At 73.6% G+C, this 53,368-nt stretch carries 51 protein-coding genes, 1 tRNA gene, 1 pseudogene and 1 riboswitch; of the genes and pseudogenes, 15 read left to right on the plus strand and 38 right to left on the minus strand.

Annotated features, from left to right (window positions below; translation table 11 throughout):
- Positions 1-76 precede the first annotated feature (76 nt).
- Positions 77-511 (minus strand): hypothetical protein, encoded by a 435-nt coding sequence (locus AB0B20_RS26530; RefSeq protein ID WP_357474358.1) that lies wholly within the window; start codon positions 509-511, stop codon positions 77-79.
- A 104-nt stretch (positions 512-615) separates the two neighbouring features.
- Here AB0B20_RS26530 and AB0B20_RS26535 point away from each other — a divergent pair, with 104 nt between their 5' ends.
- Both AB0B20_RS26535 and AB0B20_RS26540 read left to right on the plus strand, forming a co-directional pair.
- Complete coding sequence (locus AB0B20_RS26535) at positions 616-1,659, plus strand: hypothetical protein (protein ID WP_357474361.1); 1,044 nt, start codon at positions 616-618, stop codon at positions 1,657-1,659.
- A gap of 93 nt (positions 1,660-1,752) precedes the next feature.
- Positions 1,753-2,619 (plus strand): tetrahydrofolate dehydrogenase/cyclohydrolase catalytic domain-containing protein, encoded by an 867-nt coding sequence (locus AB0B20_RS26540; RefSeq protein WP_357474364.1) that lies wholly within the window; start codon positions 1,753-1,755, stop codon positions 2,617-2,619.
- A gap of 3 nt (positions 2,620-2,622) precedes the next feature.
- On the opposite strand, the gene AB0B20_RS26545 is transcribed toward AB0B20_RS26540, so the two are convergent.
- Positions 2,623-3,402, minus strand: coding sequence for an endonuclease/exonuclease/phosphatase family protein (locus tag AB0B20_RS26545; protein WP_357387419.1), 780 nt, complete (start codon positions 3,400-3,402; stop codon positions 2,623-2,625).
- Between the two features lie 174 nt (positions 3,403-3,576).
- Between AB0B20_RS26545 and AB0B20_RS26550 the strand changes: the two genes are divergently transcribed.
- Both AB0B20_RS26550 and AB0B20_RS26555 read left to right on the plus strand, forming a co-directional pair.
- On the plus strand, positions 3,577-4,350 hold the full coding sequence (locus tag AB0B20_RS26550; RefSeq protein WP_357474368.1) for a TSUP family transporter: 774 nt from the start codon (positions 3,577-3,579) through the stop codon (positions 4,348-4,350).
- Positions 4,335-5,138: a GNAT family N-acetyltransferase gene (locus AB0B20_RS26555; protein ID WP_357474371.1), complete on the plus strand. Its 804-nt coding sequence runs from the start codon at positions 4,335-4,337 to the stop codon at positions 5,136-5,138. Before AB0B20_RS26550 ends, AB0B20_RS26555 begins: the two co-directional genes overlap by 16 nt.
- Here the strand turns inward: AB0B20_RS26555 and def are convergent.
- On the minus strand, positions 5,118-5,627 hold the full coding sequence (gene def, locus AB0B20_RS26560; RefSeq protein ID WP_357387425.1) for a peptide deformylase: 510 nt from the start codon (positions 5,625-5,627) through the stop codon (positions 5,118-5,120). The two genes, AB0B20_RS26555 and def, sit on opposite strands and share 21 nt — an antisense overlap.
- Positions 5,628-5,648: 21 nt before the next feature.
- Entirely contained in the window at positions 5,649-6,146 is a 498-nt protein-coding gene (locus AB0B20_RS26565; RefSeq protein WP_357387427.1) for a MarR family transcriptional regulator, read from the minus strand.
- A 48-nt stretch (positions 6,147-6,194) separates the two neighbouring features.
- Here AB0B20_RS26565 and pip point away from each other — a divergent pair, with 48 nt between their 5' ends.
- Positions 6,195-7,145, plus strand: a complete 951-nt coding sequence (gene pip, locus AB0B20_RS26570; protein WP_357474374.1) for a prolyl aminopeptidase — start codon at positions 6,195-6,197, stop codon at positions 7,143-7,145.
- 64 nt (positions 7,146-7,209) lie between these two features.
- Here the strand turns inward: pip and AB0B20_RS26575 are convergent, their stop codons facing one another.
- Entirely contained in the window at positions 7,210-8,403 is a 1,194-nt protein-coding gene (locus AB0B20_RS26575) for a chorismate-binding protein (protein WP_357474377.1), read from the minus strand.
- Positions 8,404-8,526: 123 nt separating this feature from the next.
- Here AB0B20_RS26575 and AB0B20_RS26580 point away from each other — a divergent pair, with 123 nt between their 5' ends.
- Complete coding sequence (locus AB0B20_RS26580) at positions 8,527-8,727, plus strand: DUF5999 family protein (RefSeq protein ID WP_013286363.1); 201 nt, start codon at positions 8,527-8,529, stop codon at positions 8,725-8,727.
- Positions 8,728-8,821: 94 nt separating this feature from the next.
- Here AB0B20_RS26580 and gcvP read toward each other — a convergent pair whose 3' ends face one another.
- Positions 8,822-11,644: an aminomethyl-transferring glycine dehydrogenase gene (gene gcvP, locus AB0B20_RS26585; protein WP_357474380.1), complete on the minus strand. Its 2,823-nt coding sequence runs from the start codon at positions 11,642-11,644 to the stop codon at positions 8,822-8,824.
- Between the two features lie 73 nt (positions 11,645-11,717).
- Positions 11,718-11,808: riboswitch (glycine riboswitch) on the minus strand.
- 57 nt (positions 11,809-11,865) lie between these two features.
- Complete coding sequence (locus tag AB0B20_RS26590) at positions 11,866-12,708, minus strand: NAD-dependent protein deacetylase (protein ID WP_357387435.1); 843 nt, start codon at positions 12,706-12,708, stop codon at positions 11,866-11,868.
- An 82-nt stretch (positions 12,709-12,790) separates the two neighbouring features.
- On the opposite strand from AB0B20_RS26590, the gene AB0B20_RS26595 reads away from it, so the two are divergent.
- Entirely contained in the window at positions 12,791-13,441 is a 651-nt protein-coding gene (locus AB0B20_RS26595; protein WP_357474383.1) for an NAD(P)H-binding protein, read from the plus strand.
- Positions 13,442-13,490: 49 nt separating this feature from the next.
- Here the strand turns inward: AB0B20_RS26595 and AB0B20_RS26600 are convergent, their stop codons facing one another.
- From AB0B20_RS26600 to AB0B20_RS26670, 15 genes are all read right to left on the minus strand, one after another.
- Entirely contained in the window at positions 13,491-14,171 is a 681-nt protein-coding gene (locus AB0B20_RS26600) for a DivIVA domain-containing protein (protein WP_357387439.1), read from the minus strand.
- Positions 14,168-15,343: a globin domain-containing protein gene (locus tag AB0B20_RS26605; protein WP_357387441.1), complete on the minus strand. Its 1,176-nt coding sequence runs from the start codon at positions 15,341-15,343 to the stop codon at positions 14,168-14,170. The genes AB0B20_RS26600 and AB0B20_RS26605 overlap by 4 nt, the downstream gene beginning before the upstream one ends.
- 2 nt (positions 15,344-15,345) lie before the next feature.
- Entirely contained in the window at positions 15,346-15,735 is a 390-nt protein-coding gene (locus tag AB0B20_RS26610) for a group 1 truncated hemoglobin (RefSeq protein ID WP_194803355.1), read from the minus strand.
- Between the two features lie 435 nt (positions 15,736-16,170).
- Positions 16,171-16,758, minus strand: coding sequence for a MerR family transcriptional regulator (locus AB0B20_RS26615; RefSeq protein WP_357387443.1), 588 nt, complete (start codon positions 16,756-16,758; stop codon positions 16,171-16,173).
- 157 nt (positions 16,759-16,915) lie between these two features.
- A complete protein-coding gene (locus AB0B20_RS26620; RefSeq protein ID WP_091577612.1) occupies positions 16,916-17,380 on the minus strand; it encodes a bifunctional nuclease family protein in 465 nt (154 codons plus the stop codon).
- A 213-nt stretch (positions 17,381-17,593) separates the two neighbouring features.
- Positions 17,594-18,295 carry a MerR family transcriptional regulator gene (locus tag AB0B20_RS26625; protein WP_357387445.1) on the minus strand — a complete coding sequence of 234 codons (702 nt, stop codon included), beginning with the start codon at positions 18,293-18,295 and terminating at the stop codon, positions 17,594-17,596.
- 50 nt (positions 18,296-18,345) lie between these two features.
- Positions 18,346-18,795, minus strand: coding sequence for an FHA domain-containing protein (locus tag AB0B20_RS26630; protein ID WP_046570336.1), 450 nt, complete (start codon positions 18,793-18,795; stop codon positions 18,346-18,348).
- Positions 18,796-19,011: 216 nt separating this feature from the next.
- Complete coding sequence (gene gcvH, locus AB0B20_RS26635; protein WP_357474386.1) at positions 19,012-19,392, minus strand: glycine cleavage system protein GcvH; 381 nt, start codon at positions 19,390-19,392, stop codon at positions 19,012-19,014.
- Between the two features lie 54 nt (positions 19,393-19,446).
- Positions 19,447-20,379: a DUF881 domain-containing protein gene (locus AB0B20_RS26640; RefSeq protein ID WP_357387449.1), complete on the minus strand. Its 933-nt coding sequence runs from the start codon at positions 20,377-20,379 to the stop codon at positions 19,447-19,449.
- Positions 20,380-20,389: 10 nt separating this feature from the next.
- Positions 20,390-20,722 (minus strand): small basic family protein, encoded by a 333-nt coding sequence (locus AB0B20_RS26645; RefSeq protein ID WP_007071104.1) that lies wholly within the window; start codon positions 20,720-20,722, stop codon positions 20,390-20,392.
- Positions 20,719-21,687 (minus strand): DUF881 domain-containing protein, encoded by a 969-nt coding sequence (locus AB0B20_RS26650; protein WP_357474389.1) that lies wholly within the window; start codon positions 21,685-21,687, stop codon positions 20,719-20,721. Before AB0B20_RS26650 ends, AB0B20_RS26645 begins: the two co-directional genes overlap by 4 nt.
- A complete protein-coding gene (locus AB0B20_RS26655) occupies positions 21,684-22,322 on the minus strand; it encodes a CDP-alcohol phosphatidyltransferase family protein (protein ID WP_357474392.1) in 639 nt (212 codons plus the stop codon). The genes AB0B20_RS26650 and AB0B20_RS26655 overlap by 4 nt, the downstream gene beginning before the upstream one ends.
- Positions 22,323-22,621: 299 nt before the next feature.
- Positions 22,622-23,092 (minus strand): MarR family transcriptional regulator, encoded by a 471-nt coding sequence (locus tag AB0B20_RS26660; RefSeq protein ID WP_357474395.1) that lies wholly within the window; start codon positions 23,090-23,092, stop codon positions 22,622-22,624.
- Between the two features lie 48 nt (positions 23,093-23,140).
- On the minus strand, positions 23,141-24,328 hold the full coding sequence (locus AB0B20_RS26665; protein ID WP_357387457.1) for a GAF domain-containing SpoIIE family protein phosphatase: 1,188 nt from the start codon (positions 24,326-24,328) through the stop codon (positions 23,141-23,143).
- Positions 24,329-24,426: 98 nt separating this feature from the next.
- The gene (locus AB0B20_RS26670; RefSeq protein WP_357387459.1) at positions 24,427-25,173 is read right to left on the minus strand and encodes an SAM-dependent methyltransferase; all 747 of its coding nucleotides are present in this window, start codon (positions 25,171-25,173) and stop codon (positions 24,427-24,429) included.
- Positions 25,174-25,301: 128 nt separating this feature from the next.
- On the opposite strand from AB0B20_RS26670, the gene AB0B20_RS26675 reads away from it, so the two are divergent.
- The 3 genes from AB0B20_RS26675 (at position 25,302) to AB0B20_RS26685 (ending at position 26,908) form a co-directional block, all read left to right on the plus strand.
- On the plus strand, positions 25,302-26,135 hold the full coding sequence (locus AB0B20_RS26675; RefSeq protein WP_357387461.1) for a universal stress protein: 834 nt from the start codon (positions 25,302-25,304) through the stop codon (positions 26,133-26,135).
- A 93-nt stretch (positions 26,136-26,228) separates the two neighbouring features.
- The gene (locus AB0B20_RS26680; RefSeq protein ID WP_120569853.1) at positions 26,229-26,438 is read left to right on the plus strand and encodes a phosphatidylethanolamine-binding protein; all 210 of its coding nucleotides are present in this window, start codon (positions 26,229-26,231) and stop codon (positions 26,436-26,438) included.
- The gene (locus AB0B20_RS26685; protein WP_357387463.1) at positions 26,435-26,908 is read left to right on the plus strand and encodes a hypothetical protein; all 474 of its coding nucleotides are present in this window, start codon (positions 26,435-26,437) and stop codon (positions 26,906-26,908) included. Before AB0B20_RS26680 ends, AB0B20_RS26685 begins: the two co-directional genes overlap by 4 nt.
- Here AB0B20_RS26685 and AB0B20_RS26690 read toward each other — a convergent pair.
- Positions 26,905-27,105 carry a hypothetical protein gene (locus AB0B20_RS26690; protein ID WP_318334106.1) on the minus strand — a complete coding sequence of 67 codons (201 nt, stop codon included), beginning with the start codon at positions 27,103-27,105 and terminating at the stop codon, positions 26,905-26,907. The two genes, AB0B20_RS26685 and AB0B20_RS26690, sit on opposite strands and share 4 nt — an antisense overlap.
- A 127-nt stretch (positions 27,106-27,232) precedes the next feature.
- Here AB0B20_RS26690 and AB0B20_RS26695 point away from each other — a divergent pair, with 127 nt between their 5' ends.
- The gene (locus AB0B20_RS26695) at positions 27,233-27,889 is read left to right on the plus strand and encodes a hypothetical protein (protein ID WP_357387465.1); all 657 of its coding nucleotides are present in this window, start codon (positions 27,233-27,235) and stop codon (positions 27,887-27,889) included.
- A gap of 9 nt (positions 27,890-27,898) precedes the next feature.
- Here the strand turns inward: AB0B20_RS26695 and AB0B20_RS26700 are convergent, their stop codons facing one another.
- The 9 genes from AB0B20_RS26700 to fdh form a co-directional block, all read right to left on the minus strand.
- Positions 27,899-28,078, minus strand: a complete 180-nt coding sequence (locus tag AB0B20_RS26700) for a hypothetical protein (protein WP_073829444.1) — start codon at positions 28,076-28,078, stop codon at positions 27,899-27,901.
- Between the two features lie 66 nt (positions 28,079-28,144).
- A complete protein-coding gene (locus AB0B20_RS26705; RefSeq protein ID WP_357474398.1) occupies positions 28,145-29,422 on the minus strand; it encodes a hemolysin family protein in 1,278 nt (425 codons plus the stop codon).
- The gene (locus tag AB0B20_RS26710) at positions 29,422-29,619 is read right to left on the minus strand and encodes a hypothetical protein (protein ID WP_013286387.1); all 198 of its coding nucleotides are present in this window, start codon (positions 29,617-29,619) and stop codon (positions 29,422-29,424) included. The genes AB0B20_RS26705 and AB0B20_RS26710 overlap by 1 nt, the downstream gene beginning before the upstream one ends.
- A gap of 45 nt (positions 29,620-29,664) precedes the next feature.
- Positions 29,665-31,428 carry a selenocysteine-specific translation elongation factor gene (gene selB, locus AB0B20_RS26715; RefSeq protein ID WP_357387469.1) on the minus strand — a complete coding sequence of 588 codons (1,764 nt, stop codon included), beginning with the start codon at positions 31,426-31,428 and terminating at the stop codon, positions 29,665-29,667.
- Between the two features lie 5 nt (positions 31,429-31,433).
- Positions 31,434-32,726 (minus strand): L-seryl-tRNA(Sec) selenium transferase, encoded by a 1,293-nt coding sequence (gene selA / locus AB0B20_RS26720; RefSeq protein ID WP_357474401.1) that lies wholly within the window; start codon positions 32,724-32,726, stop codon positions 31,434-31,436.
- Between the two features lie 22 nt (positions 32,727-32,748).
- Positions 32,749-32,844, minus strand: a tRNA-Sec gene (locus AB0B20_RS26725).
- 45 nt (positions 32,845-32,889) lie between these two features.
- A complete protein-coding gene (gene nrfD, locus AB0B20_RS26730; RefSeq protein ID WP_357474404.1) occupies positions 32,890-34,071 on the minus strand; it encodes an NrfD/PsrC family molybdoenzyme membrane anchor subunit in 1,182 nt (393 codons plus the stop codon).
- Positions 34,068-35,111, minus strand: coding sequence for a 4Fe-4S dicluster domain-containing protein (locus AB0B20_RS26735; protein WP_357387475.1), 1,044 nt, complete (start codon positions 35,109-35,111; stop codon positions 34,068-34,070). Before AB0B20_RS26735 ends, nrfD begins: the two co-directional genes overlap by 4 nt.
- On the minus strand, positions 35,104-38,427 hold the full coding sequence (gene fdh / locus AB0B20_RS26740) for a formate dehydrogenase (protein WP_357474408.1): 3,324 nt from the start codon (positions 38,425-38,427) through the stop codon (positions 35,104-35,106). The genes AB0B20_RS26735 and fdh overlap by 8 nt, the downstream gene beginning before the upstream one ends.
- Positions 38,428-38,657: 230 nt before the next feature.
- On the opposite strand from fdh, the gene AB0B20_RS26745 reads away from it, so the two are divergent.
- The 4 genes from AB0B20_RS26745 to AB0B20_RS26760 are packed head-to-tail and all read left to right on the plus strand — an operon-like array spanning position 38,658 to position 45,833.
- Positions 38,658-39,002 carry a CU044_2847 family protein gene (locus AB0B20_RS26745; RefSeq protein WP_357387479.1) on the plus strand — a complete coding sequence of 115 codons (345 nt, stop codon included), beginning with the start codon at positions 38,658-38,660 and terminating at the stop codon, positions 39,000-39,002.
- On the plus strand, positions 38,999-40,741 hold the full coding sequence (locus AB0B20_RS26750) for a trypsin-like peptidase domain-containing protein (protein ID WP_357474411.1): 1,743 nt from the start codon (positions 38,999-39,001) through the stop codon (positions 40,739-40,741). The genes AB0B20_RS26745 and AB0B20_RS26750 overlap by 4 nt, the downstream gene beginning before the upstream one ends.
- Before the next feature lie 9 nt (positions 40,742-40,750).
- Positions 40,751-41,758, plus strand: a complete 1,008-nt coding sequence (locus AB0B20_RS26755) for a MoxR family ATPase (protein ID WP_357474414.1) — start codon at positions 40,751-40,753, stop codon at positions 41,756-41,758.
- Positions 41,748-45,833: an SAV_2336 N-terminal domain-related protein gene (locus tag AB0B20_RS26760; protein ID WP_357474417.1), complete on the plus strand. Its 4,086-nt coding sequence runs from the start codon at positions 41,748-41,750 to the stop codon at positions 45,831-45,833. The genes AB0B20_RS26755 and AB0B20_RS26760 overlap by 11 nt, the downstream gene beginning before the upstream one ends.
- Here AB0B20_RS26760 and AB0B20_RS26765 read toward each other — a convergent pair.
- From AB0B20_RS26765 to AB0B20_RS26790, 6 genes and pseudogenes are all read right to left on the minus strand, one after another.
- Positions 45,830-46,012 (minus strand): hypothetical protein, encoded by a 183-nt coding sequence (locus tag AB0B20_RS26765; RefSeq protein WP_357389797.1) that lies wholly within the window; start codon positions 46,010-46,012, stop codon positions 45,830-45,832. The two genes, AB0B20_RS26760 and AB0B20_RS26765, sit on opposite strands and share 4 nt — an antisense overlap.
- Positions 45,999-47,555: a hypothetical protein gene (locus AB0B20_RS26770; RefSeq protein ID WP_357474420.1), complete on the minus strand. Its 1,557-nt coding sequence runs from the start codon at positions 47,553-47,555 to the stop codon at positions 45,999-46,001. The genes AB0B20_RS26765 and AB0B20_RS26770 overlap by 14 nt, the downstream gene beginning before the upstream one ends.
- On the minus strand, positions 47,552-49,939 hold the full coding sequence (locus AB0B20_RS26775; RefSeq protein ID WP_357389801.1) for a GTPase-associated protein 1-related protein: 2,388 nt from the start codon (positions 49,937-49,939) through the stop codon (positions 47,552-47,554). Before AB0B20_RS26775 ends, AB0B20_RS26770 begins: the two co-directional genes overlap by 4 nt.
- Positions 49,940-51,142, minus strand: a complete 1,203-nt coding sequence (locus AB0B20_RS26780) for a zinc ribbon domain-containing protein (protein WP_357389803.1) — start codon at positions 51,140-51,142, stop codon at positions 49,940-49,942. It abuts the gene before it with no gap.
- Between the two features lies 1 nt (position 51,143).
- On the minus strand, positions 51,144-52,643 hold the full coding sequence (locus tag AB0B20_RS26785; RefSeq protein ID WP_357474424.1) for a hypothetical protein: 1,500 nt from the start codon (positions 52,641-52,643) through the stop codon (positions 51,144-51,146).
- 377 nt (positions 52,644-53,020) lie between these two features.
- Positions 53,021-53,368, minus strand: a pseudogene (locus AB0B20_RS26790) (hypothetical protein); the annotation flags it as partial.

Below are 53,368 nucleotides of genomic sequence, written 5' to 3' on the forward strand. Positions count from 1 at the left end.
TCGCAGAACCAGATACCGGAGACCTCTTCAGTTGTCGATCACCGCCACACCCTGACCTCGACGCTGCCAGCCCGACTTACGAAACACGCCTTAGTTGTGCGTCGGTTTCGGTGTCGTCCGGTTCGGTGTGGTCTGCGGTGAGCCGGAGAACGCCGCCGTAGGGCGCGGCGGCGTAACGGACGTCGGCCAGTTGTGCGGGGCTGTCGTTCAGGTGGGCGACGGGCAGCGCGGGGATCCCCCACGGGTGTAGGTCGTCCGCGATGTCTCGGAGTGGTCGGCGGGTGCCGGTGGTGGGCTCGGGGAGGTGGCGCACGTCGACGGCGATGACCATGTCACGCGGAATGCTGTCCTGTGCGCGTTGACTGAAGGTGCATGCGTCGGTGATCGGACCGTGCTCGGAGGGTGGCAGGTCGAAAATCGGGAGGATGTGTGGTGCGAGTTCGTCGGGGACGTGACTGACGGCCTGGAGTTCGGCTTGGCGCCCTTTGAGGATCGGGTGGTAGTCCGTCATTCGCATCGCCCCACACGATTTCGACGACAGTCACTTACGTCGATGTTCCACGTTCTGTGCCTGATCGACAACCATGCGTGTTCATACTGGTTGGGAGCAGGCGGGTGCGCGCTGGCAGGATCGGGCGGATGCGGGTGGGTGCGGCGCGGGCGGTGGCGGTCGGGTGGGTGCGGGAGCGGATGCGCGCCGACCCGTCGATCGAGGGGGCGTTGTTCAGCGGGTCGACTGTGGGGTTGCCCGACGACGCGGTGCTGCCGCCGTGGTCGGACGTGGACGTGCTGCTGGTACGCCGGGAGCCCGGCCTGAAGGTGGGCAAGTTCGTGCACCGGGGGGTGCTGCTGGAGGTCAGCACGATCACGTGGGACGAGTTGGGCGGCCCGGAGGACGTGCTGGGGTCGTGGGTGTTCGCGCCGATGTTCCGTACCGATGGGGTGATCGCGGATCCGTCGGGGCGGTTGGCCGCGGTGCGGGAGCGGGTGGCGGCGGGGTTCGCGGATCCGGTGTGGGCGCGGGCGCGGTGTGCGGGGGTGCGGCGGCGGATCGAGAACGGATTGCGGGCGGTCGGCGGCTCGGGGTCGCCGGCGGAGCAGGTGCTGGCGTGGGTGTTCCCGACGTCGTTGCTGGCGGTGTGGCCGGCGGTGGCGGGGCTGGCGGATCCGACGGTGCGGCGGCGGTACGCGCGGGCGGAGCGGGTGTTGTCGCGGTTCGGGTTCGCCGATCGGTATGCGGGGTTGCTGGACACGCTCGACGGCGGCGGTGTGGGTGTGGACGCGGCGCGGGTGCGGGAGCATCTGGCCGGGTTGGCGGTGCTGTTCGAGGAGGTGGCGCGGCTGCCTCGGGAGGGGTTCGCGTTCGGGGCGGATCTGGGTGCGGCGGGGCGTCCGGTGGTGTTCGACGGTGCGGCTGAGCTGATCGCGTCGGGCCGGCCCCGAGAGGCGATGTTCTGGGTGCTGGTGACGTACGCGCGGTGTCATGTGGTGCTGGGTGCGGTGGGGCCGGAGCGGGGGCGGGCGTTCGGGGCGGTACTGGCGGATATGGGTGTGGCGTCGGCGGCGGATCGGCGGCTGCGGGCGGACGCGCTGCTGGCGGCGTTGCCGCGCTGGCAGGCGGTGGTGGATGCGGTGGCGGCGGAGGCTGTGGCAGGCTGAGGGGGAACGCGACTGGCGGCACGGGGATGGGTGAACCATCGGGGAGCTCGTCGTGGGGGTCGACCGCCTGGGCCCTCGCGGGCGAGGTGTCGTATGTCTTCTGCGCGGTTGTTGCCGGGTGCGCCGGTGGCGGAGCGGGTGTTGTCGGAGGTCGCCGCGTCGGTGGTCGAGTTGCGTGCGGCGGGGGTGACGCCGGCGCTGGCGACGGTGCTGGTGGGTGACGACGACGCGAGCGCGGGCTATATCCGCATCAAGCAGCGTCAGGCGGCGGAGCTGGGTTTCGCGTCGCCGCACGTGCCTCTGCTGGCGTCGGCGTCGCAGGCGGATCTGCACGCGGTGCTGGCGGATCTCAACGCGGACAAGACGGTGCACGGGGTGCTGGTGCAGTATCCGATCCCGGGTCACCTGGACTACGACCGGGCGTTGGCGGAGCTGGATCCGGACAAGGACGTGGACGGGATGCACCCGGTGAACATGGGCCGGCTGGCGTTGGGGTTGCCGGGTCCGTTGCCGTGTACGCCGGCGGGGATCGAGGCGTTGCTGGCGTTCCACGGTGTGCCGGTGGCGGGCCGGGAGGTGGTGATCCTGGGCCGGGGTGCGACGTTGGGCCGGCCGTTGGCGATGTTGCTGGCGCAGAAGCGGCCGACGGCGAACGCGGCGGTGACCGTGGTGCACACGGGTGTGGCGGACTGGCCGCGGTACACGCGGCGGGCGGAGATCCTGGTGGCGGCGGCGGGGGTGCCGGGGATCGTGCGGCCGGAGCATGTGCGTCCGGGTGCGGTGGTGGTCGGTGGTGGGGTGCGGTACGAGGGGCGGCGGCTGCTGCCGGACGTGGACGAGTCGTGTGCCGAGGTGGCGGGTGCGATCACGCCGCGTGTGGGCGGGGTGGGTCCGACGACCGTGGCGATGTTGTTCCGTAACGCGGTGGAGGCGGCGCGGCGGCAGAGCGGTCTGGGCTGAGCGTCAGCCGAGGTCGACGACGAGGGGCCGGTGGTCGGAGATGGTGGCCAGCGGGGTGTGGACGGCCGTGACGGGTGGCAGCCGGTCGAGCGCGTGCCGGTCGGCGAGGATGTGGTCGAGTTGGACGCGGGGTTGCCCGGCCGGGTAGGTGGGGCGGCGGGCCAGGGGCTGCCAGCGGGTGAGCGCGGCTGCGGGTCCGGCGGGCAGGTTGAGGTCGCCGAGCAGGATCCGGGGTGCGGGCAGGGTACGCAGGACGCGGACGACGCGGCGTAGTTGCCACACGTTCCAGCCGGGGACGAAGGACAGGTGGGTGGCGGCGACGGTGAGGGGGCCGTGGGGGGTGTCGAGGACGGCGGCGAGCACGACGCGGGGTTCGTCGCGGAGCAGGACGAGTCCGCCGCCGGGGCCGGGTGCGTAGATGGGTGAGCGGACGGGTGCGGCGCGCAGGCGGGTGACCTGCCAGGAGCGGACGGGGTGGCGGCTGATCAGGCCGATGCCGTAGAGGGGTTCGCCGTGGCCGTCGTCGTCGTGGGTGAGGGGGCGGAACTGTTCGCCGGGGGTGCCGACGACGGCGGCGGCGAAGCGGTGGTGGTCGGCGTGCAGGGCGCGGGCGGCGACCGCGGTGAGGTCGAGTTTGCCGCTGCGGGTCTGGTCGCGGTCGACTTCCTGGAGGGCGAGGACGTCGGCGTCGAGGTCGGTGACGGCGGCGGTGAGCCGGTCGGGGTCGACGAGCCCGTCGGTGAGGGATCGGCCGTGCAGCAGGTTGAAGGTGGCCAGGCGCACCTGGACACCCTACGTCGTCGTGGGAGTCTTGCCGGGTGCTGAAACTGTTGTGCTGTTCGATGCTGGTGTTCGTGGCGGTGGGGTCGGTCGGGGTGTGGTTGCGGCGTCGCCGGGGGCGGTGAGGCTGGCCACAGGGTGCCTCGCGGCCGGTGGTGGCGTGGGCAGAATGCGGCGGTGGATGCCCTGTCGTTGACGACGTTGCTGACCGCTGCCCTCCTGGCCGGGTGGGTGGACGCGGTGGTGGGTGGCGGCGGTCTGTTGTTGTTGCCGGCGTTGCTGGTGGCGGCGCCGGGTGTGCCGGTGGCGACGGCGTTGGGCACGAACAAGCTGGCGGCGATCTTCGGTACGTCGACGGCGGCGGTGACGTACGCGCGGCGCACGAAGCTGGACTGGGCGGTGGCGGGTCCGGCGGCCGGGCTGGCGGTGCTGACGGCGGGGCTGGGTGCGGCGTTGGCGGGTGCGGTGCCGGGCAGCGCGTACCGGCCGGTGGTGCTCGTGGTGCTGGTGGCGGTGGCGGTGTTCGTGCTGGCGCGGCCGTCGCTGGGTGTGGTGGCGTCGCCGCGGCGGCGGACCCCGAAGCGGGTGGTGGTGGCGGTGGCGGTGGCCGGTCTGGGCATCGCCCTGTACGACGGGCTGATCGGGCCGGGTACGGGCACGTTCCTGGTGCTGGCGTTCACGGCGATTCTGGGTTCGGATTTCGTGCACGCCTCGGCGATGGCGAAGGTCGTGAACGCGGGCACGAATCTGGGTGCGCTTGTGGTTTTCGGGTTGACCGGGCACGTGTGGTGGACGCTTGGTGCGGCGATGGCGGTGTGCAACGTGGTGGGCGCGGCGGTGGGCGCGCGGATGGCGTTGAAGCGCGGCGCCGGGTTCGTGCGGGTGGTGTTGCTGGTGGTGGTGCTGGCGCTGGTGGCCCGGCTGGGTTACGACCAGTGGACGGCGAGCTGATCGCGGTGGCGGTGCGGGCGGAGCACGACCGGGCGGTGCTTGCGGGTCTGCTGGGCCGGGATCCGGTGTTGCACGCGTACCAGTTGGGTGATCTGGACGATTTCTTCTGGCCGTACACGTCCTGGTTCCGGCGTGGTGACCAGGTGGTGCTGCTGTATCACGGGGTCGAGTTGCCGACGTTGCTGGCGTTCGCGGCACCGGATCGGGTGGCGGAGCTTTCGGGGTTGCTGGCGGAGGCGGCGCCGGTGTTGCCGGCGCGGATGTGGGCGCACCTGTCCCCCGGTCTGGAGGCCACGGTGGGCCGCTGGTTCGTGGTGTCGGAGGCGGCGGCGCATCACCGGATGGCGTTGACTGATCCGGGGCGGCTGGCCGGGGTGCCGGCGGTGGGTGAGCCGTTGGGGCCGGCGGACGAGGCGGAGCTGGCCGGGTTGTACGCGGTGGCGTATCCGGGGAACTGGTTCGACGCGCGGATGCTGCGGACGGGCCAGTACCTGGGGGTGCGGGAGCGCGGCCGGCTGGTGGCGGTGGCGGGGGTGCACGTGTTCTCGCCGCGCTGGCGGGTGGCGGCGCTGGGCAACGTGACGACGCATCCGGATGTGCGGGGTCGTGGTCTGGGCGCGGGTGTGGTGGCGGCGTTGTGCGCCCGGCTGCTCACGTCGGTGGATCACGTGACGTTGAACGTGCGGGCGGACAACGCGGCGGCGGTGCGCCTGTACGAGCGGTTGGGGTTTTCCCGGGCGGCCGGGTTCACCGAGTGCGCGTTGACGTCAGCGGCCGCGGCTGGGTGAGTCGAATCGGCCGGCGCGGATCTCGCGCAGGGCGCGGCGGCGGGTGTCGCCGCGCAGGGTGTCGACGTAGAGGCGCCCGCGCAGGTGGTCGGTCTCGTGTTGCAGGGCGCGGGCGAGGAAGCCGCTGCCGGTGACGGTGAGCGGTTCGCCGTGCTGGTCGTAGCCGTGGGCGGTGGCGTGCAGCGCGCGGGGGGTCGGGAAGTACAGGCCGGGGATGGACAGGCAGCCCTCCTCGTCGTCCTGGAGTTCGTCGGACACCTCCAGCGTGGGGTTGATCATGTGGCCGCGCCGGCCGTCGGCGTCGTAGACGAACACCTGGGCGTTGACGCCGATCTGGGGTGCGGCGACGCCGGCGCGGCCGGGTGCGCCGAGCAGCGTGTCCATCAGGTCGGTGACGAGGGCGCGCAGTTCGGCGTCGAAGCTGGTGACGGGTTCGCTGGGGGTGCGCAGCACGGGGTCGCCGATGATCCGGATGGGGCGCATAGTCATGCCCGGAAGGCTATCCGTTGCTTACCGGTTCCGGGTGTCCGCTGCGGTGTCGAGGAGTCCGGTGTCGGCGATGCGGTCGCGCAGGGGGCGGCGGCGCAGGGCGTCGAGGACGGCGTACAGCTCGTCGGCGAGCGGCACCGGCAGTTCGGTGTCGAGGTGGCGTACGGCGGCGGTGGTGGCGGCCCATTCGGTTTCGACGGCGGGCAGCAGGGCGCGGGCGCGGTCGGTGAGGGTGACGATGCGGTGGCGGGCGTCGGTGCCGGGGCGCAGGTCGACGAGGCCGGCGCGGCGCATCTGGGCGACGGTCTGGCTGGCGGCGGAGTGGGTGACGCCGACGCGGGCGGCGAGGTCGCGGATGGGCAGCGGGCCGTCGGCGACGAGCGCGCGCACGACTGGTGAGTAGCGGGGCCGGTAGTCGGTGAGGCCGAGCCGGTCGTGGACGGCGGCGACGTCACCGTCGAGGACGTCCAGGACGTGGCGTAGTAGGGTGCCGAGGGCGTCGCGGTCGGGGGCGGTCACGTCCACTAATGTAACAGCGCTGTTGTATCTGACTCGGGGAGGCCACTGATGTATCCACCGATCGAGCCGTACGCGCACGGCATGTTGGACGCCGGGGACGGGCAGCGCGTGTACTGGGAGACGTGCGGCAACCCGGACGGGCGGCCGGCGCTCGTGGTGCACGGCGGGCCCGGCTCCGGGGCGGGCGCGTCCTGGCGGCGGCTGTTCGACCCGGCCGCCTACCGGATCGTGCTGTTCGACCAGCGTGGCTGCGGGCGCAGCACTCCCCCGGCGTCGGATCCGGCCACCGACCTGTCGGTGAACACCACCGCGCATCTGCTGGCCGACATGGAGGCGCTGCGCGTGCACCTGGGGATCGACAGGTGGCTGCTGTGCGGCGCGTCGTGGGGGTCGTCCCTTGCCCTGGCGTACGCGCAGCGGCACCCGGATCACGTCAGCGCGCTGGTGCTGTTCAGCGTGGTCGCCAACACCAGCCGCGAGATCGAGTGGGTGACCCGGGACATGGGCCGGGTGTTCCCGCAGGAGTGGGCGCGGTTCCGCGACGGCGTGCCCGAGGCCGACCGCGACGGGGACCTGTCCGCCGCGTACGCCCGGCTGGTCGCCGACCCGGACCCGGCGGTGCGGGACCGGGCGGCGCGGGACTGGTGCGACTGGGAGGACGTGCACGTGTCCCTGGCCGGCGGGTACGCGCCGAGTCCCCGGTTCGCCGACCCGGTCTTCCGGTACGGGTTCACCCGGCTGGTGACGCACTACTTCGCGAACCGGGGTTTCCTGCCCGACGGGCAGCTGCTGCGCGACGCGGGCCGCCTCGCCGGTATCCCGGGGGTGCTGGTGCAGGGGCGGCTGGACGTCAGCGGCCCGCCGGACATCGCCTGGCAGCTGACCCGGGACTGGCCGGACGCGCGGCTGGAGATCGTGGAGTCCGGCGGCCACGGCGGCGGGCACGGCATGAGCGAGCGCGTGGTCGCCGCCCTGGACTCCTTCGCCGCCGCCGGCTGAGCCGCCGCGCGGCCGCCAGCTCCCGAGCCGCCGCGCGCGGCCCCGCCGGCGCCCGGGCGGCCCGTCAGCCGGCGAGCAGGGCGCGGATCGGGGCGGCCTTGGCGGCGGCCTCGGCGACCTCGGCGGCCGGGTCGCTGTCCCAGGTGATGCCGCCGCCGGCCCACAGGTGCAGCAGGTCACCGTCGGCGGCGGCGGTGCGGATGGTCAGGCCCAGGTCGAGGCGGTCGGGGCCGACCCAGCCGAGCGCGCCCATGCTCGCGCCGCGTCCGACGGGCTCGAGCGCGGCGATGCGGGCCAGGGCAGCGTGTTTGGGTGCGCCGGTGACCGACCCGCCGGGGCACACGGCGCGCAGCAGGTCGGCCAGGCCCAGGCCGTCGGCGGGCGCCGCCGACACCGTGGACTCCGCCTGCCACAGGTCACACCAGCGGCGTACGGCGAACAGCTCGTCGACGCGCACCGAGCCGGTACGGGCCACCCGGGCCAGGTCGTTGCGTTCCAGGTCGACGATCATGACGTGCTCGGCGCGTTCCTTGGCCGAGGCGAGCAGGTCGCGGCGTCCGGCGGCGGTGGCCGGGCAGGTGCCCTTGATCGGGCGGGTGACCAGCCGGCCGTGCTCGACGGCGATGAGGGTTTCCGGGGAGGCGCAGCCGAGCGCCCAGCCGGGGCCGTGCAGGGTGCCGCCGTAGCGGGCGCCGGGCAGCGCGGCGAGGCGGGCCAGAGCGGGCAGCGGGTCGCCGCTGTAGGCGGCGGCGGCGTGGCCGACGACGTTGACCTGGTAGACGTCGCCGCGGGCGATGGCGGCGCGGACCGCGTCGACGGCGTCGGCGTGCGCGGCCGGGGTCCAGCTGTCGCGCCAGGGCCCGAGCCGCCACGGCGCCGGGGCCGCCGGCCGGGGCGCAGCGGGCATGTCGGTGTGGTGGTAGACGACCACGACCAGGTCGGGCAGCGCCGGCGCGGGACTCGGCGCGCCGGGCGACACGCCGATGGCGTACGCGCCGGCGGCGGCGGACAGGTACAGCGCGGCACCGCACACCGCGGCGTCCGGGTCGTGGCGACCGGGCCGGGCGAGGTCGTCGCGGTCGACGCCGTGCGCGGCGAGGAAGCGTTGCGCCAGGTCGGCGGGGTCGCCGCCGTCGCCGATCGACCAGTGCAGCCGGGCGGTCTCGACGAGCCGCCGGCGACATCCGGGCGGCGCGCCGGGAGCATCGACCTCCACCAGTGGGAGCGCTTCCACGACGTCCGGGCGGTTACGGGTCATCCGTTCAGCCCATTCTGGGTGAACAAGACGCATCCTTGCTCGTTGCCGCTCAGTTTTCCTTGGTACTGTGCGTCACTGGTCATGTGAACCATGACACAGTGCCCCCACAGTCCGGAGAACCCGATGTGTCAGCACCAGCCCACCTGCCCCTCCGCCGACGCGACCGACCGAGAGGCCGCCCGCGTTCTCGCCTGCTTCCCTGAGCAGGGCTGGAGCCTGCTCTGCAACGGTGTCATCGTCTTCGAGGACACCGGTGAGCTGCTCCCCGACGGGCGCACCATCGCCCCCCACCGGGGTCCGGCCCGCCACGCCCTCGTCGCCTGAGCGATCACGCAGCGTCAGTGAGCGTACGCGCCGGTCATGACCGTCCGGCGCGCCGGCCGGGGCGGCGACAGCCCACCGCCCCGGCGTCCGCCGCTCAGTCCTCGAACGCCTCCGGCGCGGGACACGAGCAGACCAGGTTCCGGTCGCCGTACGCGCCGTCGACGCGCCGCACCGGAGGCCAGTACCGGCCCGTCCGGTCCACGCCGGCCGGGTAGGCGCCCACCGACCGCGGGTACGGGTGCGGCCACTCGTCGGCCGACACCATCGCCGCGGTGTGCGGCGCGTTGGACAGCGGGTTGTCCCCCGCCGGCCACTCCCCCGAGCCGACCCTGTCGATCTCCGCCCGGATCGCGATCATCGCGTCGCAGAAGCGGTCCAGCTCGGCCAGGTCCTCACTCTCCGTCGGCTCCACCATCAGCGTCCCGGCCACCGGGAACGACATCGTCGGCGCGTGGAAGCCGTAGTCGATCAGCCGCTTCGCCACGTCGTCGACGCTCACGCCGGTGGCCTTGGTCAGCGGACGCAGGTCCAGGATGCACTCGTGCGCGACGAGGCCCTTGTTGCCGGCGTACAGCACCGGGAAGTGGTTGCGCAGCCGCGCCGCCACGTAGTTCGCCGCCAGGACCGCCACGCCGGTGGCGCGGGCCAGGCCGTCGGCGCCCATCATCCGCAGATACGCCCACGGGATCGGCAGGATCCCCGCCGACCCGTGGTTCGCCGCCGAGATCGCCGGCCGCCCGTCGGCGCGCGCGCCGAGCGGGTCACCGGGCAGGAACGGCGCCAGGTGCGACCGCACCGCCACCGGGCCCACGCCCGGGCCGCCACCGCCGTGCGGAATGCAGAACGTCTTGTGCAGGTTCAGGTGCGACACGTCCGCGCCGAACCGGCCCGGCTTGGCGAACCCGACCAGCGCGTTGAGGTTCGCGCCGTCGACGTACACCTGCCCGCCCGCGTCGTGGACCTTCGCGCACAGCTGGGCGATGCCGGTCTCGTACACGCCGTGCGTCGACGGGTACGTCACCATGATCGCGGCGAGCGCGTCCCGGTGCTTGTCGATCTTCGCGTCGAGGTCGACCAGGTCGACGTTGCCGTCGGCGTCGCAGCCGACCACCACGACCCGCATGCCGGCCATCACCGCCGACGCGGCGTTGGTGCCGTGCGCCGACGACGGGATCAGGCACACGTCGCGGTGCCCCTCGCCGCGCTCCCGGTGGTAGCCGCGGATCGCCAGCAGCCCGGCCAGCTCACCCTGCGACCCGGCATTGGGCTGCACGCTGACCGCGTCGTAGCCGGTGACCTCGGCCAGCCAGCCCTCCAGCTGCGCGATCAGCTCCCGGTACCCGGCGGTCTGCGTGTCCGGCGCGAACGGGTGCAGGTGCGCGAACTCCGGCCAGGTGATCGGTTCCATCTCGGTGGTCGCGTTGAGCTTCATCGTGCACGACCCCAGCGGGATCATGCCCCGGTCCAGCGCGTAGTCGAAGTCGGCCAGGCGGCGCAGGTAACGCAGCATCGCCGTCTCCGAGTGGTGGCTGCGGAACACCGGGTGGGTGAGGAAGCCCGACGTGCGGGCCAGCCCGTCCGGCAGCGCCGTCACGGTGTCGCCGTCGAACCCGTCGACGCCGAACGCCGCCCACACCGCCTCAAGGTGCGCGGGCGTGGTGGTCTCGTCGCACGACACGCCGACCCGGTCGGCGTCGACCAGCCGCAGGTTCACGTTGCGCTCGGCCGCGGCGGCCACCACGTCGGCGGCCCGGCCCGGCACGATCGCGGTGACGGTGTCGAAGAACGGCACGTCGGCCACGTCGACGCCGCCGGCCCGCAGCCCGGCCGCGAGCCGCGCCGCCGCCTCGTGGGTACGCCGGGCGATCGCGCGCAGCCCGTCCGGGCCGTGGTAGACGGCGTACATGCCGGCCATCACCGCGAGGAGCACCTGCGCGGTGCAGATGTTGCTGGTCGCCTTCTCCCGGCGGATGTGCTGCTCGCGGGTCTGCAACGCCAGCCGGTACGCCGGGTTGCCGTCGGCGTCGCGGGACACCCCCACCAGGCGGCCCGGCAGCATCCGCTCCAGGCCCGAACGCACCGCCAGGTAGCCGGCGTGCGGCCCGCCGAAGCCCATCGGCACACCGAACCGCTGGGTGGTGCCGGCGGCGATGTCGGCGCCGATCTCGCCCGGCGGGCGCAGCAGCGTCAACGCCAGCAGGTCCGCCGCGACAGCCACCAGCGCGCCCACGCCGTGCGCCGCCTCGACCAGCGCCCGGTGATCCCGGACCGCGCCGGAGGCGCCCGGGTACTGCAGGTGCAGGCCGAAGAACTCCGCCGGCAACTCGTCGCGCTCCACGTCGATCACGCGCACCTCGATGCCGAGCGGCTCGGCGCGGCTGGCGATCACCGCGACGGTCTGCGGCAGCGCGTCGGCGTCGACCACGTACACCGGGCTCTTGCTCTTGGACGCGCGGCGCGCGAGCGTCATCGCCTCGGCCGCGGCGGTGCCCTCGTCGAGCATGGAGGCGTTCGCCGTGGCCAGACCGGTCAGGTCGGTGACCATGGTCTGGAAGTTCAGCAGCGCCTCCAGCCGGCCCTGGCTGATCTCCGGCTGGTACGGCGTGTACGCGGTGTACCAGGCCGGGTTCTCCAGCACGTTGCGGCGGATCACCGCCGGGGTGTGCGTGCCGTGGTACCCCAGGCCGATCATGGACACGGCGACGGTGTTGCGGGCGGCCAGGGCGCGCAACTCGGCGATCGCCTCCCGCTCGCTCGCCGGAGCCGGCAGGTCCAGGGTGCCGTGCCAGCGGATCACCTCGGGGATCGCCGCGTCCATCAGCTCGTCGACGGAGCCGTAACCGACGGTCTCCAGCATCCGGCGTTCGTCGTCGCGGCCGGGACCGATGTGCCGGTCGGCGAACTGCTCTGCGGTCATGCGCTGCGCTCCTTGGTGGGGCGAGGTCGACGGGTCGGCCTCCCCCTGAGTCGCGCTGACGCGCTCCACAGCGCCTGCCCACGTGGTCCTTTTGCCTGAGAGGTTCCGGGGAGAATCTGCCCCTTCGGCGCCGTCGGATCGACGGTCTCTCCCACGTGGGTGGTACCGGCACCTTCCACGCTACCAGCGGGCGTGTTTCCGGCTCATGTCCCGGGGGATGATCACACCGCCGCCGGGGCCGCCACCAGCCGGTCGGCCAGCGCGCACAGCGTGGCACCCAGCGGCGCGTCCAGGCGCAGCGCCGCGTACCCGTCGCCACGGGTGACACCCTGGTTGACGATCGCCACCGGGATGCCGTGGCGGGCCGCCCGCAGCACGAACCGCCGCCCCGACATCACCGTCAACGACGACCCGAGCACCAGCAGCGCCCGGGCCCGCTCGACCAGGGCGAAACAGTCGGCGACCCGGGGCGCGGGCACCGTCTCACCGAAGAACACCACGTCCGGTTTCAGCATGCCCGTGCCGCAGAGCGCGCAGCCGACAGTGCGGAACCCGGTCACCGCCTCGTCGGGCAGATCCACGTCACCGTCGGGGTTGACACGCGCCACCCGGGCGTCGAAACCCGGGTTCGCCTCCGACAGCCGCCGGTGCAGCTCGTCGCGGCCGGTGGCGTTGCCGCAGTCCAGGCACGTCACCTCGTCGAGGCGGCCGTGCAACTCGATCACCCCGGCCGCGCCGGCCGCCGTGTGCAGCCCGTCGACGTTCTGGGTGATGATCCCCCCGAGCAGCCCGGCCGCCTGCAACCGGGCCACCGCCCGGTGCCCGTCGTTCGGCGCCGCCCGCGCGATCATCTGCCAGCCCAGGTGGCTACGCGCCCAGTACCGCCGCCGCGCCAGCGGATCCCGGGTGAACTCCTGGTACGTCATCGGGGTGTGCCGCCGGGCCGCGCCGCTGGGCCCCCGGTAGTCCGGGATGCCCGACTCGGTGGACAGGCCCGCGCCGCTGAGCACCACCACACCACCGGCGGCCACCAGCCGCGTCAACTCCTCGAACGCCTCACTCACCCGTCCATGCTCCCTCGCCGGCACGGTGATCGGCGAGGCCGGTCACCCGGCGGGGTACGCCCGGGCGGGCTAGGTTGACCATATGCGCGTCGTCATCGCCGGAGGCCACGGAAAGATCGCCAAACTGCTGGAGCGGGAACTGGCCGGACGCGGCGACACCGCGGTCGGACTCATCCGCAACCCCGACCACGCCGCCGCGCTGCGCGCCGCCGGTGCCGAACCCGTCGTCTGCGACCTGGAACACACCCACGTCGGCACCCTCGCCGCGCACCTGCACGGCGCCGACGCGGTCGTGTTCGCCGCCGGCGCCGGACCCGGCAGCGGCGCCGACCGCAAGGACACCGTCGACCGCGGGGCCGCCGTGCTGCTCGCCGACGCCGCCGTCCAGGCCGGGGTACGCCGCTACCTGCTGGTCTCCTCCATGGGCGTGGACGCCGCCCCCGCCGACGGCACCGACGACGTGTGGGCGGCGTACCTGCGGGCCAAGAAGGCCGCCGAGGACGACGTCACCACGCGGGACCTCGACGTGACGGTGCTGCGGCCCGGCCGCCTCACCGACGACGAACCCGAAGGCCGCATCACCCTGGCCCGACACGTCGAACCCGGCGCGATCAGCCGCGCCGACGTGGCCCGGGTGCTGCTCGCCCTGCTGTACGCCCCGGCCACCGCCGGGCACACCCTGGAACTGGTCGGCGGGGACAGCCCCATCGCCGAGGCGATCGCCGCCGTCTGACCCGCCGGCACGTCCCGGCCCGCCGGGACAGGCGGGCCGGGACAGGCGCTCAACGCTGGTGACGCGACAACGCCGGCTGCGGCACGCCCCCACCGCCCTGCGGCAACTCCCGGGCGATCCGCTCCATCGTGCGCGCCAGCTGCTCACTGCCGTCGTCGAGGTGCCGCGCCGCCGCCTGCATGTGCGAGATCATCATCTCGCCGAAGATCCGCAGCGCCTCCCGCGCCGCCACCGAGTCGTCGAAGCCGCTCCCGGCCGCGCTGCGGTACTCCGCCACCGCCCGCTCGGCCTCCCGCTTCGCCTCCTCCGCCGCCGCCCGCATGTAACTCTCGTACTGGGTACGGGCGTACTCGGCGACCCGGCGCGCGTAGTCGTGGGCCTGCGCGATGATCTGCTCGGCCTCCCGCTGCGCCGCCGACAACAGGTTGACCTCCTTCGCCGCCGGCGCCACCGCCGCCTCGGCGCTCGGGATCACCCCGTGCCGGTGCAGCTCCAGATGGTCGTTGAGCCGCTCGTTCTCCGCCCGCAGGTTCGCCACCTGCGCCGCCAGCAGATCCAGCTCGTCGGCCACCTGCAACCGGAACCGGTCCACATCGGTCTGGTCGTAACCGCGCCGGGTGAACGCCGCCGACCCGAACTCCCACCGCCGGACCCGGTCGGCGGTCAACCGCACCTGCACCGGACCGGACACCTGCTGCGCGTCGTAACCACTGATCGGGCCCGCGCTCACCGGCTCACCTCCGTTGTTCCCGGCCCGTCGGCGCCGGTCATCGTCCGCCACGCCGGGCCGTACCAGTGCTTGCCGTAACCCTCGTGATGCACCTGGCCCGGCTCGTAACCGGCAGCGGCGAACGCCGCCACCGAATGACCCACCATCTCGTCGGACCCGCACACGTACACATGCCGCGACCGCCAGTCCCCGTCGGCCAGCGCCCGGTCGGCGATCCGCACCGGCTCCCCCGGCCGCCCCGGCTCCGCCCCCGCCACGTACGACACCCGCAGCCACGGATGCGTCGCCGCCAACTTGTCGATCGCCTCGCTGTCGTAGAACTCCGTCCGCGAACGGGCACCCACATACAGGTCCACCCGCCGCCCCGAACCCTCCGCCGCGACCTGCTCCACCAGCGCCTTCACCGGCGCCCAGCCGGTGCCACCGGCCAGCAGCAGCAGATCCGACGACCCGGCCTGCCACAACGTCAACCGGTCCCCCACCGGCGACGCCAAATGGATCTGGTCACCGGCCGCGCACCCGTACACCAGCCGCGACGACACCACACCACCCGGCGCGGCCCGCACATGCAGCTCCACAGTGCCGTCCGGACGCGGCGCGTTCGCCGGCGAGTAGTACCGCCACGACCGCACCGCAGGATGCGACACCCCGATCGACTGGCCCGGCCGGAACGGCAACAGATACTGCGGACGCACCGTCAGCACCGCCACGTCGAACGTGCGCTGCTCGTGGGTCAGCACCTCCGCCACCCACCACGGCGGCGACTGCGACTCCGCGGCCTGCGCGCCCTCCGTCATCACCTGCGCGACCAGCCCGTACGCCGCGGTCCAGTCGGCGGCCAGTTCCTCGGTCCACGCCTCACCGCAGAAGTGCCGCAACGTCGCCAGCAGCGCCTCACCGACGGCCGGGTAGTGCTCGGCGCGCACCGCGAACTTCCGGTGATCCGCGCCGAGGTCCCGCAGGAACCCGACCAGCCGGTCCACCTGATCCACGTGGGACACCACATGCCCCAACGCCGCCACCAGACGGTCCCGCTGCCCGGCCATGTTCGTCGGGAACATCTGCCGCGTCTCCGGATGCGACAGGAACAGCGTCGAATAGAAGTAGAGCGGCACCTGGTCGCCGTGCGCGGCGACCAGGGACCAGCTCTGCTTGAGCCGTGCGACGTCCACGCTCAGGCGTCTCCCGCCGACACGACCTGCTCCCGCACCTGCCCGAGCACGACCTGCACGTCGGCGATCACGTCCGCCGGCACGCCCAGCTCCACCAGCGTCGCGGTCAGGTGCTCACCGACCTTCGCGTAGTGCTCGCCCGTGATGTTCAACGGCTGGTGCGCCTCGTCCAGCCCGCGGCCCGCGTACTCGTTCGGGCCACCCAGCACCACCGCCAGCATCAACGCCAGGTGCCGCCGCTGCTCCACCATGTCCACGTCGGCGAAGTAGCCGGCCAGATCAGGATCGGCCAGCACCTTGTCGTAGAACAGCTCCACAGCGGCCTTCACCGCCGCCGCGCCACCGATGCGCTCGTAGTGGGAGATCGGGGTGGTCTCGCTCGTCACCGTCATGCTCGGTCCTTCCAGCAGGGGTCCGCGGTCAGCGCCGCGGCAGGGGTTCGCCGTCCGGCGCGGCATCACACAGCGTTCCGCCGTGATCTCGACACGCCGACGACCGGAACGGACCATAGCGTGCCCGACACGCCAGTTCACGCCCACCCTGTCCGGATCCCGAGAACTGTCAACTACGGACAGTCAACAACCGGGGCGAGGTCGATGAACAAAGAGCTACCAGGCGGCGACAGCAGGTGAACACGAACGACGTACCGTCCTTTTCGGACATCACGTGCGCAGCGGCAGTGACCTGCGGACATTCACGCACTACTCGAACCGCGCCGCACACACCCCGAAGGCCACCGGGAAGGAGCACACCCCGTCACCAAAACACGAATCGCGCCACACCCTTTTCGGGCGCGGCGCGATCCCGTCAACGAGACGCGACGCAGGTCACCCGGCCCGACGCCGGGCCCGCCGCGCCGCCAACTCGTCACCCACCGGCTCGGCCTCCGGCTCCGCCGCGGCCGCCGGCTCCTGCCCACCCACCGGCTCCGCCGGCAGATGCGACAACGAACCCTGGATCTCCTTGAACGCCCCACCGATAGCGATGCCGAACACCCCCTGGCCGCCCTGCAACAGGTCGACCACCTCCTCCGGAGACCGGCACTCGTACACGGTCGTCCCATCGGAGATCAACGTGATGCCCGCCAGATCGTCCACCCCACGCGACCGCAACGCCTCGATCGCCTTCCGGATGTTCTGCAACGACACCCCGGCGTCCAGCAGCCGCTTCACGACCTTCAACACCACCAGGTCGCGGAACGAGTACAACCGCGACGTCCCCGAACCCGAAGCGTCACGCACACTCGGCACCACAAGCGCCGTACGCGCCCAGTAGTCGAGCTGCCGGTAACTGATGCCCACCGCCGAACACGCGGTCACACCCCGATAACCGACCTCGCCGTCACCGGCCGGATCGGCCCCCACACCCGCCTGCTGCTGCTCCACACTCGGACCAGGATCCCGCGGCTCGTGCATCCGGACCAACCTCCCCGCGCCCGTGGCGGTGCCGCGCCGACTCCCCGTACGCGCACCACTCGACACGGCAACCCTAACGCCGCCCCCCGCACTTCACCCGCAGGAGACACCACGACACGCCGCGCCACCACCCGGCGACACCACGCACCGGCACGCCTCAACCCGCGAAGTCCTCCGGACGCACCTGATCCAGGAACTCCCGGAACTTCTCCACCTCGTCCTCCTGCTCGTCCGGGATCACGATCCCCGCCTCGCTGAGGACCTGCTCCGCACAACGAATCGGAGCACCCACCCGCAACGCCAACGCGATGGAGTCACTCGGCCGCGCCGACACCCGCACCCCGTCACCCAGAAGCAGATCCGCGTAGAACACGTTCTCCTTCAACTCGGTGATCTCCACCGCCCGCAACGGCGCCTGCAACGCCGCCAGCACATCCCGCAGCAGATCGTGCGTCAACGGCCGGGCCGGCTTGACCCCCTGCTGCTCATAGGCGATCGCCGTCGCCTCGACCGCGCCGATCCAGATCGGCAGATAGCGGTCCCCCTCGACCTCCCGCAGCAGGACGATCGGCTGGTTACTGGGCAGCTCCACCCGAACTCCGACCACGCTCAGCTCGCGCACCGCCGCCTCCGTGTCGTCGTCACCTTGCACCGCGCCCTTCCCTGCACGGTACACGGACCAGGACACGGGAGTCCCACGCGCTACGTGCACCACGCCTCGCCGGACGGGCATACCCCGGCAAGCCTACGACACGCGCCACCAAGCAGATCTTTCCGCGCCCACACGCGACGAAGGGCCGGACGCCGTAACGGCACCCGACCCTCCGCACCGACCTCACCGGCCCAACGTCGACCGCAACCCCACCCGCAGCAACGCCGCGTGCAACCGCTGCGACAACGCCACCAGCTCCCGCGCCGTCTCCGCCGCCCGAGCCCGCGCCGCCGGATCACTCTGCCGCGCCAACGGCGCCACCAACTGCGCGAACAAGCCGACCTCACGATCCGCCGCCGACCGGTACGCCCGCAGATGCCGCGGCTCCAACCCGTACGCCGCCAGACCCGCCACCGCACTCGCGATGATCAACGCATCCGCGTCGTACCACCCCGGCGGATCCGACACCAGCACACCCAGCCGCTCCAACTCCGCGAGCGTCGACTCGTCAACACCACTACGAGCGATCAGACCGGCCCGGTCCAGCCGCACCTCCGACGACTCGGCCGACTCCCCCGGCTCCCGGCCCGGAACCTCACCACCCGGACCCACAGCCACCAGGTTCGGCCGCCCCCGCCCCGGCGACGGGCCAGACCCGTCCCACCGGGCCAACTGCTCCCGGATCACCCGCAACGGCAGATACTGATCCCGCTGCGCGGTCAACACGAACCGCAACCGCGCCACATCGTCCCAGCCGTACTTCCGATAACCCGCCGGCGTCCGCTGCGGCTCCACCAGGCCCTCGGCCTCCAGGAACCGCAACTTCGAGATCGTGACGTCCGGAAACTCCGGCCGCAACTGCGCCAGCACCTCGCCGATACTCATCAGCGCAGGCGCCCGCGCCGCCCCGGACGGCGTCGAAGCCGCAGGCTCGTTCACCCCCGGCCGGCCTCCTCCGGACGCGGACCGGCGATGAACACCACCCGGAACTTACCGATCTGCACCTCGTCACCGTTACTCAACGTGGCCGCCTCGACCCGCTCACGATTCACGTACGTGCCGTTCAGGCTGCCCACATCCCGCACCGTGAACGTCCCACCGTCACGGTGGAACTCCGCGTGCCGCCGCGACACCGTCACGTCGTCCAGGAAGATGTCACTGTCCGGGTGCCGCCCACTCGTCGTCACATCGTGGTCCAACAGGAACCGGGCACCCGCATTCGGACCCCGGCGAACCACCAGCAACGCCATACCCGGCGGCAACGAACCGGACATCCGGCTCGGCACCACATCGGTGTCCGGCCCCTCCAGCACTTCGTCGAGCGAGCCGAGATTGAGCGTCGAAGTGACGTCGAGCGGGGGGAACTCGTCGTCTGGGCGCGTCATGGGACCACCTCACGGATCTGTTCGGTCGGCGTCAGGGAATGGCGGGTCTGGCCGCCGGGCAACACCACACCCGGCGGCTGGCTCCCCTTGCCCGGGAAGGCGCATTCCGCAACGCTCAAACTATTGGTTCTCGGTCGACTGGGCGAGCCTAGCCAGCGCCGAAATGCAGGGCAACCGGACGCGCGGAACCACGCCGCCGCCCGGAACAGCACGAACTCAGCTCTCGGTGAGCTCGCGGTACGCATCGGCGGTCAGCAAACCCTCGACCGCCGCCGGATCGTCCGGAGTGATCTCGACCAACCACCCCGCACCGTACGGATCCGTGTTGATCACCTCAGGGGTGTCGGTCAACGCCTCGTTGCGCGCCGACACCGTACCGCTCAGCGGCGCGTAGATCTCCGACACACTCTTCGTCGACTCGATCTCGCCCAGCGACTCACCCGCCGCCACCACCGCACCGGGCTCCGGCAGCTGCACGAACACGATGTCACCCAGGGCGTCCTGCGCGAAGTGCGTGATACCGACGCGGACGACACCACCGTCACCACCGACCACCCACTCGTGCTCGGCGGTGTACCGCAGATCCTCAGGAATCACCAGCTGCGTCCTTCGTCATCGGTGCACCGGAGAAACCGGCGCGGCCGCGACCGGTCACGAAACCGGCCGGGCGTGGTCCAGCTTGATCGGCGCGTGCAGCTGCGAAACCTCCACAACCTCACGATCCTCGGAGGTCACGTTACCGCCGCCGTCCCGCACCGATGCGACCACCCCGCCGGGAATGTTCAACGCCGTACGCATCGTCGCCGGATCACCGATCACCATGATCGTGAACGGACCCGTCAACCGACGCCCGTCCACCACCAGCGCACCATCGGGCCCGTCCACGAAATACGTCGACGCGATGACCCGCGCCGCCGTACCGTCCGCCCCCTGGATCTGCATCGCCTCCGCGCCCGCACCCCGCAACTCCTGCACCGCGTCCAGGATCCGCGTCGACGACACCGCCTTCGACGGCCCCGAGAACCGCACCTCAAGACCCGGACCCACCGCCGGCAACGTACCCGCCAGGATGCCCAGCTCGTCCGCCCGCCGCGTCGCCTCCTCCAACGCCGCCTGCCGGCCCTGCTCACCCGAGCGCAACTGCCGCTGGCTCTCCTCCAGCAACTCGATCTCCTGGCGCAGCCGCCGCTCCCGCGAATCCAGATCCGACGAGATCCGCACCAGGTCCTCCTCCCGCGTCGCCGCGAGCGTCGGATCCGTCGACGTCGTCTTGAACTGCACCACCAGCGTGAAACCCAGCAACGCCAGCAGCACCGCGATCATCGCGCCCGCCGACGAGAACCGCCGGGCCACCGACGGCGCACCGGCCGCCGCACCCGGCTCCGGCTCGGACTCCGGCACCGCTTCCCGCTCCGCGGGCTCCGCCGCCTCGTCCGGCACCGGCTCCACCGGCGCCAACGGGCTCAACTCGTCCGGATCGGGCGCGTCCGGGCGCGGATCCGGCTCACCAGCCGGACCCGACGGCCGCGCCGGCTCCCCCGGCCGCGGCCACCCCGTCCCCGTCTCCCTGTGTTCCTCGCTCATCGCCACAAACCTACGCCCGGAACAGGTGCCGGCGGATCGCCGCCACGTTTCCGAAGATGCGCACGCCGAGCACGACCACCACACCCGTCGACAACTGACCGCCCACACCCAACTGGTCACCCAGATACACGATCAGACCCGCCACCAGCACATTCGAGATGAACGACACCACGAACTGCTTGTCGTCGAAGATCCGGTCCAGCTTCGCCCGCACCCCACCGAACACCGCGTCCAACGCGGCCACCACAGCGATCGGCAGATACGGCTGCAACGCCGCCGGCACGGTGGGGTCCAGATACACCCCGAGCACCACACCGGCGAGCAACGCCAGCACCGCGATCATCGGCCACCTCCCGAGGGGCTGGAAGAAACATCCGGGCCGGACGACCCAGGACTCGACGAACCGGCGGCACCCGAACCCGACGGACGCGCACTCGCGCTCGGACCGGGAGTCGCCGGAGGCTCGGCGTAGCGTAGCCGCGGCTGCGGCGCCGCCGGCAACGTGAGGTCACCGACCCGCTTCACCCCGAACGACAGACCCGTCGTCCGCGCCACCTCACGCATCAACGCCGCCGCCCGGCTCTCGTCGAACCGGTCCCGCATCGACCTCGGCCCGATCGCCTGCACCTCGTACGGACCCGTCACCGGCCGGTAGTCCACCAGGATCGCCTCACCCGCCGACCGGATCGTCGACGTCGCCGTCAACCGCTGGCCGTTCACCGCCACCGCCTCGGCGCCCGCCGCCCACAACGCGTTAGCGACCTTCTGCAGATCCGAATACAGCACCCGGGACGGACCCGCGTCCCCGTTGGTCACGCCGTCCTCGTCCGCCGCCGCGTCGGCCAGCCGCACCACCACGCCGTCCCCGCGCACCCGGGCCAGGCCGGTACCCGCCTCCAGCGTGCGCAACCGGGACGCCTGCGAACCACTCAGCGTCGCGTCCCGCTGCCGGCCGACCTCCTCGCGCAACTGCTCGGCGCGCTCGGTCAACCGGTCGGTCTCCGCCTCCCGGCCCTTGATCTCGGCGACCAGGCCGGCCCGCGCCGTCGCGCGGCTCGGCTCCTCCGCCACCGTCTCCCGGTACGCCACCGCGAACAGGAACCCGATCACCGCCAGCACCAGCAGGCTCACCGGGCGGCCCAGCACCTGCCGCACCCGCGACATCGAGCCCGTCGCCCGGCGCGCCGACGCGTCCCCGTATCCCGGATCCAGCGGATTACGGAACAGCTCGGTCAGGAAGTCCGGCGCGTACACCCGGCTCGACGGGTCGCGCTCCTTCTCCCCGTCCCGGGACGGCGGCGCGGTCATGCCGCCGCCTCCGCGCGCCGCTCCCGCATGACCCGCACGAGGCGGCTGGCCTGCACCACGTACATCGCGCCGGCCACCCAGTAGAGGACCAGGCCCCACCAGGCCAGCCCCCAGCCGATCGCGCCGGCGGCGGTGCCGGCGCCCGGCACCGCGTCCGCCAGCAGGAGGACCGGGAACGCCGCCAGCAGCAGGAACGTCGCGGTCTTGCCCATGTAGTGCACCGGCGGCGGGCCGTAGCCGTACCGGCGCAGCACGCCGAGGGACACCAGCAGCAGCAGCTCGCGGGCCAGCAGCGCCCCGGTGAACTGCCAGGGCACCACCTCGCGGGCGGTGAACGCGAGCAGCGTGGCGAGGATGTAGAGGCGGTCGGCCAGCGGGTCGAGCAGCTCGCCGAGCCGGCTCACCTGGCCCAGACGGCGGGCGATCCAGCCGTCCACCCAGTCGCTGGTGCCGCCCACGGCGAGCACCGCGATGGCGGCGACGTCGGCACGGACCACGAGGAACAGGTACAGGAAGACCGGCACGCCGACGAGCCGGACGAAGCTGATCAGGTTGGGCAGCGTGAGGACGCGGTCTCCCACGACCGTGGTGGCCCTGGAATCCGGTTGCTCAGCTGGAGCCGGCCGACGCGACACCGAACCCTCCCTTCGCAGCACGGTCCGGCAGCCGGACGAGCGGCCGCTGGAGGGACGTGCGCGTTGCCGGCCGGTCAGACGCCGGCGCCCTCTGTGATCCCGGGCTGGGACCTCCCCGACGCGGCCCGTGATCACGGGCCGCCCAGTAGCGCTGCCACTATATCGGGCTCGCCCTTCCCGTTCCGTTCGCCCGCTGCGTGGTTGCTCAGCGGTGTCACGGTGGCGACCATCACAACCGCTAAGGCATCCTAGGACACTAGTCGAGCGGTGGGAGGCGGGGCGGACGCCGGCGTGCCGGGTCAGGCTGTACGCGCGGCCGAGTCGGAGCCGGCCTGCGGGGCGGACGTGGTGGCCGCCTGACTGAACGCCACAAGCGCCAGCAGCAGCTCGTGCTGCACCCGGTTGGGCATCCGGTCGAGCACGGCCTGCACCGCCCGGTGCCGCCTCTCCTGGAGGTCGCGCAGCAGCGTGTCCGCCGCCGCGGTCGGGATCAGCCGCACCTCCCGCCGGTCGCGCGGGTCGGCCACCCGGCGCAACAGGCCGACCGCCTCGAGGCGGTCGCAGAGCCGGCTCGCCGACGACGGGACCACGTCCAGCAGCTCGGCCAGCCGGTTCACGTTGGTGTCCGGATGCGACACGATCAGCGACAGCACCCGCAACTGGGTGGGTGAGACGCTGACGGTGTGCCGGGAGGTCGCGGAGTCGAGCACACCGATGAGCGCCTCCGCAGCCGACTCGATGGCCGCGGCAAGATTCGGAGGTCGCTCCACTCGCTGTCCCCTGCGATCGTCCCGCTCGTGTTCGCTCCGCCGCCCCGGTCACTGCCCCGTCGCGTCGTCGGACCGGCTGGAGCCCAGCCAGTCCAGGCAGACGACCACCGCGTCGTCGCGGAGATCCGCGTCGGCATGGTACGCGTGCAGTTCGCGCATCACCGTACCAACTGCCTCGGTCGCCGGCTGCAGCCGAGTCGACCGCATCGCGCGCGCCATCGCCCGGACGCCGTACGGCTCCTGGTCGTCGGGCTCCGCCGCGTACACCCCGTCGCTGACCACGAAGAGACGGTCGCCCGGATCCAGAGTGAACTCCTGCACGTCGTAGCGCGTCTCGGCGAACATGCCCAGCGGCAGTTGCTGCTCCAGCGCGATCGGCGTGACGCGGCCCCCGCGCAGCCGCAGCAGTTGCGGAGAGCCGGCGTCCACCACCCGCATCACGCCCCGCCGGCTGTCCAGCTCCAGCAGCAGGGTGGCCACGTGCCGGCTGCCCCGGTGCTGGTAGTAGATGGTGTCCGAGGCCAGCTCCGCCTGCTCCACCAGGCTGCCGCCGGACCGCCGGGCGTTGCGCATGGCGTTGACGGTCATCGCCGTCAGCATCGACGCGGCCAGGCCGATGCCGGTGCCGTTGAGCACGGTGAGGGTGAGCCGGTCACCGTCCACCGACCAGTCGAAGTGGTCACCGCCCACCGTGTACGCCGGTTCGAGCTGTCCGGCGAGCAGCGCGTCGCCCAGCCGTACGCTGCGCCCCGGCAACAGGTCCCACTGCATCTCGGCGGCCATGCTCAGCCGTTCCCGCCGCCGGGCCCGCCGGTAGCGGTCGGTCTCCCGGTCGGCCGCCCGGATCGCCACGGCGAGTTCCCCGGCGGCGTCGCGGGCGGCCTCCACGGTGGCCGCGTCCGGGTCGCCGGGCAGCTCCACCATCAGCACGCCGAGCCGCTCGCCCCACACCGACAGCGGCAGGTACGCCCGGCAGCGGCCGTCCTCGACGATGTCCAGAACCGGCTCCTGGCTGCTGAAACAGCGCTGGGCCACGCTGCGGGCCAGCAGCGGGCCGCCGTCGGGCACATCCGGGTCGAGCACCGGCCAGAGTCCGCTGGCGCGGTAGTCGGCGACGAACACCTCCGCCCGCGCGGCCCCGAGCGTCTGGCGCAGCACCGCGTCCGCGGTCTCCACCAGCTTGTCGGGCGGCGCCGTGCGCAGGGCACGCGACACCGTTCCGGACGCCTCCGGCATGCTCATCCTCCGATGACGACTATTGCTACAGAGCAAACATCATACGAAGGCCACGGGACGGCGTACGCTCCGCCTCGGCCGCGCGTGCCGGGACCGGCTCAGCCGGCCGGGCGCGACGCCAGCGCGCCGTGGAACGCGTCCGGCACCGGCTCCGGCTCCCCCACCGGCCGCCACCGCGCCACCGGCACGATGCCGTCGCCGGTCGGCTGCCAGCGGCCCAGCAGCGGCGCGAACCGCCCGGGCGCCCGCATCCGGAACGCCGGACCCATCATGGCCAGCGCCTCCGGGTGCCCGGCCAGTTCCTCGGAGTCGAAGTCGATCGCCAGCCGGCTGCCCGGCGCCACCGCCTGGTACAGCTCGTCGAGCGTACGGGCGAGGGTGTCGTCGTCCAGGAACGCCGCCAGCCCGAGGAAGACCACCCCCACCGGCCGTCTCCCCCAGCCCGGCACGAAGCGGTGCAACTGCGCCCGGTCGACGGTCCCGATGTCGGTGGCGTCGCCGTAGCCGTAGCCGGCCCGGTCGCTGCCGGCGAGCAGGCGCCGGCCCAGCCGGACCGTCTCCGGGTCCACGTCGGTGTAGAGGACCGTCGCCTCCGGCGCGACCTCGTGCACGTTGCCGCAGGTGGGCACGCCCGCGCCGAACACCAGGAAGCCGTCGATCCCGTCGTCGGCCATGGCCCGCACGGTACGGCCGAGGAAGCCGCGCAGCGAGCGGAAGATCGCCGCGCAGGGCCCGTACGCCGCCTCGAACGCCGTCGCGGCGGCCACGTCCACCGGGCGGTGGTGCCGGCCGCCGAGCCAGTAGTCGATCATGCGGGCGGTGCTCGGTCCGTCCGGCTGATCCATCGACGGGGCTCCCTCCCCTGGGCGCTGCACGCCAGCGTACCCAGCGGACGAGCCCGCCGGTATCGCCCCGGGCCGAACGTCCCGGCCGCGATACTGGCCACGGGGGTGCCCGCCACGAGGAGGTACTGGTGAACTCGGCGAACGGGGCCGCGGTGGTGGCCGGAGTGGACGGCTCCGAGCCCGCGACGCGGGCGGTACGCCTGGCGGCCCGGGAGGCGCGGGCGCGCAACCGGCCGTTGCGTCTGGTGCACGGCTTCATCTGGCCGCTGATGCGCGTGCCGGTCTCCGCGCCGGCCGGGTCACCACCCGGTGCGGGGCTGCGCCACCAGGCCGAGCAGCTGGTCGCCGACGCGGTCGCGGTGGCCGAGGCGGAATCGCCGGGGCTGCGCATCACCGGCGAGATCATCGACGGCGAGGCGGCGGCGGTACTGCTCGCCGAGTCCCCCACCGCCGCCGTGATCGTGCTCGGCGACCGGGGCCTGGGCGGCTTCGCCGCGCTCGTGATCGGCTCGGTCGCCCTGCAGGTCGCCTCGTACGCCGACTGCCCGGTGCTGATCGACCGCGGCGCCGCCCGCCCGGACGGCCCGGTCGTGGTCGGCGTGGACGGCTCCACACTGTCGCGCGGTGCCGTCGAGTTCGCCGCCGAGACCGCGGCGGTGCGCGACGCGCCGCTGCGGGTGCTGCACGCGGCCTCGCGCAACCGGGACGACGCCGAGCAGGAGCGGGTGCTCGCCGAGGCGCTCGCCGGGATCGGCGAGCGGTGGCCGGCGCTGGCGGTGCACACCGAGGCGATACGCGCCAAGCCGGTCGCGGCGCTGGCCGCGGCGTCCCGCGACGCGCAACTCGTGGTGGTGGGGCGGCAGGGCCGGGGCGAGCTGAGCGGGCTGCTGCTCGGCTCGGTGAGCCAGGGGATCCTGCACCGGTCCGCCTGCCCGGTCGCGGTGGTCCGCGCCCCGGACTGAGCGCCGGCCCGTGCGGCCGGTCCGGCACGGTTGGTCCCGGCCCGGGCGGGTAGACGCCTACGGTCAGCGCACAGCGATCCGCAGGAGGCAGAGATGCCAGGACCACGGCCGGGCAGCAACGCGTACGACAAGCAGCGGGCACGCCTTCGCGACCTCGTCGAGCAGTCCGGACGGGCCGCCGACAAGGAGGCGAACCAGGTCGCCAACCGGATCCTCCAGGACGACAGGGGCCAACGCGGTGTGGTCCGGGGCGAACGGACCTACGGCCCCAAGGGCAACCGGGAACCGGGTGACCCGAAGTGAGGACGGCAGCGGTTGTCGACGGCGCCATCGCGGGCGCCGTCGGCAGCGCCGTCCTCAACGCGGTGTCCTACCTCGACATGGCGTTACGGGCCCGGCCGGCCAGCAGCACCCCCGAATCGGTGGCCGGACGGCTGGCCGACGTCACGCACGTCGACCTGGGCCCCGGCGACGAGGCGGCGAACCGCCGCTCCGGCCTGGGGCCACTTCTCGGGTACGCCACAGGCATCGCCGCCGGAGCCGCGTTCGGCCTGCTCGCCGCGCGTCGCCTGGTGCCGTTGCCGCTGGCCACGGTGCTGCTCGGCGGCGGGGTGATGGCCACCTCCGACGGCTCGATGACGGTGCTCGGCGTGACCGACCCGCGCACGTGGCGGCGCGGCGACTGGGTCTCCGACCTGATTCCGCACCTGGCGTACGGGCTGTCGGCCGCAGCCACCTGGCGGCGGCTGCGGCCGACGTCGGCGCGCGGTTAGCTCTCGTCGTCGGCGACCGGCTCACCGGCCGGGCCGTACGGCGACACCTGTCCCCTCGGGACGGGCCGTCCGGCGTCGGCGTTCGACGTGCCACGGCCTCGCGAACGGCCGCCCGCCTGGGTGGCCGTCTTACGGCTGTCCTGGCTGGTGGCGCCGAGGTCGTTCCGGCGCAGTTCCTCCTGCTGCGGCTTGACCACGGGTCTCTCCTTCCCGGTGGGAGCACACGGCGTCGGCCGCGCACCCGCCCCGCGTACCCGCCGCCGCCCGGCGCATTCCGGCTCGGCCCGGGGGTCTGGCCGGGGCCGGGGCGGGTAATGCGGGTGGATGCCAGACGATCGCAACGTCGCGCGAGCCCTGCTGGACCGGCAGTCCCGCACGTACGCGGAGGAGGCCGGCATCGCCCTGGCCGACCGGCCCGGCCCGCTGTACCAGTTGCTGGTGCTCACCACGCTGCTGAGCACCCGGATCCGGGCCTCGGTGGCGGTGGCCGCCGCCCGGGAACTGTTCGCCGCCGGTTACCGCACCCCGCAGGCGATGGAGGCGGCGACCTGGCAGGACCGGGTCGACGCGCTGGGCCGGGGTCACTACCGGCGCTACGACGAGCGGACCGCCACCATGCTCGGCACCGGCGCCCGGCTCTGCCTTGATCGCTGGCACGGCGACCTGCGGCGGCTGCACAGGGAGGCCGGCGCCGACCGGGCCGTGCTGCGCCGGCTGCTCACCGAGTTCCCCGGCATCGGCCCCACCGGCGCGGACATCTTCCTGCGCGAGGCGCAGTCGGTCTGGCCGGACGTGTGCCCGTACGCCGACCGGCGCACGCTCGCCGGGGCGCGCCGGCTGGGCCTGCCGGCGAGCCCGGGTGACCTGGTCGGGCTGGTCGGCGAGGCCGACTTCGGCCGGCTGGCGTCGGCGCTGGTGCGGGTGGCCCTGGGCGAGGAGTCGGCCGGCGAGGTGAGCCGCAGCGCCGCGACCGCCCACTGAGCCGGGCGGCTACTTGGCCGGGCCGGGCTTGGTGAGGTTCCAGGCCAGCAGCGAGGCGAGCAGCGCGAGCAGCACCACGCCGCCGGAGACGCCCTCCTCGCCGCTGCCGCGGCTCCCGGAGAACCCGAAGTAGATCACGGCAAGTCCGGCCAGCACGGTGATGAACGTACGCAGTCCTCGGTCCTTCACGCCCGCACCGTACGGCCGGCGGCCGGACACGGGACGGGGATCGGGCGGTTGTCCCCCGTCCGGGTGTCAGTCCGGGGAGCGGCCGACAGCTGGGCCGCGCAGCCGGACCCGGCGGATCGCGCGCCCGGCCACCTCGACCACCTCGACGGTGAGGCCGGGCAGCCGCACCCGCTCCCCCGGACCCTCGGGCAGCCGGCCCAGACCGGCCAGCACCAGCCCGGCCACCGTGGTGTACTCCCGCGACAGCGGGAACGTCACGCGCACGCCCACGTCGGGCAGGTCGTGCAGCGGGAAGTCGCCGGGCAGCAGCAACGCGCCGTCCGGCTCCCGCACGGCGCGGCGTACGTCCTTGTCGGTCTCGTCGTACAGCTCGCCGACCACCTCCTCGAGCAGGTCCTCCATGGTTACGAGGCCGTCCACGCCGCCGTACTCGTCGACCACCAGGGCGAGCTGTTCGTGGCGCTGGCGCAGTTGCCGCATCGCGTCGGCCACCGGCAGCGTGCCGGGTAGCAGCAGCGGCGGGCGGGCCCGGTCGCCGACGAGCGCGCCGTCGGCGTCCACCAGGTCGCGGATGTGCACGGTGCCGCGGACGTCGTCGAGGCCGCCCGGTCCGATCACCGGCGCCCGGGACCGCCCGGTCGCGGCCAGGTGCCGCATCGCGTCGGCCGCCGGCAGGTCGGCGGGGAGCGTGGTCACGTCGCGGCGCGCGACGAGGATCTCCCGCAGGGTACGGCCGGCGATGTCGAACGCTCCGGCGAGGATCTCCCGCTGCTGGGCGGACAGGCCGCGCTGGCTGACCAGCATCTCCCGCAGCTCCTCCTCGGTCACCTCCTCGCGGCTGGCGCGCGGGTCGCCGCCGGCGAGCCGGACCAGCAGGTCGGTGGAGCGGCCGAGCAGCCACACCGCCGGCCGCGACAGCCGGGCCAGCAGGTCCAGCGGGGCGGCGCTGATCAGCGCCCACCGTTCCGCCGTCTGCATGGCCAGCCGCTTGGGCGCCAGCTCCCCCACCACGAGGGTGAGGAACGTCAGCAGCAGCGTCACCACGAACACCGCCACCGGACGGGCGGCCGCGCCGAGGAAGCCCAGCGGGCCGACCAGCGGCTCGGCGAGTGTCACCGCGGCGGCGGCCGAGGCGAGGAACCCGGCGAGCGTGATGCCGAGCTGGATGGTGGCCAGGTAGCGGTTCGGCTCGCGGGTGAGGCGGCTCAGGCGCGCCCCGGCCCGACCGGACCGCGCCAGCCGCCGCAACTGCCCCTCCCGCAGGCTCACCAGCGCCATCTCGCTGCCGGACAGGGCGGCGTTGACCAGGATCAGGACCAGCACCAGCGCGACCTGGACACCCATCAGTCGGTCTCCAGGTCGTCCAGCGAGATCGCGTGGGTCATCAGCCAGCGGGCCAGCGCGGCCATCCCGAACAGCCACAGCGGCGCCGACTCGGTGGGGCCGTTCGTGGCGAAGATGGCGAAGCGCAGGTCCGGTGCCCGGTACGCCTCGATCCGCCACTTGTGGTTCTTGTCCCGCCAGACCGCGGAAGGGTCCATGGCGTCACGGTAGGTGACCGGCGTGGGGCGGTGGCGCCGGTTGGCTCAGCCCGGCGGGCGGACCACCTCGCGGGCGTCGTCGGGCAACCGCCGGGTGGCCCCGCGCCGGTCCAGCAGCTCCAGCAGCGGCACCGCCACCCGGCGGGTGGTGCCGAGCGCCTGCCGGGCGGCGCTGAGCGTGAACGGCTGCGGCAGCCCGGCGAGCACGCGTACCGCGTCGTCCGGTGCGCCGGGCAGCAGCACCACGTTCTCGGCCAGCTTCAGCAGCGCGCCGGCCCGCACCGCGGCGCCGATCTCCCGAGGGCCGAGCCCGAGGTCGGCCAGGTGGTGCGCCTCGGGAGCCTGGAACGGGCGGTCGCCGTACTCGGCCCGGACCCGGTCCACCGCCCGGGCCACCGGGTCCGGCAGGGTCTGCTGCGGGGCCGCGGTGACCAGGCCGTCACGCAGCCGCAGCGGTGGGCGCAGCAGCGCCGTGACCAGGGCGCGGTCGGGCAGGTCGAGCCGGTGCCGCAGCACGTCGACGGGTACGCCCGCGGCGAGCGGATGCTCGGCGGCGTACCGGGTGACCTCCTCGGTGAGGCGGCGGCCCAGGTCCCGCCAGTGCTCCGGGTCGGCCAGCCACTGCCCGGCCACCGGCGTCGCGGTCGGTGGCACGCCCATCCGGGTCAGGTCCCCGGCCCGGACCAGCCGCCGTCGCCGCAGTTCCCCGGCCGGGTCCGGCCGCCCGTCCAGGCCGGCCAGCACCGCCGCGCGGGCGGCGGCCGCGCCCCGGCGGCGCAGCGGCGGCGGGTCCACGTCCAGCACCGTCACGCCGCCCGCGACGTGGTGCCGGCCGGGATCGCGCAACAGCGCCCGGTCGCCGATCAGCAGCGGCAACGGACGGGCCAGGCGCAGCCGTACCGTGTCCGGGCCCAGCGGCCGGACCCGGGCGGGCACCGCCGCCGAGCCCACGTGCAGGGTGAGCGTGGCCGGCAGGTCGGCGGCCGGATCGCCGGACAGCCGCACGTCGAGCAGGTCGGTACGCCCGAACCGGCCGGGGCTGAGCAGCGCGTCGCCGCGCCCGACCCGGTCCCGGGGCAGGCCGCGCGGGTTCACCGCGACCCGGGCCACCGCCTCGACGGCGGGGTGTGCGACGCCGAGCGAGTGCAGTCCGCGTACCCGTACCGTCTCGCCGGTGGCGGCCAGTTCCAGCTCGTCGCCGACGCGCAGCCGGCCGCCGCCGAGCGTGCCGGTGACCACAGTGCCGCTGCCCCGGACGGTGAACGCGCGGTCCACCCAGAGCCGCACCGGCGCGTCGGCGGCCGGGTCGGGCAGCCGGGCGGTCAGGCGGTCCAGGGCGGCGCGCAGCTCGGGCAGCCCGGCGCCGGTGACCGCGGAGACCGGCACCGCCTCCACCTCGCCCAGCGACGTGGCGGCGACCTCCGCGCGGGCCCGCGCGGAGGCCGGGCCGGGATCGGCCAGGTCCGCGCGGGTCACCGCGAGCAACCCGTACGACACACCCAGCGCGTCCAGCGCGGTCAGGTGCTCGGCCGACTGCGGCATCCAGCCCTCGTCGGCGGCCACCACGATCAGCGCGGCCGGGACCGGGCCGACACCGGCGAGCATGTTCGGCACGAACCGCTCGTGCCCGGGCACGTCGACGAAGGCGAGGGTGCCGCCCGAGGGCAGTGTCGTCCAGGCGAAGCCGAGGTCGATTGTCATGCCCCGGCGGCGTTCCTCCGCCCACCGGTCCGGTTCCATCCCGGTCAGCGCCCGCACCAGCGTGGACTTGCCGTGGTCGACGTGCCCGGCGGTCGCCACCACCCACATGCCGGTCAGTCCTCCACGCTCAGCACTGCCGCGCGGACCCGCGCGTCGGCGCCCTCCGGCACGGCGCGCAGGTCGAGCAGGAGCCGGCCCTGCAGCACCCGGCCGAGGATCGCCGGGTCGCCGGTACGCAGCGGCCCGGCGTACCGCTCGGGCAGGCTCAGCGCCCACGAGTCCAGCTCCACCCCGGGTGCCCCGCCGCCGCCGACCACAGCGGCGCTGGGCACCACCTCGGCCTTGCAGCCGTCCTCGCCGAGCCGGTCGCGCAGCCGTTCCAGCCGTTTCCGCAGCCGGGCCGGGTCGGCGTGCAGCGCGTCCCGGGTGGGCGTGCTCGGCGCGTACAGGGTGGCGGCGAGCGCGGCGAGGGTGAGCTTGTCCACCCGCAGCGCCCGCGCGAGCGGGTGCCGGCGCAGCCGCTGCACCAGGCCGGCGTCGCCGAGCAGCAGACCGGCCTGCGGGCCGCCGAGCAGCTTGTCGCCGCTGGCGGTGACCAGGTGCGCGCCCGCGCGCAGGGTGGTGGCCGCGTCCGGCTCGTCGGGCAGCATCGGATCCGGCGCGAGCAGCCCCGAGCCGATGTCCGCCACCACCGGCACGCCGAGCGTGGCCAGCTCGGCCACCGGCACCGCCGAGGTGAAGCCGGTGACCACGAAGTTCGACGGGTGCACCTTCAGCACGAACCCGGTGTGCTCGCCGATCGCTGCCGCGTAGTCGGCGCGCGTGGTGCGGTTGGTGGTGCCCACCTCGCGCAGCCGCGCGCCGGTGCTGGCCAGCAGGTCGGGCAGGCGGAACCCGTCGCCGATCTCGACCAGCTCGCCGCGGCTGACCACGATCTCCCGGCCGGCGGCCAGCGCGGTCGCGGCGAGCACCAGCGCGGCCGCGCCGTTGTTCACCACGTGCACCGCCCCCGCGTCGGGCACGGCGGCGGCGAGCGCGTCGAGCGCCTCCCGGCCGCGCCGGGCCCGCCGCCCGGTCCGCAGGTCCAGTTCCACGTCGGTGTGCCCGGCGGCGGCGACGAGCGCGTCCACGGCCGACGGGGCGAGCGGGGCGCGGCCCAGGTTGGTGTGCAGCACCACGCCGGTGGCGTTGAGGACCGGCCGGGGCGTGCGGCCGGGCAGGTCCGCCAGTGCCGCGTCGCGTACCTGATCGGGGGTCAGCTCACCGCGGCGGGCGCGGTCCTGCGCGCGGACGATCGCGGCCTTGACCCGGTCGCGGCCGAGCGTTGCGGCGGCGGCGGCCAGCGTGGGATCGGCGAGCAGCGCGTCGGTGCGCGGAACCCGCCGTCGCGGGTCGACCTCACGCATCGGCGCACTCCCGGGAACGGTTTGGCGGAGACGGACGGGAATCGAACCCGCCTGGCCCGGGTCCCGGACCACACCGGTTTTGAAGACCGGGAGGGGCACCAGCCGCCTGAACGCCTCCACGCAGCAGTCAATCACAGCGCGGCGCGGGCCGCCCGGGGAGGTGTCAGACCTGGTCGGCGGCCCGCCGGTCGGCGCGTTCGCGCTGCGGCACCACCGTGTACCGCGGATCCCGCGCCGAGGCGACCCCGCCGTGGAAGATGCCGAACCGGGTGCACACCGACGCGGCGATCAGCGCGCCGCCGGACAGCGCGGACAGCACCCGGCTGCGCCGACCGACAAGCGCGCCCACGACACCGGCGGCGGTCAGCGCCCGGCCCGCGCGCAGCAGCTTGCCGGGCGTGCCCTGGGTGTAGGGCTCGCTGAGCAGCCCGAGCCGGTTCTCCACCCGGTGCGAACCCCACAGCTCCATCGCCGCGCCCGCCACCGCGAGGCGCCGCGCCGGGCCGGCCTGCCCGGGCGGCGCGGCCACCAGCCCGACGCCCGCGCCGCTGGCCAGGGCGCTGCCGGCGAAGATGGCGGGCAGTTCCGGGTACGCCTCGTGCCACGACGGCACCGCCGTGTCCGCCAGCAGCACCCCGGTGTACGTGGCCAGCGCCGGCGCGGTGACGGCGGCGACCAGACCGGCGGCGTGCCCGGCCGGGGGCAGCAGCCGGCGGCCGAGCCCCAGCAGACCCCGCTCGGGCAGCAGCGGGGCCGCCTCGGCGATCGCCGCGGCCCCGGCGGCCGGGCCGAACACGCTGAGGATCCAGGTGCCCACCGACATCGGCGAGGTCACCTTCGCCACCCGCAGCATGTGGTGGAAGCGCGACGGCCGGCCCAGGTCGTTCACCAGGAAGTACGTGCTCGCGCCGACCGCCGCGAGCGAGGTGATCCGGCCGGCGCGGCGCAGCGCGGGGCGGCCGGTGAGCTGCCCGCCCGCGGCCAGCAGCGACGAACCGGCGGCGAGACCGCCGGTGAACAGGTACGCGGCGATGTCCCACCGCCACACCGGCGGCTTGAGGACGGGCCGGCCGTAGTAGGAGGTGAACTCGGCCGGTGGGACGTTGAGCTGTTCCCCGCCGCCCTTGCCGCCCTTACGCCGGGCGCGACGCGGCACCGCGTCGCGGGGCGGGTGCGGGGCCAGCCCGGCGTCGCGGGAGCCCGCGTCGGTGCGGCCCACGCCGGGACCGGCGGCGGTGGCCCGGCTGCCGCCCTCCCCCTCGGCGGCGCCGCCGCTCTCCCGTTGCGTGGACAGGCGCTCGCGGAATCGGCGGAACCGGTCACCGACCGGGCGGTCCGGGCTCACGACGATCCTCCGACGAACGCGGCGACGGCAGCCGCCGCCATGGTCAGCGCGGCCAGTCCGGCCCGCTTCCACATCTTCGGCAGGTCCCGGGTGGTGACCACCGGGTCCGGCGGCAGCCCGTACACCTCGGGCTCATCCAGCAGCAGGAAGAACGCGCCGTCGCCGCCCACCCCGTCGGTCGGGTCGTGGCCGTACAGCCGTGCCTCCGGCACGCCGCGCTCGTGCAGCGCGGTGACCCGCTTCGCGGCCCGTTCCCGCAGCTCGTCGAGAGGGCCGTACTGGATCGACTCGGTCGGGCACGCCTGCGCGCAGGCGGGCGTCATGCCCGCGCCGATCCGGTCGTAGCACAGCGTGCACTTCCACGCCCGGCCGTCGCCCTTACGCTGGTCGATCACGCCGTACGGGCAGGCGGAGATGCAGTAGCCGCAGCCGTTGCAGATGTCCTCCTGCACCACCACCGTGCCGAACTCGGTGCGGAACAGCGAACCGGTCGGGCACACGTCCAGGCAGGCCGCGTGCGTGCAGTGCTTGCACACGTCCGACATCATCAGCCAGCGGAAGTCGGTACGGCTCTCCGCGCCGCTGTCCCGCCCGGGCGGCCGGGCACCGGGCATGCCGAGGAACTCCGGACCGGCGGCCATCCGCGCCGCCGCCTCCGGCTGCCCCGGCGGCAGGCCCGGATTCGTACCGGTGTCCGGTGCCGTGAGCGCGCCGGCGGCCGCCGACGCCGGGCTGGTCGCCGGGCCCGTCGGGTCACCCGCGAACGGCGGCGTGCGGTGGCCGGCCGGGCGGGGCTGCTCGATGAACGCGACGTGCCGCCACGAGTTCGCGGTCAGCGCGCCGGTGTTGTCGTACGACATGCCGAGCAGGTCGAACCCCGAGTCGGGGACGTCGTTCCACTCCTTGCAGGCCACCTCGCACGCCTTGCAGCCGATGCACACGCTGGTGTCGGTGAAGAAGCCCATCCGGGGCGGGGCGGAGACCCAGCCCGCGTCCGGGGCCGGGTCCAGCGGGCCGTACAGGCTGTTGGCGTCAGGCATGCGGTTCCCCGTCCTGGTGCGCGGCGGCCGACTGCTCGTCCGTGCTGCCGGCGGCGTCGTCCCCGCCGGCCGCGTCGGTGGTCACCATGGGCACCTTGCGGTCCGGCGTCATCCCGGCCCGCCGCTGGTAGTCGCCGACCAGGTCCAGCAGCGGCGGGCCGGTGGGCCGCCGGCCGGGCCGGATGTCGCAGGTGCCGACCTTGCTCTCCTGGATGAGGACGTTCGGGTCGAGTGTGATGCCGAACAGGTCGTTCGCCGAGTCGCCGGTCACCAGGCCCTCGGTGCCGAAGTGGTACGGCAGCCAGACCTGGTGGATGATCCGGCCGTCCACCCGCAGCGGGGTGAGCCGGTCGGTGACCAGCACCCGCGCCTCGATCACCGCGCGTCCGGTGATCAGGTGCGCCCAGCCCAGGTGGGCCAGCCCGATCTCACCGGCGAGTTCCGGTGACACCTCGACGAACATCTCCGGTTGCAGCTCGGCCAGGCGCGGCACGGTACGGCTCATCCCGCCGGCGGTGTGGTGCTCGGTGAGGCGGCTGACCGTGAACACGTACGGGAAGACCTGGCTGTGCGGCTCCGGCGGGCTCGGGTTCATCCGGTTGATCGGATGCTCGTAGACCTTGCGGGTCGGGTTGGCCTGCTGGCCGTAGAGCGGGTTGCGCATCGGCGACTCGGCCGGCTCGTAGTGCGTCGGCAGCGGGCCGTCGAGGACGCCGCTCGGCGCGTACAGCCACGCCTTGCCGTCACCCTGCATGACGAACGGGTCGTCACCGGCGAGCCCGTCCGGGCCGGAGGCACCCTCGGGCGGCCGGTACGACGGCGGCTTCGTCTTCTCGAAGTCGGGCACGTCGTACCCGGTCCACTCGCCGGCGTCCGGATCCCACCAGACGTACTTCTTGCGCTCGCTCCACGGCCGGCCGTCCGGGTCGGCGGACGCGCGGTTGTAGAGCGTGCGGCGGTTCGCCGGCCACGCCCAGCCCCACTCGGCGGCCACCCAGTCCTGCTCGTGGCGGGAGCGGCGGCGGGCCGCCTGGTTCACCCCGTCGGCGTACACGCCGGAGTAGATCCAGCAGCCGATCGCCGTGGAGCCGTCGTCGCGGGCCTCGGCGAAGCCGCTGAGCAGACGGCCGGTGCCGACCTCGTACCCGTTGATCTCCTGGAGCACCGCCTCGGCGCTCGGCTCCGCGTGCGGACCGTGCGTGGGATAGTCCCAGGCCAGGTCCAGCAGCGCGCGGTCGCGGCGCTCGGTGGAGCCGGCCAGCTTCTCCCGAAGCACGCGGCCGAGGTGGTAGAAGAACCACAGCTCGGAGCGGGCGTCGCCCGGCGGGTCGACGGCCTTCTCCCGCCACTGCAGCAGCCGCTGCGTCTGGGTGAACGTGCCCTCCTTCTCCACGTGCGAGGCCGCCGGCAGGAAGAACACCTCGGTGCGGCACTCCTCCGGGACGATCTCGCCGGTGGCGACCTCCGGGCCGTTCTTCCAGAACGTGGCGCTCTCGATCATGAACAGGTCGCGGACGACGAGCCAGTCCAGGTTGGCCATGCCCAGGCGCTGCGCCCGGCCGTGCGCCGAGCCGACCGCCGGGTTCTGGCCGAGCAGGAAGTAGCCCTTCACCCTGCCGTCGATCATGTTCAGGACCTGCTGGTACGTGCCGTGGTCGCCGGTCATCCGGGGCATGTAGCCGTAGCAGAAGTCGTTCTCCGGCGTCGCCGCGTCACCCCAGTACGCCTTGAGCAGGCTCGCCGCGAAGGAACGCGAGTTGCCCCAGAAGCCCTTCTGGCCCGGGTGCCGGATGCTGTTCACCCACTCGTCGAACGTGGGGTGGTCGGCGTGGTGCGGCATCGGCAGGTAGCCGGGCAGCAGGTTGAACAGCGTCGGGATGTCGGTGGAGCCCTGGATGCTGGCGTGCCCGCGCAGCGCCAGGATGCCACCGCCCGGACGGCCCATGTTGCCCAGCAGCGTCTGGATGATCGACCCGGTGCGGATGTACTGCACGCCGACGCTGTGCTGCGTCCAGCCGACCGAGTAGACGAGCGCGCCGGTACGCTCCCGGCCGGAGTTTTCCGTCCACGCGCGGGCCAGTTCGAGGAACTTCTCCTCCGGGATGCCGCACACCCGCGCCACCATCTCCGGCGTATAGCGGGAGAAGTGCCGCTTCAGGATCTGGTAGACGCAGCGCGGGTGCCGCAGCGTCTCGTCCCGCTCGGTCTGCGGCGGCATCGGCTCGCCGTGCGACTCGTGCTCCAGCCCGGAGGCCGAGTCGCGTTCCTTGCCGGTGCCCCGGATCTTGGCTTCGCCCTCGTGACCCGCGTACTGCCAGGTCGCGTGGTCGTACGAGCCGGTGTCCGGGTTGTATCCGGAGAACAGGCCGTCCAGGTCCTCGGTGTCGGCGAACTGCTCGCTGACGATGTTTGCCGCGTTCGTGTACGCCAGCACGTACTCCCGGAAGTCCAGCTCGTTCTCCAGGATGTGGTGCACCACGCCGCCGAGCAGCGCGATGTCGGTGCCCGCCCGGATCGGCAGGTACGTGTCGGCGAGCGCGCTGGTACGCGTGAACCGCGGGTCGACGTGGAAGACCTTCGCGCCGCGCTTCTTCGCCTCCATCACCCACTGGAAGCCCACCGGGTGGGCCTCGGCCATGTTCGAGCCCTGGATGACGATGACGTCAGCGTTGGCGAGATCCTGCTGGAAGTCCGTGGCGCCGCCGCGACCGAAGCTGGTCCCCAGACCGGGGACGGTGGCGGAGTGTCAAATACGCGCCTGGTTCTCGATCTGGAGTGCCCCCATCGCCGTGAACAGCTTCTTGATGAGGTAGTTCTCCTCGTTGTCCAGCGTCGCGCCGCCGAGGCTGGAGATGCCGAGCGTCCGGTTCAGCGGTCGGCCCTCGTCGTCGACGTCCTCCCAGGTCTCCGCGCGGGCGGCGAGGATCCGGTCGGCGATCATGTCGAGCGCGACGTCGAGGTCCAGGTCTTCCCACTCGGTCGCGTACGGCCGGCGGTAGCGCACCGTGGTCTGGCGCAGCGGGCTGGTCACCAGGCTCTTGCTGGCCGAGCCCTTCGGGCAGAGGCGGCCGCGCGAGATCGGGCTGTCCGGGTCGCCCTCGATCTGGGTGACCTTGCCGTCGGAGTGGAAGACGCGCTGCCCGCAGCCCACCGCGCAGTACGGGCAGACCGAGCGGGCCATGCCGTCGGCGGTCTCGGTGCGAGGGCTCAGCTCGGCGGAGCGCGCCGACTGGGCGGCGGCGCCGCGACCGAGCGGGTCGGTGCCGGTGAGTTGCCGGTAGACGGGCCACCCCTGGATGAACGTCTTCAGACCCACCTGGGCACCCCCTCCCCGTCGAGAACGGCTCACCTCTTCCGGTAACCCTAGGGCAGCCGTCCAGGACGTGCGAGTCGAGCCGCCGATCGGCCCCGTTCGGGGGGCCGGACGGGGTGCCGCGACCGGCGTCCGGGCGAACGTGAAGCGGGGTCCGGTTCAGTCGGGCACCCGACAGCGCCCGTCCCGGTGGTGCTTGATCATCGATGAAGCTGGTGCGGCGGGAGGTCGGAGTGGCAACGGAACTGATGCGGGTACGGACCGAGGACGGCGAGGAGGTCTTCTTCGAGATCCGTCGCCAGGACACCGGGTTCGGCGAGGCCGGGCTCGACGAGCACATCGTGGAGGCGCGCAGGCGTTTCGAGACCGGCCTGCGTGAGATCAACATCGCGGCGCAGAAGGCGCTGGCCACCTTCCGCGCCGCCGCGCACCGCCCGGACGACATCGAGATCGAGTTCGGCGTGAACTTCACCGCCGAGGCGGGCGCCGTCTTCGCCAAGACCGGGATGGACGCCCACCTGACGGTCAAGCTGACCTGGTCCGCCGGGCCACCCCCGGGCGAGGCACCCGCGCGGTGAGTCACAAACCGGCGTGGCACGCCAGGATCACCGGGGCGACCCGCGGCAGCGGCTTCCTGATCGACGAACGCCACGTGCTGACCTGCGCGCACGTCGTCGGTGACCGATCCGAGGTGACCGTGTCGTTCCTGGCTCTCGGCCGAGACCACGCCGCGCCGGGGACTGTCGTCTTCTGCGGCCCCTGGCAGCGCGGAAGCAGCGAGGGAGACCTCGCGGTGGTCCGCCTGGACGAGCCGGTGACAGTGGTCCCGGCTCGGCTGGCGCCGCTGCACGCCGTGGACGTCTACGCCGGGCAGGAACTGGCCGCCTTCGGTTTCCCCAGCGGCTACCTCGAGACCGGGCAGATCGCCTACTTCACCGCGGAGCCGGACCCGCGTCTCGCCGGCCACGCCTGCCAGACCGACGCGACCGACGGCACCGGCTTCGTGCTGACCGAGGGATACAGCGGCTCCGCCGCCTACGTCAAGGGCTCGTACGACGTGGTCGGCATGGTGATCTCTGCCGACCGGGCCGGTCCCGGCGGGAGCCGCAGCGGCGTCATCCTGCCGATGGACGAAATCCACAGGCAGTGGCCGGAGATCGCCGAGCGGATCGCGCTGGGTCCGTTCGGTCCGGGGCCCTACCGGGAGCTGCGGGACATCCTGCGGGGCGTCCACCTGCCGGACGCGCACGTCATGGGCCGGGCGCTGTGGGCGGGCCCCGACCCGCTGCCTGCCCGCCCGCTGCCCTCCCTGCTCGCGGTGGCCGAGGCACTGGCGGTCCTGCCCACCTCCGGCGAGGACGGGATCCGCGACCTGGTGGTGAGGCTGCTGTGGGAGGTCGGCAAGCGGGTGCCCGGCCGCCGTGCCGCCCTGCACGAATGGAGCGGCCGGCACGGCTGGGGCGCCGGCCCGTCGCCCGCTGACGGGCCGGCCGCCGAGGTCGCGGTCCGGCAGGCGTGGATCGTGGTCCGGGTGGCCACGACCGGCGCGCCTCGCCGCCGGGCGCACCGGCTGACCATCTGGACCGCGAGCGGCCCCGAGGGCGACCTCGACGAGCCGGTCCTCGACGACGTGGAGGTCTCCCGAGCCAAGGTCCGTACCGCCGTGCAGCAGGCGCTGCCCCGCGCCTACGCCCGCATCCCCCACGGCTGCGAGACGATCGGGGTCGAGTTCGTCCTGCCCCGCGGGCTGCTCGGCTGGGACGTGGAGAGCTGGGTCGCCGAGGGCGACACCGCGCCGCTGGGCTGGAAGGGGCCGGTGGTGGTACGCGACCTGGACTGGTTCAACTCCACCACCCCGCACGAGATCGTGCGGCGTGCCAACCGCCTGCGCGAGGACCCACGCACCCTGGACGCGATCGTCCGCTGGCTGGAGTGCTCCGCCGCAGTTCCCCAACCGGACAAGTTCCGGGCCTGGCTGTGGCAGGACGACACGCCGGTAGCGGTCGGCCTGACCGGCGTGTGGGCCGCTGAGAGGCACGTACACGAGGCGGTGGCCACCGGCGTGCCGGCGCTGCTGTGGCGACGAGGCTCCTGCGAACGGCACACCGTGCCGGCCGAGGGATGCCCGGCCACCAGGTTCTGCCGGGACATGGCCGAACGCCTGCATGGTCTGCGCAGCGACCAGCTTCCCCGGACGATTCGCGCGTTGCGCGCGGAATCCGGCCTGAACGACGATCCCGGACACTGCGGCCGGGACGTGACACTGCTGTGGGACGAACCGAAGCGGCGCCCCGCGCCGCTCGGCTTCGCGGAGTGAGGAGCGGACGTGTCCGAGCGACCGGGCTGGTGGATCTACCACGGGACGGGTGTCCCGCACGACGACATCGCCCGGCTGCCGGCACCGCCGCCGTGGCGGTTGTTCGACGACGAGGCCGTCCCCATCTCCCCGTGGGTGGAGGAGTCGGCGGCCGACGCTCGGCGGGGCGAGAACTACCGCCCGGACCGCGACACAGTTGAACTGGTCAACGCCGCCATCCACCTGCGCCGGCCGCTGCTGGTGACCGGCCGTCCCGGCACCGGAAAGTCCACACTGGCCTCTGCCGTCGCCCATGAGCTGGGGCTCGGGCGTCCACTGCGGTGGAACATCACCAGCCGCGTCACGGTGAAGGACGGCCTCTACCAGTACGACCCGCTGGCCCGGCTCTATCAGGCCAGGCGGGACAGCGGGTCCAGGCCCGGCGACGAGCCAGAGGACGTCGGGCGGTTCATCCGCCTCGGCCCGCTCGGCACGGCGCTGCTGCCGGCCGAGCGCCCACGGGTGCTGCTCATCGACGAGATCGACAAGGGTGACCTGGACCTGCCCAACGACCTGCTCGCCATCTTCGAGGAGGGGTCGTACGAGATACCGGAGCTGGTCCGGCAGGCGGATCAGGCCGCCGACGCCGCGGTGATGACAGCGGACAGCACCGAGCGGGTGCCGGTGCGTCACGGCCAGGTCCGCTGCCGGGCCTTCCCGATCATCGTGATGACCAGCAATGGTGAGCGGGACTTCCCGCCCGCGTTCCTGCGCCGGTGCATCCAGGCGACCCTGCCCCAGCCCGAGGCGGAGAAGCTGTCGCGGATCGTCGAGGCGCATCTGGGCACGCTGGCCCCGAGCGGCGCGGAGATCATCCAGCGGTTCCTCAGCCGGCGGGACCACGACGACCTCGCCACGGACCAGCTGCTCAACGCGATCTACCTCACCGACCAGGCGGGACGGACCACGGGTGTGGACCGGGACCAGCTCGCCGACAAGGTGATGGCTCACCTGTCCCGCCGGCCCGATGACGATTGAGCGGCTACGTGCCGCGATCACGGCGGTGGGGGGCGCCCCCACCGCCCGGGACCTCGCCGAGGTCCTATGGCTGAGCCACCACCTCGGCCCGGCGGCGCCGGTGGCCGCTCCCCCGCCGGCCCCGGCCGTCGGGCCGCCGGGCGTGGATGCCGAGCCGGCGGCGCCCGGCCCACCGGCGCCCGCCCGACCGTCCGAACCCCCCGCGCCCGCGCCGGCCCCGCCACCCTCCCGGCCCGCGACCACGCCGCTGCACGCCGCGCCCGCCGCGCCCGGCACGATACGGGCCGGCGAGATCACAGTGCCGCAGTCGGCCTCGCTCGGTGACCGCCTGGGCCTGCAGCGGACCCTGCGACCGCTGACCCGGCGGGTGCCGTCCCCCCGGCAACAGGTCCTCGACGAGGAGGCGACGGTACGCGTCGCGGCCGAGCACCTGCTGGGCGGCCGACCGTGGCCGGCGGTGATGGTCCCGGCGACCGAGCGTTGGCTGGACCTGGCGGTGGTGGTGGACAGCACCGCGTCGATGACGCTATGGCGGGAACTGGCCGGCGAAGTGGTGGACACCCTCGCCGCCGCGGGGGTTTTCCGGCGCGTCGCCCAATGGCGGCTGGACCGGGACGACGCCGGCCGGGCGAGGCTGTCGACCTGGCGTGGCGACCCGCGCACCGGCGCCGAACTGGTAGATCCCAGCGGCCGTCGGGTGATCCTCGTCGTCAGCGACTGCGTGGACCGGATCTGGCACACCGGCGCGGCCGGCGCCCTGCTGCACCGGTGGGCGCGTCGCGGGCCGGTCGCCGTCCTCCAGCCGCTGCCCGAACGGATGTGGTCACGGACCGGCAGCCGGACGACGCCCGGGCTGCTCAGCACGCCCCGTCCCGGGGCGCCCAACTCCGACCTGCGGTTCGAGCCCTTCGACGGGTCCCCGCCACCACGCGGGACCGTGGTGCCCGTGCTGGAGATCGACTCGGCGTGGTTCGGCCGCTGGACCCGGCTCGTCGCTGGTGCCCCGGCGGTCACCGCGGCCGTCACCGCCGTGACCGGTGAGCAGCGCGACGCCGTCCTCGCCGGACACGGAGGGCACCTCCCGCCCTCGCGGCGGGTCCGGCAGTTCCGCTCCTCGTCCTCCCCCGAGGCCGTCGAACTCGCGGCCTACGTCGCCATGAGTGAGCCGGTGCTGCCGGTCATCCGCTACATCCAGCAGGCGATGTTCCGCCGGGCCACCCCGTCCCAACTCGCCGAGGTGCTGCTCAGCGGTCTGCTGCGGGTGGTGGACGCGCGGACCGGCCGCTACGCGTTCGTCGAGGGTGTGCAGCCGCTCCTGCTGGACACCCTGAGCCGGCCCAAGATGGCCCGCGCGGCCGAACTGCTGGAGCACCTCTCCCGAACCGTCCAGTCGCGGATGGGCGTGGCCCGTACGCACTTCACCGCGCTCACCCCGGGGCCCGGGCACCCCGGGTTCGGACCGGACAGCCGGCCCTTCGCCGTCGTCAACCTCACCGCCCGGGCCCGGCTCGACCGGGCCGGGACGCCGCTGGCCGGCGCGTCCACGCCACGCCCCGCCCCCGACGACGATGCCGGTCCGCTCGCCACGCCCGATCCGGCACCCGGATCCGCGCCTGCCGACGGCATGCGGGACCTGCTCTCACCGTGGCGGCGGGCGGTACGGTGCACCGGCCGCGACCGGGAACTCGCCGAACTGCGTCGCTGGGTGGACCTGCCAGGGCCGTCGCTGCGGGTCGTGACGGGAGGTCCGGGCGTCGGAAAGACCCGGCTGCTGGTCGAACTGATCGCCCAGCTCGATGCCGCCTCGGCAGCGGAGGGCCACACGGACGGACGCCTCGTCGTCACCCTCGCCGGGGGCGGCGAACTGGTCGTGATCGACGAGGCCGAGACCCGGCCGGGGACCGTCCGGCGGGAGCTGGCCAGAGCCGACCGCGTCGCGTCGACCCACCTGCTCCTGATCACGCGGGCCGCCGGTGACTGGTGGCAGGAGCTGCGACGCACCGGCCCGTCGCGACTCGTCGGCGACGCGACTGTCGACCGGCTGGACCCGCCCTGGCGGGCCGGCCCGCCGCGGCAGAGCGCGCTGCGTGAAGCCCTGCGCGGCCTGTCCCAGGCTCTGGACGCGGCTGCGGGCACGGATCGCTGGCGCGAGCACGGCGAGCGGATGCGGCTGCCCGACGTCGGCGACGACCGGTACGCCACCCCGCTGTCGCTGCACATCGTCGCCCTGCGCATGCTCGTGCGCACCCTGCGCGCACCGGCGCCGGTGACCCCGGAAGACCTGACGGCCGCACACGCGACGAGGGAACGCCGGTACTGGGAGGACGCAGCTGTCGCCGCGCAGATCTCGTACGCCCGGCCCGGCGAGCTCGACCGGTACGTGGCGGCGGCGACCCTGTACGGGGCGGCGACGGCCCGCGACGCCCAGGACCTCATCAGCCGGCTGCGTCCGGACATGGCCACCGACCGGCCGACCCTGCACCGGCTGGCGAACTGGCTGCACGAGCTCTACCCCGGCGGCCCCGAGGGGTACTGGACGCCCGTCACGCCGGACGACCTGCGGTCGGAGATCGTGGTGCCCGCCGTCCTGGCCCACCCCGATCTGGTCACCGGCATCCTGGCGGATCGCTCGGCGGACCAGGTCCGGCGGGCGATGCAGATCCTCGGCCCCGGCTGTCGCAGGCATCCCCGGCTGGTCGAGCCGGTCTGGAGGGTCGCCCGCGGCCATCCCCCGCTGTTGCTCGCCCTGCTCGAGCAGACCCGGTCCCGGACCTCGGTGCTGCCACCGGTCCTGGTGGACCGGCTACGGCGGCTGGTCGCCGACCCGGACACCCCGGAATCCACACTGCGCGCGGTCGCGGACGGGCTGCCCGACCCGGCGGCCCTCTTCGCCGGTCAGCCGGCATCCGTCTCGGAACGGCTCGTCGCGGGTTTCCGCCGGCTGTCCGACCGGGACCGCTACCTGACCCCGCTGGCGGACGCGCTGGCGCGGCACCGGGAACGGCTGCTGGCCGAGGGCGCGGCCGACGCCGTGACCGACGTCCTCGCCGAGGAGGTCGAGCTGCGGGCCCGGCTGGCGCAGCGGGCCGGGCCGCAGTCCGTCGACCGCGTCGTACGCGCGCTGGCCGCGACGCTCGACGCACAGACCGGCCACCTGGCCCGGACCGGACTGACGACGCAGGCCCTCAGCAGCGCCGACCGCGCAGTCGCCCAGTACCAGCGGTTGATGTCCCGGGGCTCCCGGGACGCCAGGGGGCCGCTGTGCGCCGCGGAGAACCGCCGGGCCCGGGTGCTGGCCGACCTCGAACGCGTCGACGAGGGGTTCGAGGCGGCGCGGCTCGCCATCGCGCACGGACAGGAGGTCGTCGCGGCAGGGGCGCCCGAGGGTGATGATCTGCTGAACGAGGCCCGCGCCACGCTGGCCATGCTGCACCGTCGCAGCGGCGACCCGGCCGCCGCCCTGGCCGTGGAGAACCAGTGCGTCCGCCGCTACCGGGAGCGGTACGCCGCCGAGCCGGACCGGCACGCTGTCGCGCTGGCCCGGGCGCTGCTCCGACAGACCCTGGACCTCGCCGACCTCGGCGCGGCGGACGACGCGTTGGCCACCTGCGAGCAGGCGGTGGCCCTGATCGGCGCCACGGTTCCGGCGCCGGTGGCGGAGATGGCTACCGCACGCCACTGCCAGGCCATGCTCCTGCGGTCCACCGGCCGGGCGGATCAGGCAGCGACGGTGCTGCGGGAGGTGGTCGTCCTGCACCGCCAGCTCGCCACCGGCGACCCGTCCCGCCGTGGCCGGGACCTGACCGAGGTGCTGCGGCAGCAGGCGTGGATGCTCGCCGAGACGGGCCCGGTGGAGGCGGCGATCGAGGCGCTCACCGAGGCCGGGGACGTGCTGGCCCGGCTGTTCCGGGAGGACCCCGCCGACGCCAGCCTGCGCGCCCTTCTGATGGCCAACCACCAGGACCTCGCCGAGACCTGGGACCGGGTGGGCGAGCCTGCGACGGCCGAGCGGCACCGGCAGCGGGCCCGGCTGCTCCGCGAGGCCGGCGGGGCCGCAGGGCAGCCGGGGTCCTAGTCGAGGGCCGTCCACACCGCCCAGAAGGTCTCCAGCAACTGCGCCGCCCAGCGCTGCGCTCCCTGCGGCAGCCCGGCCCTCACCGACCAGGCGGTCCCCGCGCCCGTCGCGGCGGCGGTCAGGGCGAGGATCACCAACCGGTATGCCCGGTAGGAGGGAGGCAGGTCAGCGGAGCGCACGGGCCACCTCCGCACCGACCCCGGGCCGGCCGCGCAGCAGCCAACGCAGCGGCTCCACCGGGGCCGGCTCGTCCCGGCCGCTGAGGAAGTAACCCACCTGGGCGAAGTCCCGGGCGGCCGTGATCACCAACTGGTCCAGTCCCCGCTCGTCGAGCCAGGAGCGGACCCGGTCCGGCGCCGGCATGGTGCCACCGAGCAGGCGCCGCAGGTGGTCGGCTCGGGAGACCACTACCGCGAGGCGGCATCGCCCGGTGTCGACCCCCCGGTTGCGCAGCCATCCCACCACCAGTTCGTAGGCGTCGAGCGGATCGCACGGCTCCGGCACGTCGACGCCACCCACCAGCCCGGCGGCCAGCGGGTCGAGGACGAACACGAAGTGCCGCGTGCCGTAGAGGTAGGCGTACGAACGACAGACGACGGGGTCGAGCAGCCCGCGGGCGGGAGCGTCGAAGAACTGGAGGCGCTGGACCGTCCCGGTGCCGCCCTGGACGGTCACGGTCACCACCAGTGGCCGCGGCGGCTGTCCCCCGCCCTCCACCCGGCTCACCAGGCACTGCCCGCCGGGGAAGTGGGCGACCAGCCCGGCGGTGAGCGCCTCCACCAACGTGCTCTTGCCGGCTGCCGCCGCGCCGAACAGCGCGATCCGCACCTCGCTGCTCGCCCCGCTGCCATCGGCGAGAGACGTCTGACACTTCGGACAGTACGCCGGCAGCCGGGGGCCGGCCGCGGCCGGCCCGACCGGCAGCTTCCGTCCACATCCGCACCGGCGCCACCGGAGACCCTGAAGCCCGGGACGGAGCATCCGATGCCGCTCGGCTCCCGCCGGCACGTCCCGGCCGTGCCGGCCCGAGCACCGGTACTCGGGAAGGTCGATGAGGAAGTAGCAACGCGGACAGCAGAGACGAGTGCCGCGCCGACGGCGGCGTCGGCGCTCGCCCGCCCGTAACAAGGCGGCCACCGCCAGGGTCCAGAACCAGGCCGGCACCGCCACCAGGGCGACGACCGCGCCGACGAGGAGCAGCGCGGCAACGACCCCCACTGTCAGCCCGGTCAGACCGGCGACCGGCAGCGCGAGCAGGGGCCAGAAGAGGACGATCGTCCAGGTCCTCGACCGGACGGCGGGGCGCGGGACGTCCGGGTCGCGTGCCGGCCCCTGGAGTCGCAGGTGGTAGCGGGGCATGGTGGGCAGGTCCTGCCAGCCACGCCGCCACATGCCGCCGACCCGGCCGTGGCAACGCTCCGCCAGGTGCCGAAGGTCGTACCCGGCCTGCCGGTGGGCGTAGTGGACCCAGGCGTAGTCAGGCCGGCGTCCCCGGGGGAGCCGGGCGGTGAACTCGTCGTGCGGGGTCCGTACGCGCGGGACGTCCACCACCCCGCCGAACACGGCAACCGCCTCGGCCAGGCCGAGGGCCAGCCCGGCCAGGACGCCGCCGAGCAGGGCGTAGACGGTCAACGGCGCGATGGTGACAGTGGCCAGCCCGTAGAGCACGACGAGCACCACGAGCGCGGTCAGCAGGAGGACGGCCGGATTGGACACGGTCACCGCCCGTCCGCGCGCCGCCAGCGCATCAGCCTTCGCCGGTCGGCCCGTACGAGGGCGTTCCAGAGTTCCGACCACTTCGGTCCCAGGCTCTCGGCCTGCACCGTCATCTCGCCCAGGCGCTTCTGGGAGCAGCGGGCCACAGCGGTGCGGACCCGCTGGTCGAGGTCGGTCCGGACCCCTGCCTGGATCATCGTGGCGATCTGCGCCGACTGCTGCTCGGCGTTGACCAGGACGAAGGCCAGCACCACGTGGACCGGCCGGGAGTTCATGCCCAGCTCGGCGCGCAGCTTCCGCGAACACGCCTCGGCCAGCCGGGGCGCGTGCAGAAGCACCATGACGGCGGCGGCCACCGCCGGGGAGGCCACAACCTTGTCGCACAGCTCCGGCGTCCGCACCTCCACCAGCTTGGGCGGGAGACGTGCCGCCGCCTGGCCGAGCGCGCCGAGGTCGGGCCGGTCGGAGCGCAGCTGATCACGTACGACATCCAGCGCCCGGTACCCGTCGACGGCCTGCGCCACCTCGGGAGGCAGCGTCCACAGCCCGTGCCGGACCAGGATCTGGGCCGCGTCGACGAACTCCGGGTCGGCCTGGTAGCTCAGCACCGTGATGCCCAGGACGTGGAAGGTTCGGGGGTCCAGCGGCGTGCCCGCCGGCACCGTCCGCCGCAGCAGGTCGGCCTCGACCCGACTGACCGGCCGCGCACTCCACAGCACGGCCGCCGTCCGGTTCATCATCGACATCCACTGTGGTGCGGCCATCGCGGTCCGCAGACACTGACCCACCAGGTCGTACCGCTGCGACCTGGGCAGGTGCCGCAGCGCGGCCGCCACCACGGCGGCATCCAGTGGTTCGTCCAGTCGCATCGGCTCCCGCAACAGCACGTCCCACCACTGGTCGCCCAGCACGCCGGCCACCGCCGGTTCCGCCAGCAGCCGCCGACCCAGTTCCTGTCGCAGCAGACCGACGACCTCGTCCGCGCAGGCCCAGGTCTGCGGCTCGTACGGACGGTCCGGATGGTCCGCCCAGTCCAGGACGAACTGCCAAAGGCCGGGGCGCAGGTCGGCGGCCGAGGGCCGCAACCCGAACCGTCCGCACAGCCGCAGCAGCGCGTCGAACTGTTCGGGCGGCGCCGTGCGCAGCGCCTCGACGCACGGCCGGAGCGCCCGCTCCTCGTCGTCCCGGGTCCACGCCGGCGGAGCGGGCGGCGCCGGCTCGTCCGGCACCCGTCCCGTTGCCGCCACCTCCCGCCGCTCCGCGTCGATGAGGGCCGTCCGGACCCGGACCGCGTGCCGGCCGGGGGTGACGGTCCGGCCGGCCTCGTCGAGGTCGCGCAACACACTCGCGGGCCACCGGTCGACGTGCTCCAGCAGCAGGTCGACGATTCCGCCGCCGTACCGGCGCACCAGCGGCGGAGGCCCGTGCCGCAGCCACGAAACCAGCGGCCCGACATCCTCCCGTTCGGGCAGGCGACGCAGGATCGCGGCCAGCGCCACCTCGGTCCCGGCCTCGCCGGGCAGCCCGGCCGCGGCCGCCACCTCCACCGCGTCGACCACGTCCAGGGGGTCCTCGGTGAGGAAGAGCTCGGTCCACCACCGTGCCTCGGGCGTCTCGGGCGTCGGTGTCCACACCTGCCGGACCAGGTCGACCACCAGGAACCCCTGGTCGTTGTCGAGGTCGGCGGCCGGGCCGGCCCAGTCGGGATGCACGGCCAGGATCCGCTGCGGCGCATACGCGGGGTCCAGCGTGAACACCTTGAAGCCGGTCCGCAGGGCGACCCGCTGCGGCAGGAGCAGTGTCACAGCTGTCACCCAGCGCAGCACCTCAGCCGGCTCCTGCGCGACGAAGAGGATCCGCCGGCCGGCGCCGTCCCGCAGGGTCGACAACAGGGCGGTGAGCAGAGCGGCGCCTTCCGGGGATCCACGCACGAACGCCTGGGCGTCCACCGCGCCCAACGGGCCCGGCTGCCAGCCCGCCTCGATCGGCGGGCAGCCGGGCCCGTCCGCCGGCTCGCTTGTCCAGAACGGCGCCCCGAACAGCTGGGCCGGGCGGACCAGGCCGTAGGAGGCCGGGTCGCTTGTCACGATCGCGTGGGTGAGATGGTTGCCCTCGCGCCCTCCGCCGCTCTCCCTGCCGAGGTACACGCCGGTCGCGGTGGCCAGGAGCCCGTCCCAGACGTGGGCGAAGGAGACGGGATAGGTGTTTGCCGCACGCCGCTCCCGCATCCACCGGGGCGGCGGCTCGTAGAGCAGGCAGTGTTGCACCACCGCCTCCGCGCCCTGGTCCGCGCCGGTGGACCGGGACTGGAACTGCAGTCCCGGTGTGCCGAGCAGCCCCTGACCTTCGCGGCAGTCGGTGTAGATGAGGGTGTCGAACCGCCCGGTCATTCAGTCCTGCCGGGGCACGACGCCGAACCGGTTGAGACTGAGCAGCCACAGCAGCGGCTCGTCCACCCGGTAGGGGCGGACACCGCCGGGCTCGACGAGCGCGTTGTCGTAGTCGGGCGGCGCGCCGAGCGCGGAGACGCAGAAGTAGCGGAACGTCCGGTAGTTCTGTCGCAGGAGCTGCTCGATGTCGTCGCCCTTCCAGCTGCGGAGCAACGCGGCTACGGCCTCGTGGGTGGCCCGGCCCAGCCGCTCGTCGTACGCGGGCCCGGGCCGCGGCTCCTGGCAGAGCGGGTGTTCCCGTCCCAGGACGTCGAAGAAGGCGTCCATCTTGGCGAACGCGACAGCGACCGGCTTGCCGATGCGCTCGCTCCCGCTGACCCCGGTGCTGGCGCGCAGGCTCTGGGTGAGCCGGTCCACCACCTCGATGGTCTCCTCGGTGGAGCGGATCGCGGATCGGGGAAGCCGCAGCCGCTCCCGGGCCTCCGGGAGCATGAACGGGTCGAGCAGCAGGATCAGCCCGTCCGCGGCGCCGACGTACGCCAGGTCGTGTGCGCCACTGAGGCTCCCGACGTCCTCCCCCGCCGTGTCGTGGAAGGACAGGTAACTGGTGCGGTAGGTGGTGCGGCCCCACTTGCGGTGCTCGCTGCGCCACTCGAAGACCAGGGGCTCGCGACGGCGTTCCCGGTTCGGTGCGGTCTGCGCCGGCAGCTTGTGTTCGGTGAACATCCGTTCCACGTTGTCGGCGAGCCAGCGCGACGGCGACTCCGACCCGCCCTGCCGGTCGCCGGTCATCCGGATGCCCGCGCCGAACCGCCGGCGCAGTTCCGCCGAGCGCAGCTGCCGGGCGAGCACGGTCAGGTAGACCGACTTGCCGGTGCCCTTACCGCCGAACATCGCGATCATCGGGCTGGCCGAGTGCCCGAAGTTGGGCGGTAGCGGGGTGTGGCACTCCGGGCATGCGCGGACGCCGGTACGCCCGCCGCAGTGCGGGCACAGCGCCAGGCGTGCCGGACGCAACCGCTGGGTACGGGGCGGCGCGAAGGTGGGCAGTACCGCCGAGCCGAACCCGGTCCTGCGCCGGCGTTGCTCGTCGACCCGCGTCCGGCATCCGTCATGGTCGGCGTCGCCCTGGCCGAGACACTGGAACCACAACGCCGTGCCGTCGATGCGTTCATAGCAGAACGGGCATACCACCTCAGACAACTCAGGTCACCTTCATCGATCCGACAGCGGGCAGGGCGACCACGGTGGGCACCGGGCCGTGGACGAAACAGCGGATCCAGTACGGATGCGCGCGCCGCGGCAGCGACGGCACCGCCACCTCCAGGTCGTGCGGCCGCTCGGGGCGCAGCTCCAGGTGTTCGGCGACGGCCAGCACGGACCCCTCTTCGACGCTTCCCGGCATGGTGGGCTCCGAGCCGAGCACCACGGTCGCCGTCACGCCGACGAGCACGGCGTCCGCCTGGAGCCGGACGGTGATCCGCCGTCGTCCCGCCCGCCAGAGCGGGCTGCGGTGCAACGAGTAGGAGACAGCCACCGGGCGCGCCGGCAGGGTGACCTCCCGTACCGCCGACCGCACCTCGTCGCCGACGACGTCCGTCACGACGACGACCCGGGCCACCGACTGTCGTGTGCCGGCGGGGATCCGGAAGCCGTTCGCGCCGGCGTAGGCCGACCGGGTCACCTCGTGACGCATGGTCCCGCCCGGGGCGGGCCACTCCACGACGGCCCGCCGCGCCCCGTGCGGCCAGATCCAGGTGAGGACGACGTCCTCGCCCCGCCGTTCCGCCTGCAGCCGTCGCACCGGCTCGGCGATGCCGAGCGCCACGAACCGGCCAGCGGTCAGCCGCTCCCCGTCGATCACGAAGGGCACGTAGAGGTGGTAGCCGACGGGGACCTCGGCGACGAAACCGGTCTCACCGTCACTGGTCTCCCTGGCGCCGGTCAGCTCCTCGCCGAAGGTGTCCAGGACCGTCATCGGCAGCGCGGAACCCACCGTCCAGGGCGGCGGCGAGGCGCAGCGGTGCACGCGGACCTCTCGGCCACCGGCGTCCGGCCACGACACGCGTACCCGGCACCGGTCGCCGCGAGCACCAAGCACCGACACGGTCAGCTCTGGGACTCCTGCCGTGGTGGCGGACCCGGTGTCGCCGGCCGTGGTGGACTCGCGGTCCGCCCCTGCTCCCCCTGCGGTGTCGGCAGGTCGCACGGGGGACGTGGTGGCCCCGGCCGGATCCTCCAGGCGAGCCAGGACGAACGAGCGGACCTCGGCCTGCCAGGACGGATCCACCGCGCCGCCGCCTGCCCTCACCGGCGCCGGACCCGTGGTGGGCGGTGGCGCGGCGAAGTGCCGGGCCTCCGCCATCGCGTCGCGTATTCGCCTCCGCATCGATTCCCGCGGCCGCGACGCCCTGGCGCCGTGCTCCTGCCACCAGGCCGGATCAGTCATGGAGTCACCGACGGTGCGGATCAGCTCCTCGTCGGCCCGGATGAGCAGCCGGCAGATCTCCGCCCGGCTGTCCGGTCCGACGGCGCTGTCCTGCCAGAAGCGGCGTACGACGGTCAGGTGACGGATCAGTTCCGCGCGGGTCCAGCCCGGCTCCACCGCGTAGCGGGCGGCAAGGTCACCGGGGGGAAGGCGCCCGTGGTGACCCCGCAGAGGCTTGATGACCTCGCGGTCGTAACGCTCGGCGTCGAACGCCATGGGTCAGCGAGGACTCGGGCGACGGGGAGCGGGGCGGGGTCCAGGCGAGCGGCCGCCGGTCAGGTCCGGCGCCCACGTCCATGCATGCACATCGGTGAGATCATCACAGCCCGGCGGGTGATCACAAGCAACTGTCGTCGGCTGGACAGATCATCGGTGGCGCGACGAACTCCGCCCCCGGCCGGGGCCGGGGGCGGAGTCGGCGTCGGTGTGCATGTCGCCTCTCGGCGAGTGGCGCGACGCGGCTCCAGCCGAACGGTATTCCGCGAAGGCAATTTAGGTGAGGCCCGGGGACACTGAACACACCGACGCTCTGCACAACGGTACCGGGGTCACGGTTCTTCCGCTCGTTCGTCGTGACCCCGGTCACCGCCGGGTCAGCTGTTCCAGTGCTGGGCGACGAGGTCGGCGGCCTGCTGTTCCCACTGGGCGTAGTGGTCGGGGTAGGCCGACACCTGGACGGTCTGGGCGGCCTTGGTCAGTGGCATGTCGCGCCAGCCGTCGACCTGCTTGAGACCCTTCAGGAACGCGGTGGTGGAGTACTCGGGGTCGGTGATCTGCTCCACCGTGCCCCACCCGCTGGAGGGGCGCTGCTGGAACAGGCCCTGCGAATCGTGGTCGTTACGGTCGCCGAGGTGGCCGAGGTTCTCCAGCTTCGACTCCTGCAGGGCGGTGGCGATCGACACGACGGCGGCGCGTTCGTCCATGCCGGCCTTCTTCGTCGC

Source organism: Micromonospora sp. NPDC049151 (assembly GCF_040648395.1).
Classification (GTDB): Bacteria; Actinomycetota; Actinomycetes; order Mycobacteriales; family Micromonosporaceae; genus Micromonospora.

Bases quoted from the DNA above. Each gene is read 5' to 3' on its own strand.
- AB0B20_RS26530 (WP_357474358.1), bottom strand. From the start codon at position 511: ATGACGGACTACCACCCGATCCTCAAAGGGCGCCAAGCCGAACTCCAG.
- AB0B20_RS26540 (WP_357474364.1), top strand. From the start codon at position 1,753: ATGTCTTCTGCGCGGTTGTTGCCGGGTGCGCCGGTGGCGGAGCGGGTG.
- def (WP_357387425.1), bottom strand. From the start codon at position 5,627: ATGACTATGCGCCCCATCCGGATCATCGGCGACCCCGTGCTGCGCACC.
- pip (WP_357474374.1), top strand. From the start codon at position 6,195: ATGTATCCACCGATCGAGCCGTACGCGCACGGCATGTTGGACGCCGGG.
- AB0B20_RS26575 (WP_357474377.1), bottom strand. From the start codon at position 8,403: ATGACCCGTAACCGCCCGGACGTCGTGGAAGCGCTCCCACTGGTGGAG.
- AB0B20_RS26580 (WP_013286363.1), top strand. From the start codon at position 8,527: ATGTGTCAGCACCAGCCCACCTGCCCCTCCGCCGACGCGACCGACCGA.
- gcvP (WP_357474380.1), bottom strand. From the start codon at position 11,644: ATGACCGCAGAGCAGTTCGCCGACCGGCACATCGGTCCCGGCCGCGAC.
- AB0B20_RS26595 (WP_357474383.1), top strand. From the start codon at position 12,791: ATGCGCGTCGTCATCGCCGGAGGCCACGGAAAGATCGCCAAACTGCTG.
- AB0B20_RS26610 (WP_194803355.1), bottom strand. From the start codon at position 15,735: ATGACGGTGACGAGCGAGACCACCCCGATCTCCCACTACGAGCGCATC.
- AB0B20_RS26615 (WP_357387443.1), bottom strand. From the start codon at position 16,758: ATGCACGAGCCGCGGGATCCTGGTCCGAGTGTGGAGCAGCAGCAGGCG.
- AB0B20_RS26625 (WP_357387445.1), bottom strand. From the start codon at position 18,295: ATGAGTATCGGCGAGGTGCTGGCGCAGTTGCGGCCGGAGTTTCCGGAC.
- AB0B20_RS26630 (WP_046570336.1), bottom strand. From the start codon at position 18,795: ATGACGCGCCCAGACGACGAGTTCCCCCCGCTCGACGTCACTTCGACG.
- AB0B20_RS26640 (WP_357387449.1), bottom strand. From the start codon at position 20,379: ATGAGCGAGGAACACAGGGAGACGGGGACGGGGTGGCCGCGGCCGGGG.
- AB0B20_RS26645 (WP_007071104.1), bottom strand. From the start codon at position 20,722: ATGATCGCGGTGCTGGCGTTGCTCGCCGGTGTGGTGCTCGGGGTGTAT.
- AB0B20_RS26650 (WP_357474389.1), bottom strand. From the start codon at position 21,687: ATGACCGCGCCGCCGTCCCGGGACGGGGAGAAGGAGCGCGACCCGTCG.
- AB0B20_RS26665 (WP_357387457.1), bottom strand. From the start codon at position 24,328: ATGCCGGAGGCGTCCGGAACGGTGTCGCGTGCCCTGCGCACGGCGCCG.
- AB0B20_RS26670 (WP_357387459.1), bottom strand. From the start codon at position 25,173: ATGGATCAGCCGGACGGACCGAGCACCGCCCGCATGATCGACTACTGG.
- AB0B20_RS26680 (WP_120569853.1), top strand. From the start codon at position 26,229: ATGCCAGGACCACGGCCGGGCAGCAACGCGTACGACAAGCAGCGGGCA.
- AB0B20_RS26695 (WP_357387465.1), top strand. From the start codon at position 27,233: ATGCCAGACGATCGCAACGTCGCGCGAGCCCTGCTGGACCGGCAGTCC.
- AB0B20_RS26705 (WP_357474398.1), bottom strand. From the start codon at position 29,422: ATGGGTGTCCAGGTCGCGCTGGTGCTGGTCCTGATCCTGGTCAACGCC.
- AB0B20_RS26710 (WP_013286387.1), bottom strand. From the start codon at position 29,619: ATGGACCCTTCCGCGGTCTGGCGGGACAAGAACCACAAGTGGCGGATC.
- selB (WP_357387469.1), bottom strand. From the start codon at position 31,428: ATGTGGGTGGTGGCGACCGCCGGGCACGTCGACCACGGCAAGTCCACG.
- selA (WP_357474401.1), bottom strand. From the start codon at position 32,726: ATGCGTGAGGTCGACCCGCGACGGCGGGTTCCGCGCACCGACGCGCTG.
- AB0B20_RS26735 (WP_357387475.1), bottom strand. From the start codon at position 35,111: ATGCCTGACGCCAACAGCCTGTACGGCCCGCTGGACCCGGCCCCGGAC.
- AB0B20_RS26760 (WP_357474417.1), top strand. From the start codon at position 41,748: ATGACGATTGAGCGGCTACGTGCCGCGATCACGGCGGTGGGGGGCGCC.
- AB0B20_RS26775 (WP_357389801.1), bottom strand. From the start codon at position 49,939: ATGACCGGGCGGTTCGACACCCTCATCTACACCGACTGCCGCGAAGGT.
- AB0B20_RS26785 (WP_357474424.1), bottom strand. From the start codon at position 52,643: ATGGCGTTCGACGCCGAGCGTTACGACCGCGAGGTCATCAAGCCTCTG.